At 31.1% G+C, this 57,671-nt stretch carries 51 protein-coding genes and 2 pseudogenes (1 of these 53 running past the window's edge); 31 read left to right on the top strand and 22 right to left on the bottom strand.

Annotated elements, in window-relative coordinates:
• The 7 genes in view from ASC44_RS00385 to ASC44_RS00355 are tightly spaced (at most 5 nt apart) and all read left to right on the top strand, a layout consistent with a single transcriptional unit that may run on beyond the window.
• Positions 1–309 carry the 3' portion of a hypothetical protein gene (locus ASC44_RS00385; protein ID WP_152973238.1) on the top strand. 423 nt of this gene lie to the left of the window's left edge, so 309 of the gene's 732 nt are visible here — the last part of the coding sequence; its start codon lies beyond the left edge, outside the window; its stop codon occupies positions 307–309.
• A 5-nt stretch (positions 310–314) separates the two neighbouring features.
• On the top strand, positions 315–3,041 hold the full coding sequence (locus ASC44_RS00380; RefSeq protein WP_055445645.1) for a TonB-dependent receptor: 2,727 nt from the start codon (positions 315–317) through the stop codon (positions 3,039–3,041).
• 2 nt (positions 3,042–3,043) lie between these two features.
• Positions 3,044–4,294, top strand: coding sequence for a DUF4249 domain-containing protein (locus tag ASC44_RS00375; protein WP_055445644.1), 1,251 nt, complete (start codon positions 3,044–3,046; stop codon positions 4,292–4,294).
• 2 nt (positions 4,295–4,296) lie between these two features.
• Positions 4,297–5,556, top strand: a complete 1,260-nt coding sequence (locus ASC44_RS00370; RefSeq protein ID WP_055445643.1) for a DUF4249 domain-containing protein — start codon at positions 4,297–4,299, stop codon at positions 5,554–5,556.
• Positions 5,557–5,558: 2 nt separating this feature from the next.
• Entirely contained in the window at positions 5,559–6,797 is a 1,239-nt protein-coding gene (locus ASC44_RS00365; RefSeq protein WP_055445642.1) for a DUF4249 domain-containing protein, read from the top strand.
• Positions 6,798–6,799: 2 nt separating this feature from the next.
• A complete protein-coding gene (locus ASC44_RS00360; protein WP_055445641.1) occupies positions 6,800–8,044 on the top strand; it encodes a DUF4249 domain-containing protein in 1,245 nt (414 codons plus the stop codon).
• 2 nt (positions 8,045–8,046) lie between these two features.
• Positions 8,047–9,762 (top strand): hypothetical protein, encoded by a 1,716-nt coding sequence (locus ASC44_RS00355; RefSeq protein ID WP_055445640.1) that lies wholly within the window; start codon positions 8,047–8,049, stop codon positions 9,760–9,762.
• A 5-nt stretch (positions 9,763–9,767) separates the two neighbouring features.
• On the opposite strand, the gene ASC44_RS00350 is transcribed toward ASC44_RS00355, so the two are convergent.
• Together ASC44_RS00350 and ASC44_RS00345 are read right to left on the bottom strand one after the other, a co-directional pair.
• Positions 9,768–10,268, bottom strand: coding sequence for a hypothetical protein (locus ASC44_RS00350; RefSeq protein WP_055445639.1), 501 nt, complete (start codon positions 10,266–10,268; stop codon positions 9,768–9,770).
• A 39-nt stretch (positions 10,269–10,307) separates the two neighbouring features.
• Positions 10,308–11,074: pseudogene (locus tag ASC44_RS00345) on the bottom strand (MBL fold metallo-hydrolase).
• Positions 11,075–11,167: 93 nt separating this feature from the next.
• On the opposite strand from ASC44_RS00345, the gene ASC44_RS00340 reads away from it, so the two are divergent.
• The 4 genes from ASC44_RS00340 (at position 11,168) to ASC44_RS00325 (ending at position 15,028) form a co-directional block, all read left to right on the top strand.
• Positions 11,168–12,619, top strand: coding sequence for a hypothetical protein (locus tag ASC44_RS00340; protein ID WP_055445638.1), 1,452 nt, complete (start codon positions 11,168–11,170; stop codon positions 12,617–12,619).
• A gap of 601 nt (positions 12,620–13,220) precedes the next feature.
• Positions 13,221–13,607, top strand: a complete 387-nt coding sequence (locus tag ASC44_RS00335) for a DUF2306 domain-containing protein (RefSeq protein ID WP_055445637.1) — start codon at positions 13,221–13,223, stop codon at positions 13,605–13,607.
• A gap of 94 nt (positions 13,608–13,701) precedes the next feature.
• On the top strand, positions 13,702–13,872 hold the full coding sequence (locus ASC44_RS17815) for a Lacal_2735 family protein (RefSeq protein ID WP_055445636.1): 171 nt from the start codon (positions 13,702–13,704) through the stop codon (positions 13,870–13,872).
• Positions 13,873–13,912: 40 nt separating this feature from the next.
• Complete coding sequence (locus tag ASC44_RS00325; RefSeq protein ID WP_055445635.1) at positions 13,913–15,028, top strand: SDR family oxidoreductase; 1,116 nt, start codon at positions 13,913–13,915, stop codon at positions 15,026–15,028.
• Between the two features lie 17 nt (positions 15,029–15,045).
• Here ASC44_RS00325 and ASC44_RS00320 read toward each other — a convergent pair whose 3' ends face one another.
• Together ASC44_RS00320 and ASC44_RS00315 are read right to left on the bottom strand one after the other, a co-directional pair.
• Positions 15,046–15,828, bottom strand: coding sequence for an alpha/beta fold hydrolase (locus ASC44_RS00320; protein WP_055445634.1), 783 nt, complete (start codon positions 15,826–15,828; stop codon positions 15,046–15,048).
• Between the two features lie 9 nt (positions 15,829–15,837).
• Entirely contained in the window at positions 15,838–16,977 is a 1,140-nt protein-coding gene (locus tag ASC44_RS00315) for a cysteine desulfurase family protein (RefSeq protein ID WP_055445633.1), read from the bottom strand.
• Between the two features lie 168 nt (positions 16,978–17,145).
• Here ASC44_RS00315 and ASC44_RS00310 point away from each other — a divergent pair, with 168 nt between their 5' ends.
• Entirely contained in the window at positions 17,146–18,426 is a 1,281-nt protein-coding gene (locus ASC44_RS00310) for a DUF7507 domain-containing protein (protein WP_055445632.1), read from the top strand.
• A 12-nt stretch (positions 18,427–18,438) separates the two neighbouring features.
• Here the strand turns inward: ASC44_RS00310 and ASC44_RS00305 are convergent, their stop codons facing one another.
• Both ASC44_RS00305 and ASC44_RS00300 read right to left on the bottom strand, forming a co-directional pair.
• Complete coding sequence (locus ASC44_RS00305) at positions 18,439–19,002, bottom strand: Smr/MutS family protein (protein ID WP_055445631.1); 564 nt, start codon at positions 19,000–19,002, stop codon at positions 18,439–18,441.
• Positions 18,999–19,202 carry a hypothetical protein gene (locus ASC44_RS00300; protein WP_055445630.1) on the bottom strand — a complete coding sequence of 68 codons (204 nt, stop codon included), beginning with the start codon at positions 19,200–19,202 and terminating at the stop codon, positions 18,999–19,001. The genes ASC44_RS00305 and ASC44_RS00300 overlap by 4 nt, the downstream gene beginning before the upstream one ends.
• 176 nt (positions 19,203–19,378) lie before the next feature.
• Between ASC44_RS00300 and ASC44_RS00295 the strand changes: the two genes are divergently transcribed.
• The 3 genes from ASC44_RS00295 (at position 19,379) to ASC44_RS00285 (ending at position 21,934) form a co-directional block, all read left to right on the top strand.
• The gene (locus ASC44_RS00295) at positions 19,379–21,214 is read left to right on the top strand and encodes a T9SS type A sorting domain-containing protein (RefSeq protein WP_083476204.1); all 1,836 of its coding nucleotides are present in this window, start codon (positions 19,379–19,381) and stop codon (positions 21,212–21,214) included.
• A gap of 76 nt (positions 21,215–21,290) precedes the next feature.
• A complete protein-coding gene (locus tag ASC44_RS00290) occupies positions 21,291–21,575 on the top strand; it encodes a DUF2752 domain-containing protein (protein ID WP_055445628.1) in 285 nt (94 codons plus the stop codon).
• A gap of 14 nt (positions 21,576–21,589) precedes the next feature.
• On the top strand, positions 21,590–21,934 hold the full coding sequence (locus ASC44_RS00285) for a CCC motif membrane protein (protein WP_055445627.1): 345 nt from the start codon (positions 21,590–21,592) through the stop codon (positions 21,932–21,934).
• Between the two features lie 102 nt (positions 21,935–22,036).
• Here ASC44_RS00285 and rocD read toward each other — a convergent pair whose 3' ends face one another.
• Positions 22,037–23,317 carry an ornithine--oxo-acid transaminase gene (gene rocD, locus ASC44_RS00280; protein ID WP_055445626.1) on the bottom strand — a complete coding sequence of 427 codons (1,281 nt, stop codon included), beginning with the start codon at positions 23,315–23,317 and terminating at the stop codon, positions 22,037–22,039.
• Positions 23,318–23,516: 199 nt separating this feature from the next.
• On the opposite strand from rocD, the gene rlmD reads away from it, so the two are divergent.
• From rlmD to ASC44_RS00265, 3 genes are all read left to right on the top strand, one after another.
• Positions 23,517–24,929, top strand: a complete 1,413-nt coding sequence (gene rlmD / locus ASC44_RS00275; protein WP_055445792.1) for a 23S rRNA (uracil(1939)-C(5))-methyltransferase RlmD — start codon at positions 23,517–23,519, stop codon at positions 24,927–24,929.
• 62 nt (positions 24,930–24,991) lie between these two features.
• Positions 24,992–25,507, top strand: coding sequence for a DUF6452 family protein (locus tag ASC44_RS00270; protein WP_055445625.1), 516 nt, complete (start codon positions 24,992–24,994; stop codon positions 25,505–25,507).
• Positions 25,479–26,228, top strand: coding sequence for a DUF6048 family protein (locus ASC44_RS00265; RefSeq protein ID WP_338035180.1), 750 nt, complete (start codon positions 25,479–25,481; stop codon positions 26,226–26,228). The genes ASC44_RS00270 and ASC44_RS00265 overlap by 29 nt, the downstream gene beginning before the upstream one ends.
• A gap of 86 nt (positions 26,229–26,314) precedes the next feature.
• Here the strand turns inward: ASC44_RS00265 and ASC44_RS00260 are convergent, their stop codons facing one another.
• From ASC44_RS00260 to ASC44_RS00245, 4 genes are all read right to left on the bottom strand, one after another.
• The gene (locus ASC44_RS00260; protein ID WP_055445623.1) at positions 26,315–27,058 is read right to left on the bottom strand and encodes a hypothetical protein; all 744 of its coding nucleotides are present in this window, start codon (positions 27,056–27,058) and stop codon (positions 26,315–26,317) included.
• A complete protein-coding gene (locus ASC44_RS00255) occupies positions 27,045–28,595 on the bottom strand; it encodes a sulfatase-like hydrolase/transferase (protein ID WP_152973237.1) in 1,551 nt (516 codons plus the stop codon). The genes ASC44_RS00260 and ASC44_RS00255 overlap by 14 nt, the downstream gene beginning before the upstream one ends.
• Positions 28,596–28,645: 50 nt before the next feature.
• On the bottom strand, positions 28,646–29,761 hold the full coding sequence (locus tag ASC44_RS00250; RefSeq protein ID WP_152973236.1) for a phosphoethanolamine transferase: 1,116 nt from the start codon (positions 29,759–29,761) through the stop codon (positions 28,646–28,648).
• Between the two features lie 527 nt (positions 29,762–30,288).
• On the bottom strand, positions 30,289–31,452 hold the full coding sequence (locus ASC44_RS00245; protein WP_055445620.1) for a THUMP domain-containing class I SAM-dependent RNA methyltransferase: 1,164 nt from the start codon (positions 31,450–31,452) through the stop codon (positions 30,289–30,291).
• A 58-nt stretch (positions 31,453–31,510) separates the two neighbouring features.
• Between ASC44_RS00245 and ASC44_RS00240 the strand changes: the two genes are divergently transcribed.
• From ASC44_RS00240 to ASC44_RS00230, 3 genes are all read left to right on the top strand, one after another.
• Positions 31,511–32,242, top strand: coding sequence for a class I SAM-dependent methyltransferase (locus ASC44_RS00240; RefSeq protein ID WP_055445619.1), 732 nt, complete (start codon positions 31,511–31,513; stop codon positions 32,240–32,242).
• Between the two features lie 3 nt (positions 32,243–32,245).
• The gene (locus ASC44_RS00235; RefSeq protein WP_055445618.1) at positions 32,246–32,920 is read left to right on the top strand and encodes a ZIP family metal transporter; all 675 of its coding nucleotides are present in this window, start codon (positions 32,246–32,248) and stop codon (positions 32,918–32,920) included.
• 86 nt (positions 32,921–33,006) lie between these two features.
• Entirely contained in the window at positions 33,007–33,435 is a 429-nt protein-coding gene (locus ASC44_RS00230; protein ID WP_055445617.1) for a DUF4268 domain-containing protein, read from the top strand.
• A gap of 354 nt (positions 33,436–33,789) precedes the next feature.
• Here ASC44_RS00230 and ASC44_RS00225 read toward each other — a convergent pair whose 3' ends face one another.
• From ASC44_RS00225 to ASC44_RS18525, 3 genes and pseudogenes are all read right to left on the bottom strand, one after another.
• The gene (locus tag ASC44_RS00225; RefSeq protein WP_055445616.1) at positions 33,790–34,965 is read right to left on the bottom strand and encodes a dicarboxylate/amino acid:cation symporter; all 1,176 of its coding nucleotides are present in this window, start codon (positions 34,963–34,965) and stop codon (positions 33,790–33,792) included.
• Positions 34,966–35,213: 248 nt separating this feature from the next.
• Positions 35,214–35,660 (bottom strand): FKBP-type peptidyl-prolyl cis-trans isomerase, encoded by a 447-nt coding sequence (locus ASC44_RS00220; RefSeq protein WP_055445791.1) that lies wholly within the window; start codon positions 35,658–35,660, stop codon positions 35,214–35,216.
• Between the two features lie 848 nt (positions 35,661–36,508).
• Positions 36,509–37,457, bottom strand: a pseudogene (locus ASC44_RS18525) (IS110 family RNA-guided transposase).
• A 423-nt stretch (positions 37,458–37,880) separates the two neighbouring features.
• Here ASC44_RS18525 and ASC44_RS00205 point away from each other — a divergent pair.
• Positions 37,881–38,570, top strand: a complete 690-nt coding sequence (locus tag ASC44_RS00205; RefSeq protein WP_055445615.1) for a M949_RS01915 family surface polysaccharide biosynthesis protein — start codon at positions 37,881–37,883, stop codon at positions 38,568–38,570.
• A gap of 184 nt (positions 38,571–38,754) precedes the next feature.
• Here the strand turns inward: ASC44_RS00205 and ASC44_RS00200 are convergent, their stop codons facing one another.
• From ASC44_RS00200 to ASC44_RS00180, 5 genes are all read right to left on the bottom strand, one after another.
• Positions 38,755–39,435 (bottom strand): Lipl32 family lipoprotein, encoded by a 681-nt coding sequence (locus ASC44_RS00200; RefSeq protein ID WP_055445614.1) that lies wholly within the window; start codon positions 39,433–39,435, stop codon positions 38,755–38,757.
• A gap of 35 nt (positions 39,436–39,470) precedes the next feature.
• Entirely contained in the window at positions 39,471–40,088 is a 618-nt protein-coding gene (locus ASC44_RS00195; RefSeq protein WP_055445613.1) for an SIMPL domain-containing protein, read from the bottom strand.
• Between the two features lie 29 nt (positions 40,089–40,117).
• Complete coding sequence (locus tag ASC44_RS00190) at positions 40,118–40,537, bottom strand: hypothetical protein (RefSeq protein ID WP_055445612.1); 420 nt, start codon at positions 40,535–40,537, stop codon at positions 40,118–40,120.
• Between the two features lie 373 nt (positions 40,538–40,910).
• On the bottom strand, positions 40,911–41,555 hold the full coding sequence (locus ASC44_RS00185) for a response regulator transcription factor (RefSeq protein ID WP_055445611.1): 645 nt from the start codon (positions 41,553–41,555) through the stop codon (positions 40,911–40,913).
• A 4-nt stretch (positions 41,556–41,559) separates the two neighbouring features.
• Positions 41,560–43,656 carry an ATP-binding protein gene (locus tag ASC44_RS00180; RefSeq protein WP_055445610.1) on the bottom strand — a complete coding sequence of 699 codons (2,097 nt, stop codon included), beginning with the start codon at positions 43,654–43,656 and terminating at the stop codon, positions 41,560–41,562.
• Positions 43,657–43,901: 245 nt separating this feature from the next.
• On the opposite strand from ASC44_RS00180, the gene ASC44_RS00175 reads away from it, so the two are divergent.
• The 9 genes from ASC44_RS00175 (at position 43,902) to ASC44_RS00135 (ending at position 50,071) form a co-directional block, all read left to right on the top strand.
• Entirely contained in the window at positions 43,902–44,390 is a 489-nt protein-coding gene (locus ASC44_RS00175) for a hypothetical protein (protein WP_152973235.1), read from the top strand.
• A gap of 133 nt (positions 44,391–44,523) precedes the next feature.
• A complete protein-coding gene (locus tag ASC44_RS00170; protein ID WP_055445608.1) occupies positions 44,524–45,087 on the top strand; it encodes a hypothetical protein in 564 nt (187 codons plus the stop codon).
• A gap of 152 nt (positions 45,088–45,239) precedes the next feature.
• On the top strand, positions 45,240–45,779 hold the full coding sequence (locus tag ASC44_RS00165; protein WP_055445607.1) for a hypothetical protein: 540 nt from the start codon (positions 45,240–45,242) through the stop codon (positions 45,777–45,779).
• A 244-nt stretch (positions 45,780–46,023) separates the two neighbouring features.
• Complete coding sequence (locus ASC44_RS00160) at positions 46,024–46,395, top strand: transposase (RefSeq protein ID WP_055445606.1); 372 nt, start codon at positions 46,024–46,026, stop codon at positions 46,393–46,395.
• A gap of 35 nt (positions 46,396–46,430) precedes the next feature.
• Positions 46,431–47,141, top strand: a complete 711-nt coding sequence (locus tag ASC44_RS00155) for an IS3 family transposase (RefSeq protein ID WP_241491377.1) — start codon at positions 46,431–46,433, stop codon at positions 47,139–47,141.
• Positions 47,142–47,298: 157 nt separating this feature from the next.
• The gene (locus ASC44_RS00150; RefSeq protein WP_152973233.1) at positions 47,299–47,943 is read left to right on the top strand and encodes a hypothetical protein; all 645 of its coding nucleotides are present in this window, start codon (positions 47,299–47,301) and stop codon (positions 47,941–47,943) included.
• Positions 47,944–48,088: 145 nt separating this feature from the next.
• On the top strand, positions 48,089–48,772 hold the full coding sequence (locus ASC44_RS00145; RefSeq protein WP_055445604.1) for a hypothetical protein: 684 nt from the start codon (positions 48,089–48,091) through the stop codon (positions 48,770–48,772).
• A 154-nt stretch (positions 48,773–48,926) separates the two neighbouring features.
• Positions 48,927–49,193 carry a transposase gene (locus ASC44_RS00140; protein WP_055445603.1) on the top strand — a complete coding sequence of 89 codons (267 nt, stop codon included), beginning with the start codon at positions 48,927–48,929 and terminating at the stop codon, positions 49,191–49,193.
• On the top strand, positions 49,178–50,071 hold the full coding sequence (locus ASC44_RS00135; protein ID WP_152973232.1) for an IS3 family transposase: 894 nt from the start codon (positions 49,178–49,180) through the stop codon (positions 50,069–50,071). Before ASC44_RS00140 ends, ASC44_RS00135 begins: the two co-directional genes overlap by 16 nt.
• Positions 50,072–50,308: 237 nt before the next feature.
• Here the strand turns inward: ASC44_RS00135 and ASC44_RS00130 are convergent, their stop codons facing one another.
• The 3 genes from ASC44_RS00130 to ASC44_RS00120 all read right to left on the bottom strand — a co-directional run.
• Positions 50,309–52,270 carry an OmpA family protein gene (locus ASC44_RS00130; RefSeq protein ID WP_055445601.1) on the bottom strand — a complete coding sequence of 654 codons (1,962 nt, stop codon included), beginning with the start codon at positions 52,268–52,270 and terminating at the stop codon, positions 50,309–50,311.
• A gap of 11 nt (positions 52,271–52,281) precedes the next feature.
• Entirely contained in the window at positions 52,282–53,199 is a 918-nt protein-coding gene (locus tag ASC44_RS00125; protein WP_055445600.1) for a PorP/SprF family type IX secretion system membrane protein, read from the bottom strand.
• A 64-nt stretch (positions 53,200–53,263) separates the two neighbouring features.
• On the bottom strand, positions 53,264–57,671 hold a 4,408-nt coding region (locus ASC44_RS00120), incomplete at its 5' end, for a DUF7507 domain-containing protein (protein ID WP_152973231.1).

The following is a 57,671-nucleotide window of genomic DNA, read 5'->3' as shown; positions in this document are numbered from 1 at the left end:
GAAGTTATTTATAAAACAGCTGCACTTTCGCTTTATGCTAAACGCAAAAAAACAGTTACGGAGAGAATTAGAGGTAACAAATTAATTTACTTATTTTCTAACGAACCTAGCTTCTACATTTCTTACGCTGGTAGTTTAAACGAAATAAAATCTAATAACTCGTTTAAGAAAATTTTTCCGAATTTAAGCAAAGACATTAAAGCAGAAATTAAGGATAACAAAGAGCGTTTTGAAAATGATGATGAATCTTTCTTTCTTTTTCTTACCCAATGGTTAGATTTTAAACTACAAACAAATAGCGCTAAATAATACTTATGAAAAAGATAACATTACTTGCTTTCATGCTTCTTTTTGTGCTTTTTATTCAAGCACAAGAAAAATTAACGGTTTCTTTTAAAGACGCTTCTCTAAAAGAGGTTATAAATACTTTAGAAGACAAAACCAACCACTCTTTTTTCTACATGGAAAATTGGTTAGATGAGAATAAAATTACTAAAACCTACACCAATGCAACCTTAGAAACGATCCTTGACGATTTGCTAAAAGAGCGTTCAATAAATTACACGGTTTTTGAAGGCAAAGTAATATTAACCAATAATAGTGTTGTTTATACAACCTTACCTGAAGGCTTTTTTGGAGAAGAAGAAAAAACAATATTAAAAGAAAATGAAGCTGTTTTTTATAATGAATATAAAAACCAAAATCTAACAACCATAGGAAAACAAAATATTAATTCTAAAGCACAAGAATTTACAATCACGGGACTTTTACTTAATGAAAAAACACGTGCTCCAATTCAAGGTGTTGCCATTATTGCAGACGAAATTGGGAAAAATACTACTACAGATGCCAAAGGAAGATTCTCTATTGTATTACCCATTGGAAAAAACACGTTAGAAGCCCGCCTTTTAGGTTATCAAGGTATAAATAAAGAAGTATTAGTCTATGGAGATGGTTTCGTAAAAATTGCTATTATAGAAGCTGCAGAAACCTTAGGTGAAGTCTTTTTAGAATCTACAGCTAATAATAATATAAAAGAAGCTGTTGTAGGTGTTATAAAATTAGACATTGAAGGTTTAAAAACTATTCCTGTAGTATTGGGAGAGCGCGATATTTTAAAAGTCGCTACTACACTTCCTGGTATTTCAACTGCTGGAGAAGGCTCTGCAGGATTTAATGTTCGTGGAGGACGGTCTGATCAAAACTTATTTCTTTTAGACGATGCCGTAATGTACAATCCATCGCATTTTTTAGGTTTCTTCTCGGCAGTAAACCCATTTGCAACTGGATCTCTAGACATCTATAAAGCTAGTATACCTGCTGAGTTTGGAGGACGACTCTCTTCTGTATTCGATATAAAATCTAAAGAGCCAAACTACGAGAAATTTTCAGGAGAAGGTGCTATTGGTCCAATTACAGGAAGTTTAAGCGTACAAACACCTATAAAAAAAGGAGTGAGTTCTATTACTGCTGCTGGTCGTGCAACCTATTCTAATTGGATTTTAAGATCTCTAGATGAAGAAACCCTTAAAAATAGCGAAGCTTCATTTTACGATGGACTCGTTAAATACAATCATAAAATAGATTCTAGTAACGCAATTCAAGCAACTGGGTATTATAGTAAAGATAAGTTTAGTATAACATCAGACTCTACATTTAATTACAGCAATGCTTTAGCGTCTTTAAAATGGAACCATACCTTTAAAAACAAAAAGCATAAAAGTGAGCTTATTGCGGTAAGCACCCAATATAAATATGGTGTAGATTACGAGGCGCAATCTAACAGTAATTTTAATTTCGATTTTAAAATAAATGAAACACAATTAAAATTAAATCTAAAATACCTGCATAGCGATAAGCATAAATTCGATTATGGTATAAGCACAAAACTATACCAAGTAGAACCTGGTAATATAGATCCTTATGGAGACCAATCTATAATTACACCTTTAAGCATTGACAAAGAAAAAGGACTAGAATCGGCTATTTTCGTATCAGATCTATATGAATTTAACGACAGGCTGCTCTTTAATGTTGGCTTACGTTATTCTAGCTTTACAGCTTTAGGTCCTGGAACTCAAAATGTTTATGAAGATGGTCAGCCTAAAAACGAAGCGACTCTTACATCTGTAAATACTTATGATAATAACGAGTCTATAAAAAGTTATGGCGGATTAGAATATAGAGCTTCGTTACGTTACCTCATATCTCCTACTCTCTCGTTTAAGGCGAGTTATAACAAAACATTTCAATATTTACATTTACTATCTAACAACACTACTATTTCGCCTACAGACACTTGGAAACTTTCAGATTTAAACACAAAACCACAAAGTGCAAACCAGTACTCTATAGGTTTATATAAAAACTTTGAAGAAAAAGATATAGAAGTAAGTATAGAAGCTTATTATAAAAAAATGCAAGACATTTTAGACTATAAAATTGGAGCTGAACTCATTTTAAACGAAACATTAGAACAAGAATTACTACAAGGTGAAGGAAAAGCTTACGGTGTAGAATTTCTTATTAAAAAGAAAAAAGGCCCACTTAACGGTTGGATAGGATACAGTTACTCTAGATCCAAATTAAAGTTAAATAGCGATATACCACAAGAACAAGTAAATAATGGCGCATTCTTTCCTGCTAATTATGATAAGCCACACGATTTTAGTTTAGTTGCTAATTATAGAATTACAAAACGTTATAGTGTTTCAACAAACTTTTTATACCAAACAGGACGACCAATAACTTATCCTGTTGGTAAATATACTTTTGCCGGTAGCGAACAAGTTTTATATAGCGATAGAAACCAATTTAGAATCCCTGATTATTACAGATTAGATATTGGTTTTAATATTGAAGCCTCTCATAAAAAGGAAAAATTAGCACATAGTTTTTGGAACATCTCGGTTTACAATGTATTGGGGCGTAATAACCCGTATTCTGTATTTTTCGAAAATAATGAAGGTAAAATACAAGCCTACAAAACTTCAATATTTGCCATTCCAGTGCCAACAATAACTTATAATTTTAAATTTTAAGTATGAATGGCTTAAAACTAACATATCGTTACCTCTTAATTATAACACTACTAATTACTATTAGTTGTAGAGAAGAAATAGAACTAGAAACTGCCACTTTCGAGAGTGTTTTAGTTGTAGAAGCAACTATTACAAATGAATTAAAACACCAAGAAATAAAAATATCAAGAACAAGCGTACTTGAAGAAACCGATCAAATAATAGAAAACAATGCAGACGTTACAGTAGTAGACAATACAGGAAACAGTTTTAATTTTTCTCAAAACACAGAAGGTGTTTATATTTCTAACGATCTATTTGAAGCGTTACCAAATGTAGAATATACTTTAGAAATTAATACCATAAATGGTGCTACTTACAGCGCTAACCAACAAACATTAACACCAATCTCACAAATAGATAATTTATATGCAGAATTTGTAAATGATGATGTAAAAGGACCTGGTGTACAAATTTTTGTAGATAGCGAAAATAACAACCCTAACACGCAATATTTTAGATATGAATTTGAAGAAACTTACAAAATAGTAGCACCACATGACTATCCTGTAGGTGTTAACTTTTACAATTATGAACCTAATCCTAGCCTATGTAAACCTGTATACTACGATATTGAATTTTTTGATAAAACTCAAGAAGAAAGTATTTGCTATAGCTCTAGTAGAAATACAGAAATTATACAAGCAAGTAGTATTAATTTATCGCAAAATACTATTTCTCGTTTTCCTATTCGTTTTCTTCCAGAAGATGCTTTAGACGATGTTATAGATACTAGTATTTTAAGAGATAGGTACTCTATTAAAGTAAAACAATATATTCAAAATTTTCAAGCCTATACTTATTATAAATTAGTCGCTAGTTTAGGAAATACCGAAAGTGTTTTATCTCAAAATCAACCAGGTTTTGTTGTCGGTAACTTAAATAGTTTAACTAATAATAAGGTTGTTGGTTTTTTTGAAGTAGCTTCAGTAACAGAACAAAGAATATTTTTTAATTTCAATGATGTAAACATTCCTTATCCAAGATATCTGTATGAATGCGATTACAGAGAACTAGATTATAATGACAACTCAAATGGTGACTGTGATGGAGACCCTAACGATCGCAATTTATTATACATATATGTAACTGGTGAAAATTATAAATTAGTTAATTACCTACCAGCAACAGTAATCTACTCCATAGCAAAAGAAGAATGTGTTAACTGCACAACTATAGGAACTAACATACAACCAGATTTCTGGATAGAATAATTATGAAAAAAAACAGTTACATATTTATATTAATTTTTAGTTTTCTTGCATTAAGTTGTAGAGAAGAAATAGAACTAGAAACTGACACTTTCGAGAGTGTTTTAGTTGTAGAAGCAACAGTAACAAATGAATTAAAACACCACGAAATAAAAATATCAAGAACAAGCGTACTTGAAGAAACCGAACAAATAATAGAAAACAATGCAGACGTTATAATAGTAGACAATGCAGGAAACAGTTTTAATTTTTCTCAAAACACAGAAGGTGTTTATATTTCTGATAATCTATTTGAAGCGCTACCTAATGTAGAATATACTTTAGAAATTAATACCACAAATGGTGCTACTTACAGCTCTAACCAACAAACATTAACACCCATATCTCAAATAGATAATTTATATGCAGAATTTGTAGATGATGATGTAAAAGGACCTGGTGTTCAAATTTTTGTAGATAGCGAAAATAACAACCCTAACACGCAATATTTTAGATATGAATTTGAAGAAACTTACAAAATAAAAGCACCATACGATTTTCCTACTGGTTTTTATTTTACTGGTTTTTTCGACTACAACGACCAGTGTGATCGGTGTTATTATGATATTAATTTCTTTGAAAAACCTATCGAAATTGAAGAAGAAATCTGTTATACTACTAATTTAAATACAGAGATTATACAAGCAAATACGATAACTCTTACTGAAAATAATATTTTAAGACTCCCTGTTCGTTTTATACCATTAGACGAAAGCAACAATATAATAGATACAAGTATTCTGCGTGACAGATACTCTATTAAGGTAAAACAATACGTCCAAAACCTAGAGGCTTATAATTATTATAAATTAATATATAACTTAAGTAATACTGAAAGCGTTCTATCGCAAACCCAATCAGGCTTTGCAGAAGGAAATATAAGCGCCATAGGAAATAACAATATTAGTGTTGTTGGTTTTTTTGAAGTTGCTTCAGTAGCAGAAGAAAGAATCTTTTTTAACTATCAAGATGTTAATATTCCTTACCCTAATTATATATATGCTTGTGATAAACAAGATCTAGATTTTAATGACACTGTAAATACTCAATGCGATGGCGATTTAAATGAAAGACGACAATTGTATAATCTTGTATCTCGCGAACAATATCAACTTGTAGATTTAGGCAATCTTTTAGCTCCTAATGTTTACACTATAGCAAAAGAAGAATGTGTTAACTGCACGACTATAGGAACTAACATACAACCAGATTTCTGGATAGATTAATTATGAAAAAAAACAGTTACATCTTTATATTAATTTTTAGTTTTCTTGCATTAAGTTGTAGAGAAGAAATAGAACTAGAAACTGACACTTTCGAGAGTGTTTTAGTTGTAGAAGCAACAGTAACAAATGAATTAAAACACCACGAAATAAAAATATCAAGAACAAGCGTACTTGAAGAAACCGAACAAATAATAGAAAACAATGCAGACGTTATAATAGTAGACAATGCAGGAAACAGTTTTAATTTTTCTCAAAACACAGAAGGTGTTTATATTTCTGATAATCTATTTGAAGCGCTACCTAATGTAGAATATACTTTAGAAATTAATACCACAAATGGCGCAACTTACAGCTCTAACCAACAAACATTAACACCCATATCTCAAATAGATAATTTATATGCAGAATTTGTAAATGATGATGTCAAAGGACCTGGTGTACAAATTTTTGTAGATAGCGAAAATAGTAACCCTAATACGCAATATTTTAGATATGATTTTGAAGAAACCTATAAAATAGTAGCACCACATGACTATCCTGTAGGTGTTAACTTTTACAATTATGAAACTAGTCCTAGCCTATGTAGACCTGTATACTACGATATTGATTTTTTTGACAAAACTCAAGAAGAAAGTATTTGCTATAGTTCTAGGAGAAATACAGAAATTATACAAGCAAGTAGTATTAATTTGTCGCAAAATACTATTTCTCGCCTTCCTATTCGTTTTATTACAGAAGATGCTTTAGACGATGTTATAGATACTAGTATCTTAAGAGATAGGTACTCTATTAAAGTAAGACAATATATTCAAAATTTAGAAGCCTATAATTATTATAAATTAATCGCTACTTTAGGAAATACCGAAAGTGTTTTATCTCAAAATCAACCAGGTTTTGTTGTCGGCAACTTAAATAGTTTAAATAATAAGGTTGTTGGTTATTTCGAAGTAGCTTCAGTAGCAGAACAAAGAATATTTTTTAATTTCAATGATGTAAACATTCCTTATCCAAGATATCTGTATGAATGCGATTACAGAGAACTAGATTATAATGACAACTCAAATGGCGACTGTGATGGAGACCCTAACGATCGCAATTTATTATACATATATGTAACAAGTGAAAATTATGAATTAACTAATTACCTGCCAGGAACAGTAACCTACTCCATAGCAAAAGAAGAATGTGTTAATTGCACAACTATAGGAACTAACATACAACCAGATTTCTGGATAGATTAATTATGAAAAAAAACAGCTACATATTTATATTAATTTTTAGTTTTCTTGCATTAAGTTGCAGAGAAGAAATAGAACTAGAAACTGCCACTTTTGAAAGTGCTTTAGTAGTAGAAGCTACTATTACAAATGAATTAAAACACCAAGAAATAAAAATATCAAGAACTAGTGTACTTGAAGAAACCGAACAAATAATAGAAAACAATGCAGACGTTATAGTAACAGACAATACAGGAAACAGTTTTAATTTTTCTCAAAACACAGAAGGTGTTTATATTTCTAACGATCTATTTGAAGCGTTACCAAATGTAGAATATACTTTAGAAATTAACACCATAAATGGTGAGACTTACAGCTCTAACCAACAAACATTAACACCAATATCTCAAATAGATAATTTATATGCAGAATTTGTAAATGATGATGTAAAAGGACCTGGTGTTCAAATTTTTGTAGACAGCGAAAATAGCAACCCTAATACGCAATATTTTAGGTACGAATTTGAAGAAACTTACAAAATAGTCGCACCATATGACTCCCCTGCAGGTGTTAACTTTTATAATTACGAGGTTAATGCTTCTGACATGTGCCAACCGGTATTCTACGATATTGAATTTTTTGATAAAACTCAAGAAGAAAGTATTTGCTATAGCTCTAGTAGAAATACAGAAATTATACAAGCAAGTAGTATCAATTTATCGCAAAATACTATTTCTCGTTTTCCTATTCGCTTTATTCCAGAAGATGCTTTAGATGGTGTTATAGATACTAGCATTTTAAGAGATAGGTACTCTATTAAAGTAAAACAATATATTCAAAATTTACAAGCCTATACTTATTATAAATTAATTGCTAGTTTAGGAAATACCGAAAGTGTTTTATCTCAAAATCAACCAGGTTTTGTTGTCGGCAACTTAAATAGTTTAACTAATAATAAGGTTGTTGGTTTTTTTGAAGTAACTTCAGTAACAGAACAAAGAATATTTTTTAATTTCAATGATGTAAACATTCCTTATCCAAGATATCTGTATGAATGCGATTACAGAGAACTAGATTATTCTGATAACGAGAATGGCACCTGTGATGGAGACCCTAACGACCGCAATTTATTATACATATATGTAACAGGTGAAAATTATAAATTAGCTAATGGCATACCAACAACAACAACTTACTCCATAGCAAAAGAAGAATGTGTTAACTGCACAACTATAGGAACTAACATACAACCAGACTTTTGGATAGATTAATTATGAAAAAACACACACTAATTTTAGCACTATTCCTTTTTGCGTTAACGCTACAAGCACAAATTGATAAATCTAAAGTAACCATAGATTTGTCTCAATTTCAAGAGGAAGAGGCACAATTACAAACCAATACAGATCTTGTATTAGTAGGAGAATATCTCTACTATAAAATGTTTGCACTTAGTAATGGGAAATTAAGTAATATTAGCAAAATAGGCTATGTAGAACTTATAGATGCCAACAACAATACAATAGTCAAGCATATTTTAAACTTAAAAAATAGCGCCGCAAGTCAGCGTATTTTTATTCCCACAGAGCTAAAGACTGGCCATTACAAATTGATAGCCTATACTAATTGGACGAAGAACAATCTAGAAAAAAGCTACTTCGCTAAAAACGTATATGTAATAAATGCATTCTCAAATACTAATCAAAATATTACAACTAATAATGCTCCAATACAATTAAGCAAAGTTAAAACTCTAGAAGTCCCAGTACAAAACAACAATAATATCGTTATATCTACACCAAAACAAACTTATAGCAATAGAGAACTTGTAACTATAGATGTAGAAACAAATACTTTTTTTAAAGATGGAAACTATAGCTTATCTATAAATAAAGTAGATTCTATTGCTCTTGAGAATACACTAAAAGATACTTTTATTGCTGAAACACCTTCTAACACCTTATTTATTCCAGAAATGAGAGGCCAACTAATCACTGGTACTATAACGAATACTGTAAATCCTTTAGATATAAAAAACAAAAATGTAGCACTCTCTGTTCCTGGAAAGAATTTCGACTTCAAAATCTCAGAAACTAATGCTTTTGGACAATTTTTCTTCAACTTAGATACAAAACTTCATAGCAATAGTGCCACTTTTCAAGTTATAGAGGATAACAACAACGAGTATAAGATAGAAATTAACAAAGGCAATAAGAATAATTATGCTAACAACAATTTTAGTAATCTTGAGATAGATAATAATTTAAAATACACATTAGAAAATCGTAATATTAAAAACCAAATTGAAAATGCATACTACCAAAATAAAAAAGACAGTCTGTTAACAGAATTTAAAACAAAGTCCTTTTACAAAACAAAAGAAAAACTTTATGTCTTAAACGAATACACCAGATTTAAAACCGTTAGAGAAACATTTATAGAAATTCCTAACGAAGCAGGATTAAGAAAAGATGGTGATAATTATAGAATTATAGTTTACGATCGTTACGACGAGAAAAAGAGTCAAGCCATTAGAAACATAGATCCTTTAGTAATTGTAGATGGTATGATTGTACAAAACAATAACGATCTCGTAAATTACGATTCGTATAAAATAGAATCGATAGGCATTGTTGTTGGTCAATATCTTTATGGCACAAAATTATACCAAGGTATTATTAGTATTTCTACATCTACCAAAGATTTTAAAACCTCTATTAAAGGAGATTTTATTACAGAAACAGCATTAAACTTACCGGAAGATGAAACGCTATATTTCCAACCAGAATATTTAAGCAGTGCAGATAACAAACGTGTTCCAGATTATAGAAGACAGTTATTGTGGGTTCCTAAAACAAATTTAAACGAAGTAAATAATAGCTTTACAACTTATACTTCGGACGATAAAGGAACTTATAAAGTTACTGTAGAAGGTTATAACACAAACGGAGAATACATTTTAAGCGCTTCTTATTTTAATGTAAAATAATGGCTTTAAAGAGGATTTAATAAAGATTCTGAGACTCTAAAGTTTAGTTCTCCATTATCATTTAGCGAATAAACAATAAGCATTTCTCCCCAAAGTTGTCCATCGGTAAAATCTGCTATAATCCATTTATGGTTTAAAACTCTAATAGAGTTTATTAGCATTTTTTTATCGGTTGTAGACGCGTATGGCACTAAAGGATGTTGATTACCACTATATTCATTTTGCGTATATAACGCATCTTTAACGGTTATCATTAATTTTTCTACATCGTAACCTTGCTTAAAAAAATAGTCGTAAGAATGGTCGTTATAATCGAAACTAAACTGAGATAAGTTATAAATATCGTCTTTTAAAGTTAAAATTGAATCTCGGTATTTTACAACTTGCTCTTTAGAGTTTGCAACTCTTACATTACTATCATCAAATATTTTTTTGGAATTTATATAATTAAATAGTAATAGTAAAACCGAAAATATAAACAGATACATAAAAATGCGATTCTTCATAGTAGTAAAAAAATTAAGTTGTTTTTAAAATGTAATATATTAGTTAGCAATCTCTATTGTAAGCGTATCATAAGCTAAAAAAACGTTCTCAGGTAGTTTTTGTTGCACCTCGTCATGAAAACCTAAGTAATGGCTAATATGCGTTAAGTATGCTTTTTTTGGTTTTAATTCTGAAATAATAGCTAACGCTTCAGCTAAATTAAAATGCGAGATATGTTCTTTCTCACGCAAAGCATTAATTACCAGTACATCTAAATTTTTAAGCTTTTGCTTTTCAGTTTCAGCAATAGTTTTCATGTCTGTTAAGTAAGCGAAATTACCAAACCTATAACCAAAAACTGGTAGCTTATAATGAAGCCCTTCAACAGGTATAATCTCTAAACCATTAATAGTAAAGGGTTCATTTTTAACTTCATTTTGAATAAGATTTGGAACACCTGGGTATTTAATTTCAGAAGTAAAAATATATTCAAAACGTTGTTGTAACTGGCCTAAAACACGATTGTGAGCGTAAATATCGATATCGCCTTGTTTAAAAAAAACGGACGAATATCATCTAATCCCGCAGTATGATCTGCATGTTCATGTGTAAACAATACAGCATCAACTCTTTCTGGGTTGGCACGTAACATTTGCTGTCTAAAATCTGGACCACAATCCACAACAAACGTAAAATTTTGCCACTCTACTAAAATAGAAACACGTAGGCGCTTATCTTTAGAATTAGTACTTAAACAAACAGGATGTGTGCTCCCAATTACTGGTATACCTTGCGAAGTTCCTGTGCCCAAAAATGTAATTTTCACTGTTCCTGTTATTTGTCACAAAAGTAAGATATTTTTTTTGTTTGCTTTAGTTATTTAATACCTTTGTCCGTAAGTAAAACAATGCTTGAAACTATGGAAATTACACTTAAAGGAGACAAGAATATAGAATCTATTCCTTCGCTTAAAGACAAAGCACTTCGTATTAATTTAAACGAAAATATTTACGGAACTTTTTCCGAAATCGGTGCTGGACAGGAAACTGTTCGTCAGTTTTTTAGAGCTGGTGGTGGTTCTGGAACCATAGCCAAAGCAATGTCTGCTTACGATAAAGATTTTAGTGACGCCATTTATGGTATTGAAGAAGACAAACGTTATGTAACCGAAGCGCGTTTGCGTAAAATGTTAGATCATGAAATGAATCTAACAGAGCAACGTATTACTAGAGACAAGCATCCTCATAAAATGTTTTTTAGTTATGCAAATACAGTTGCTACTATAGATTTTGCAAAAAAATACAAAGGACATGGTTGGGTTGGTATAAAATACCAAGTTGATGCAGACCAAGAATATAACGAGATTGTTTTACACATTCGTTTTAAAGAAAATGATGCACGTTTACAACAAGAAACTTTAGGTAAACTAGGTACAAACCTTATTTATGGTGCTTTTTATAAGTACAACCAACCTAGAAAATTACTGCGTTATTTATACGACCATTTAGATAAAGATCAATTAGAAATTGATACTATTAATTTCTCTGGTCCTGTTTTCGAAAATGTAGATAACCGTTTAATGAGTTTACAACTTGTTAAAAACGGAATGACGGATGCCGTAATGTTTGCTCCAGATGGAAATAACGTTTTACCAGCAAGAGTACTTTACAAACGTAACATCTTAACACTTCGTGGAAGCTTTAGACCTGTTACCAAAGTAAATATGGACATGTATAAAAAATCTTTAGACATGTTTTTAAAAGAAAATAAGGTCGACGAAGATAAAACGCAAGTTATTTTCGAAATCACGCTGTCTAATCTTCGTGCAGAAGGAGAAATAGACGAGCAAGATTTTATGGACCGCGCAAAACTATTATGTTCATTAGGTCAAACCGTATTAATATCTAATTTCCAAGAATACTACAAACTCGTAGAATATTTCTCTCAATACTCTAAAGCAAGAATGGGCTTAGCAATGGGTGTAAATAATTTAGTAGATATTTTCGACGAGAAATACTACAGACATCTTAGTGGAGGTATACTTGAAGCCTTTGGAAAACTCTTTTTCAAAGATTTACGAGTGTATTTATATCCTATGGAAAATGAAGATGGTACCTTAACTACAAGCGATAATTTAAAAGTACACCCACGTATGAAAGAGCTATACAAGTTCTTTAAATATAACGGTAAAGTTGTAGATATTACAGACTACGATCCTTCTACTCTAAACATCTTTTCTAGAAAAGTTTTAAGTATGATTAATAAAGGTGAAGATGGTTGGCAACGTTTACTACCAGAAGGTGTAAGCAAATTAATTATGGAAAAAAGCCTATTTGGTTGCGAAACCGAAGAGGTAACCAATAGAGAATAATACAATTAATTTATAACGTTTTTTACTATTCCGCGTTAGTATATAAAAAATTATATCGCTTTCGCGGAAGGTAATACCGTTGGTTTTATAAACTTATTCCATAGTATTGGTTAAGTGTATATTACACTCAAACTTGCCTTCTTCATTTAATAGATTTAATTTTCAATTTATAGTCAGCACAGTTCTGCGTATTTAATCCAATACCTGTACAGATATACACATCGTAAACGTTAGACTTTTCGTCAACTACCTAAAACTGATTTCTATCTAACACATTATCTGCTTTCGTTGTATTTTTAATTTTAAAATACATTCCTATTGATTTATAATTCTTTTTTGTTTTTTCATAAACAGAACCACCTGTTCCCGTTGCACCTGCATTTAACTTTTCATTTTTAAAATAGCCAACTATTTTAAATTTAATAGAACTGGATAATTTATAAAGTAAAAGGTTATTAAATATTAAGAAGGTCTGTTATTTATATTTATCTTGACAGTAGCAATACTATATTTCAGAACCAAAAAACGACAATTCGCACTTTTTTAAATGTAATAGAGAACTTAGTTTTTAATATTTGACCAACAAACCAAACCAAAATCTATGTCTTATAACGTTTTAATGTTTTTACATTTGTTTACAGTACTACCTGCTTTTATTTTAGGAACTATTAGCCTTCTCCTAAAAAAAGGAACACAATTACATAAAGTCTTAGGTAGAATATATATGATCCTCATGCTGTTTACTGCCTTTGTAACACTATTTATGCCTGCTGCAGTTGGACCATCACTTTTTAATCATTTTGGTTGGATTCATCTCTTTAGTTTCTTAACCATTTACACAGTTCCTACAGCTTATATAGCCATAAAAAAAGGTAATATAAAAGCACACAAACGTAAAATGATTTTGCTCTATTTTGGCGCACTCATTATAGCTGGTGCTTTTACTTTTATGCCAGGTCGTTATTTACATTCTGTATTCTTTGGTTAAAGAGTTGCTGTTATACTAAAATCGTTTTAACAAAACCTTAAAAGTAAATAACTGTCTAGTTTTTATATTTGTATCAAAGTCTACAACAAAAACTATGTTCGATATATTTAAAAATAAAAGCAAACTCAACAAGCTTAAAAAAGAGTATAAATGTTTAATAGAACAACCTTACAAGTTATCCAATGTTACTAGTTTAGAAAGCGATAAAAAACAGCTGGAAGCGCAAAAAATATTGGAACAAATAGAAGTATTACAACACGTGTAAAAAGAGTATATTTGCGATCAAATTACTTTAATTTTACCTTATGAACTGTCTACTTACCGGAGGAATAGGAATTGTTGGAAGTCATGTAATATTCGATTGGCTAAAGCAAACCATTTCAAATAATTCTCAAGATCATTTATTTGTTGTTATAAGAGACAAAGAAATCTCTGCAAGAGAACGATTAATAAAGGTTTTAAACAACGCTACAAAACCAGATTATCTTAAGGAGATTAGTCTAGAAAAGTGTTTAGAAAAAATTACAGTAATTGCAGAAGACCTTGTTAATATAAAAAAAGAGACGTTAGAAATTTATAATTTCTCGACCATTATACATTGCGCGGGCTCAACTAATTTGTCTCATGCTACAAATTCTAAAACAGTAGTTCACGAACAAAATTATGTTGCCACCCAGCAGCTTTTAGAAAATCTTCCAGAAAGTGTCAATCGTTTTATTTACATAAGTACAGCCTACTCTTTTGGTATTCAAAATGAAATAGTAAACGACAGTATTTCAGAATATAATGTGGATAGTTTTAGAAACCCATACGAACAATCTAAATACGAAACGGAACAATACGTTATTAAAAAATGTGACGAGATTAATATTACCTCGCAAATTTTAAGACCTAGTATTATTTGTGGTCGTTTACTGGATAAGCCATTTTTTGAAACTCCAAAGTTTGATGTATTTTACTCTTGGCCAATGTTTTTAGATAAATACTCTAAAAAATTCACCGATGCTTTTAGAATATGGATTGATAAAGAAAGCGGTCTTAATATCGTGCCTGTAGATTTTGTATCTAAAGCTATTTTATATGCTGTGGATCATCCAGAAATTAAAGAACTTAATATTGTTAATCCAAAACAAGTTTTACATAAAGATTATGTTGGTAAGGTATTAGAATCTTTTCAAATAAGTAATTATGAGTATACAGACAAAATGCCTTTAGACCTTAATAGTTTTGAAGCTTTATACTATAAAACCATTGGGCAGTTGTTTAAAAACTATATTTCTATTCCAGATTTACAGTTCGATGCAAAACGCATTAAAGACGTTATTACACAATTAAAATTAGAAACTACTCTTGGTGTGCATGACAACTTCATGAATCTTATTAACTTCTCTGTAGAAAAGAAATTTAGGCAAAGCTATTAAGCAAATAACGTGCGTGACTAAGTTAAGCTATTAATAAACTTAATAGTTTGTATGTTAAAAGCTTCTGGCTGCTCTACATTTACTACATGTCCACAGTCTTCAATTATTAACAACGTAGATTTTATATGTTTAGCTACAATACTCTTTATAGAAGGCAAAAACAAGTGATCTTGTTCACCCATAACATATAAGGTTGGTATTTTTATGTCTTTAGTTCTAAAGAAACGGAGTAATGGGTTTATTTCAGATGTTAATTTAAACCATCTTACAAATTCTTTTTGATATAGTTTCTTTGCTTCGTTTACAAACAAAAGACGTGATTTTTTGTGATTCTTACGTGGCATTATAATAAACGCAAAGAACTTATAAAGTAACATGTAAGGTACTACAGATTTAAAAACAACACCTAATTTAATAAGCACTTGAGATCTAAAGTTTAATTTCATGATAGCGCCACCCATGATCATACTTTGGACACGTTCTGGATGGTTTTCAGCAAGATTTCTAATCAAAATTGTACCTAGAGAAATACCAATAAAATGAGATTTTTCAATCTTTAAATGGTCAATAACTTCTACAATATCGTTAGTAATAGAATCGAATGTATATTTAGAATTAAAAGCGTCTTTTAATGCTGGTTTAGAGTTTCCATGACCTCTTAAGTCTAGAACTAAAACGTTAAACTGCGCTCCAAAACTTCTTATTTGCTTAAACCAAATAGACGAGCTTCCTCCCGCTCCGTGCACGAAAGTCACCCATTCGGTTGCAGTTTTATGTAAATAAGTAGTGTAGTTTAACATGTTGCGAAATTACATAAAGTCTTTTAAAACAGCTACAACATAATCAATTTCTGTTGTAGTATTGTATTTACAGAAGGAAAATCTTAGCGAAGGTTTCTTCATATCTTCATCACATAAAATCTGCGACAACACATGAGATCCTTTACTACTACCGCTCTGGCAAGCACTTCCTCTAGAACAAGCAATACCTTTTAGGTCTAATTGAAACAATAATATTGATGCTTTGTCTGCTGCAATTGGTAAGCAAATATTTACAACGGTGTACGTACTTTTTTCGAAATCTGCAGAACTTCCATTAAAACTAGCTTCTGGAAAAGCTTTCGTTATCTCGTTAATAAAGTATTTTTTTAGTGATGTTATGTAAGCTCGTTCTTCTACTAAATTAATGTAAGACATTTTTAGAGCCTCTTCAAGACCTACAATATTATGCACAGCTTCTGTTCCTGCTCGTGTTCCTCTCTCCTGCTCTCCTCCAAAAATCAATGGTTTTAGACCAGAGTGCTTTCTAACAAAAGCAAAACCAACACCTTTTGGTCCATGAAATTTATGTGCACTAACGGCTAGAAAATCAATATGGATATCTTGTAAATCTAATTCGTAATGTCCTACCGATTGTACAGTATCGCTATGAAATAAAGTATCATTGTTTTTACATAATTCGCCAACACGTTTAATATCTAAGATATTACCAATCTCATTATTTACGTGCATTAAACTAACCATTTTCTTTTCTGGAGATTGTAATAACGCTTCAAGATGTGTGTAATTAATATGTCCGTTGGCCTCCAAGTCTACAAACTTTACAGTTATATCGTATTCGTGCTCTAATTGATTTAATGTGTATAATACGGCATGATGCTCTATTTGAGACGTAATTATTGTTTTTACTCCCAAATCTCTAACCGCACTTCTAAGTGCAAGGTTATCTGCTTCTGTTCCTCCAGAAGTAAAAATAATTTCAGAAGCCAAACAATTAAGTTGCTTTGCTACAGTTTTTCTAGCACTTTCCACCATAGATTTAGACGAACGTCCATAACTATGAGACGACGATGCATTACCATAACATTCGTGCATTACAGTCGTCATTTTCTCTACAACTTCTGTTCTTATTTGTGTTGTTGCTGCACTATCAAAATATACTTGTTTCATTTTTTTTGGGAAAACTTTAATACTTATCAATAATCCTTGAAACTCCTACATTTTAAAAGGAAAACGAGTTCTTTCAAGGCATCAAAAATAAGCCAAATAAAATTAATTACCATAAGCTGTGTTATCATTTGCTTAATTCTCCTATTTTTGTTACTTAATCTATCTTATATGAGAATTATTTTTTCTTTTTTAGCCTTAGCTTTTCTTATTACTAGTTGTGATGATGGTGACATTCTTACAGCAGAATTAAACTTCGACGATACTTTTGAAACCTGCGGTGAATTAGTATTCTATAAAATAAAGACGGATCCAGCTGAAACACTTTCAGTTGTAATAAATACAACATTCGAAGCCTTAATCGAGACAGAAATTGATGCTACTAATCCATTATTAGTAAACTTAGTTACTTCCGATCCTTCTTTCACCATTACTTCAACTTATCCTTTTAATTATAGAACATATAGTGATGATGTTAGTGATGCTATTTTTTGCAACTCTATTCCTGCTTCAGACCTAAATATTACAAATGATTACGTTTCTACAACAGGATTTGCAAATTTTACTATTGTTTTAACTGAAGATGATAACGACGGAATTCCTGCCGAATTTGAAGATAGAAATGGTGATGGTAATTATGAGAATGACGATACAGATTTGGATGGTATACCAAATTATCTTGATGAAGACGATGATGGAGATAATGTATTAACATCGGTAGAAATTGAATCGCAAACTATTACATCAGAAACAGAGTTGTCCTTAGTAAGAGATACAGATGGAGATGGTATACCAAATTACCTTGATAATAATGATGATGGAGATAGTGTTTTAACTATAAATGAAGAAGGCTTTCTTACACCTAATTTAGATCCAACAGATGATATTACCGATCCTAATGTTGGTGCAGATTATTTAAACGCAGCAGTTGAAAGCAATGATGCAGCAACTACCCAGTACATAGCGCATACAATACAACAAAGTTTTCAATTAAATTTAATGCTTCAAAGTATTGTTATACCAATTTTAGCACAAGATTTTTTAGACTTCGGGACGTTAACCACTACAAGCTCTAGAGAGGTAACACCTTTATTATTGGATGATTCTTACACAGTAGATAAGACTCAAGTTAGCGGACCAAACCCAGCAACAGCAGCAGGCGATGTATTAAATTATAAAATTACATTAGTAAATACAGGTATTACAACTTTAACCGGTGTTACACCAACAGATACGCTGCCAGATGGTACAATTGGAACTTTAAGTTTTGTAGTAGAAACGTTAACTAATGATGGTATCTTTGAGCCTGGCGAAACTTGGACGTATTTAATTAGCTACACAGTAACGGCTGCAGACTTAGCAAGTGGTGCAGACATAATTAATAATTTAAGTGTAATAACAACAGAGTTACCAAATCCAAAAGTAGATACAGCAATAACACCAATACTTTAAGAATTAAAGAACTTAATCATGTGGGTTAATATTTTGATAAATATAAACCTCTGTTGCTCCTTGACCGTATTTTTTATAATCGGCGTCATAATACTTTACATTATTATAACGCTTAAATAGGTACTCTAACTCCATTTTTAGTGTGCCTTCACCAACACCATGAATGAATACAATTTTTTGTATTTTCTTTTGCATGGCGAATTCCAACTTATGTTTTGCGGTGTCAAGCTGAACTAACTTTTTATCATGACTACTCATGTGTCTGTCAGATTTCACCAAATGATGAAGGTGCAGATCGACTTCCATAGTTGGTTGAAACCGCTCTTTAGGCTTTACTCTAGAAATTGTTCTTTTTTTATTCGATTCTTTTTCTGAAAGCACCTGATTTATACTTTTACTACTAAAAGCACTTTTTCGGAGACTATCACCTTCTTTTTTTACAATTTCGTTAGCATTAAAAGACAGTTCGAAGCCATCTTGGTCTTCAATTGTAATTTCAGAATTAACTATTTTAACAACTTTACCAGAAAGTGCTTCATCTAAAACATATACGTAATCACCAATTTTAAAACTCATTCTTCTTCATCATTAATTTCATATTCCTTCTTTGGTGGCTTGCTTGATAATGACGTATTAAGCATAAACAAGCCAGACATCAATGTAAAAATACCTAGAACCAAAAGCAAAATACTCTGGTTTTCGTTTGCATTAGCATAAATAGCAATGCTTCCGCCTATTATAATAAGTAAGTAACTTATTGTGTTTTTGTGTTTCATTATTTTAATAAAATGCTAATATAAATGTTTTCGATAGAGAATAACTGAATGATAATAATTAAATACGACGAAACGCTTGTAAAATACCGTGAAAATCAAGCTCTTACTAAATATATTTAATTATATTTGTAAAAAGATCCCAAATCTTTGATTTATTATCCTAAAATAAATTCATTATGAAAACCTATTCTAGCACACTTATTTTATTACTAATCTGCACGTATTCCTTTGCGCAATTGTCTGTAAAAAACAACTCCTTTATGTACGTAAAAGGCACGTATGTTTACGTTGAAGATGACATAAAACTCGAAGCAGGAGGCACAGGTGATGATGCGCGCATGTATCTTAGAGACGAAGGACAACTTCTGCAAGGCGATGGACCTACGGGAAATTCGGGACTAGGAAAGTTAAGTGTTTACCAAGAAGGAACTGTTAATAATTACGCTTACAATTATTGGGCATCGCCTGTTGGAGAGATTTCGGCAGATAATAATACGAATAGAAATTTTATTGCTACTGGTGGCGCTATATTAAATGATGTTGCTTCTTTAACGACTAATACTCCCGCTTTAATAGGAAATAGTTATGATGGCGCATCTGTTCCTTCTTTAACAATTTCGAAACATTGGCTTTATGCCTTTAATCCAGGAGTGGCTTATAGTGAGTGGGATTTCTTAGGAGCTGGTTCTTCATTAGAACCTGGATATGGTTTTACCATGAAAGGATCAACAGGCTCTACAAGTCAACGTTATGATTTTGCTGGCAAACCAAATACCGGAGATATAAATGTTGATGTTTTGGCAGAACAGTTTACTTTAGTTGGTAACCCTTATCCTTCTGCAATAGATGCTCGTGCGTTTATTCACGATACAGATAATTCGTCAGACATGTCTGGAACTCTTTTATTTTGGGAACAAGATCCTACAGTAAACTCGCATAATCTTACTAGTTATGTTGGAGGTTATGCTAGTTTTACAATTTCAAGCGATGGCTTAATAGAAAGTTATACTCCTACCATGTTTCAAACACTCAGTATTGATGGTTTTCCTGCAACCGGAGCTCCAACATTACCAAATGTTAGCTCTAAAACTATATCTCGTTATCTACCAATTGGGCAAGGTTTTATGATAGAAGGAGCAATTGGTACAACAGGAACCGTAACCTTTAAAAATGAACACCGCTCTTTTCAAAAAGAATCTTTAGGTTCTAGTGAGTTTTTTAGAACAAGCAATACGACTGCTGATTCTACTAATGAAGACTCAACAAATACTTTAAATGAAATTCAATATAATAATGAGGGTCTTCAAATTTTACCTCCAAGTGACGAGGTAAGACGTTTTAGATTAAATGTAGATTTTAATAATGCCGTTACAAGACAATTACTGCATAATTTCACACCTTCTGCTACAGATGGATTTGATTTCGGTTTAGAGTCTAATAACAGTTCTCCAAACGATAGAGATGCTTATTTTATTGATGCGACTGATATGGCTTATGTTACACAAGCACATGCTTATGATATAGATTTAACAATACCGTTAGTTGTTAAAATTGATGCAGATATGTCATTACGAGTAAGAATTTATGATGTACAGAATTTTAACGATGAATCTATTTATTTACATGATAAAACAACAAATATTTATTACGATTTAACGGTATTAGATTTTAATACAAATTTAGCTACAGGAACCTATACCGATCGTTTTGAAATTACTTTTACTGAAAGTACCGAAACACTTTCTACAGATGAGTTTTTAGATTCAGGTTTTACCGTATTCCAAAACAACACCATATCTCAATTAGTTTTAGCTAACCCAGAATCTTTAACAGTAAAATCTGTTTCTTTAATAGATATTTCTGGAAAGCAAATTTTCAAAAAAACGAATTTAAGTAATACTACTAGACACGAGTTTTCTACTAGAAACTTAAGTGATGGTGTTTATGTTGCGACCATAACTCTAGAAAACAACAACACAATGAGTAAAAAGATTATTATAGCTAATAAATAATAGCACATTTAAATTAATAATTAAGCTGCTAATAAAATAGCAGCTTTTTTTATGGATAATCTTTACATTTGCCACTATGTTATTACAAGAACAATACATGTTACCATGCCTAAACAAAAGACTATTTGGTTTTGAGTGCATGGGCTGTGGTTTACAGCGTAGCCTTTCTTTTTTATATCATGGAGAATTTGTAGCTGCTTTCAAAATGTATCCTGCTATTTATAGTCTTATTCCTTTAGCACTTATAATAGTAATCTCATTTTTTTATAAATTTAAGCATATTAATAAAATTATTAATGGACTTGCCATAGCTTCCGTTTTAATTATTATTATTAGTTTTATAGCGAAAAAATTAATTTAAATAAATCAACAATAATGGAACAACAAAAACTACCAAATGCATTAATAAGTATTATTTTAGGAATAACATCATTTATCGGTTGCTGCTGTACAAGTGGATTTGGAGGCATCGTATTATCTGGTATTGCTTTATTTTTAGCTAAAAAAGATGAAAAGAAATACCTTGATAACCCAGAGAACTACACTAATTATGGACAGGTTAAAACTGCTAAAATCATTGCTATTATCGGATTAGTTTTAGGAGTAATCACGGCTGGTGCGTATATATATTTAGCTTCTACAGGTCAATTAGATGAACTTAAAGAAAACTATATAGAAATGCTAACAGAAATGCAAGAAGCACAGACTAGCGTAGAGTAATTAAGAACATTATTAAAATAAAAAAGCCTTTCAAAGTAATTTTTTGAAAGGCTTTTTCTATTCTATTAGTTAGTCCTAATTCGTTAACTGTATTGAGTAATTCTAATTCTCAAATTGATTCAATGTCTTTGTAATAATAGACACACAATCCAATAATTGTTCTTTTGTTATTACTAAAGGTGGAGCAAAACGAATAATGTTTCCATGTGTAGGTTTTGCTAATAAGCCATTATCTCTCAAAGCCATACAAATATTCCAAGCTGTTTCGCTATCTTCTGTATCGTTAATTAAAATAGCATTTAATAACCCTTTACCTCTTACACCGTTTACAATGTTTGAAGTTTCTATAAATTTGCTTAACTCAGATCTGAATAACTCTCCTAAAACTTGAGCGTTTTCTGCAAGGTTTTCATCTTTAATAACTTCTAATGCAGCCATACCAATAGCAGCTGCGACTGGATTACCTCCAAATGTACTACCATGATTTCCTGGCTTAATAACATCCATTATTTCATTGTTAGCTAAAACAGCAGATACAGGATATGCACCTCCAGATAAAGCTTTACCTAAAATAAGAATATCTGCTTTAACTTCAGGTGTTCCAGAACAATGCTTATCTGTACATGTACAATTTCCACAAGTTGCTAGTAAACGACCTGTTCTCGCAATTCCGGTTTGTACTTCGTCGGCAATAAATAAAACGTTATATTTTTCGCATAAAGCTTTTGCTTGCGATAAATAACCTTCGCTTGGTACATAAACACCAGCTTCACCTTGAATAGGCTCAACTAAAAATCCAGCAATATTTTTATTACCAGAAAGTGCTTCTTCTAAAGCTTTAAGGTTATTGTATTCTATTTTAATAAATCCTTTAGTATAAGGACCAAAGTTTTTTCTAGCAACAGGATCATTAGAAAAAGATATAATTGTAGTTGTTCTTCCGTGGAAGTTGTTTTCACATACAATTATTTCAGCTTCATTTTCATCGATTCCTTTTACTTCGTAAGCCCATTTTCTACATAGTTTTAAAGCTGTTTCTACAGCTTCTGCACCAGTATTCATTGGTAATAGCTTATCGAATTTAAAAGTTTCTGTAGCGTATTTTTCAAATTTACCTAGCATATCGTTGTAGAAAGCACGAGATGTTAAGGTTAGAGTTTTAGCTTGATTTGTCATTGCCTCGACAATTTTCGGGTGACAATGTCCTTGGTTTACTGCAGAGTAAGCCGAAAGGAAATCGTAATATTGTTTTCCTTCTACATCCCAAACATGAACGCCTTCTCCTCTACTTAATACTACTGGAAGCGGATGGTAATTATGCGCTCCATACTTGTTCTCTAAATCCATCGCTTCTTGCGACGTTAATTGTTGTAAACCTGCCATTTTAAATGTGTTTAATTAATGAATAAAATATCCATTCCTTATCTACCTTTATCCTTTCTTAATCCCGACAACTATCGGGAGAAAATTCAGCGTGGGAAAGAAATCATCCCTAAGGCGCGCAAATTACTAAATAATTGTTGTCAATTAAAATTTTTGAGAAGTGTTTTTTACTACTAAAAAACAAAGTACTTTTGCATCTATGGCAAGAAAGAATAAAAGAAAGCAAGTTTTTACAGAAGTTGAAGTTTTTGATACTGCAGCAAAAGGAAAATCGGTAGCAAAAGCACCAGATGGAAAAGTAATTTTTCTACCTAATGCAGTACCTGGAGATGTTGTAGATGTACAAACGTTTAAAAAACGTAAAGCTTATTATGAAGGTAAGGCAACTGTTTTTCATATATTAAGTGATAAAAGAACAGAAGCTGCTTGCGAACATTATGGTGTTTGTGGAGGTTGTAAATGGCAAGATATGGCTTACGAGCACCAGTTATTTTACAAACAAAAAGAAGTAACTAATAATTTAATTAGAATTGGGCATATAGAGTTACCTGAAATAACGCCTATTAAAGCAGCTGCGGAACAGTATTTCTATAGAAATAAAATGGAATTCTCTTTTAGCGATAGCCGATGGTTAACACTTGAAGAAATACAGAGTGACGAAGATTTAGGAGATAGAAATGCTTTAGGTTTTCATATTCCTGGCATGTGGGATAAAATATTAGATGTAAAAAAATGTCATTTACAAGCAGATCCTTCTAATGCAATTAGAAATACCATTAAGGAATTTGCTATAAAAAATGGTCTTGAGTTTTTTAATACTAGAAACCAGACTGGATTGCTACGTACTTTAATGTTGCGTACTTCTTCAACTGGAGATATTATGGTATTGGTTCAGTTTTTTAAAGAGGACAAGGAAAAACGTGAGTTGTTATTAAATCATGTAGCCGAGACTTTTCCAGAGATAACCTCTTTACAATACGTTGTTAACGAAAAAGCCAATGATACTATTTACGATCAAGATGTAATTTGCTATAAAGGAGAAGACCACATTTTTGAAGAAATGGAAGGCTTGAAATTTAAAATTAATGCAAAATCTTTCTACCAAACAAACTCTGCACAGGCTTACGAATTGTACAAGTTAACTCGTGAGTTTGCAGACTTAAAAGGAGACGAACTCGTTTACGATCTATATACAGGAACTGGAACCATAGCACAGTTTGTTGCCAAACAAGCTAAAAAAGTTGTTGGAGTAGAATCTGTACCAGATGCTATTACTGCAGCAAAAGAAAATGCAAAATTTAATGGTATTGATAATGTTGAATTTTATGTTGGAGACATGAAAAATGTTTTTAACGAGGAATTTATTAATACACATGGACAACCAGATGTTATTATTACAGATCCACCAAGAGATGGTATGCATAAAGATGTTGTTAAACAAATATTAAACGTTGCACCAGAGAAAGTAGTTTATGTAAGTTGCAATAGCGCAACGCAAGCTAGAGACTTAGAATTGATGGATGCGGTTTATAAAGTGACGAAAACACAGGCTGTAGATATGTTTCCGCAAACGCATCATGTAGAGAATATTGTGTTGTTGGAAAAACGTTAAAACTTTTCATCTTTACTGAAATAACGTCAGTTTAAACCTGGAAATGAATTAAAAATAATGCAATGAAAAAAACAGCAACCTTACTTCTACTCTTTGTTTGCATAGCTTTTAGCTGTGAGAAAGATGATATTTGCCCAGAAGACACACCTACAACACCTAGTTTGATTGTAGAATTTAGAGATTTCACATTAATAGATAATACTAAAAGTGTTACAGGATTGCGTATTGAAGATTTTGTTGACTCTACACATGTTCTTGGAGATCACAGTAGTACATCTGAAGTTCAAATGATTTTACCTTTAAAAACTGATGCTCTTGAAACAAAGTATAAAGTATACAGAGATTATGTTGATACCGACGGTGTAATTACAGGTAATCCAGATGTAATAACAATAACTTACGAAACTAAAGAAGTATATGTTTCTAGAGCATGTGGCTATAAAATTATTTTTGAAAACGTTTTATTAACTATAACACCTGAAACTACCTCTGATAATTGGATGCTATTTGCGGCACCAGAAAATGATAACCAATCTGTAATAAATGAAGATGAGATACACTATACAATACGTCACTAGTTGCTTTTTACTATTTTGTTGCCTATTTGTTAGTGCACAAGAAGAAGAAACTAAAGTTTCTTTAGACTCGATAGATTCCATAGAATACAGTCAAAAGTATGGACTTAGAATAGGTGCAGATATAAGTAAACTTATTCGTACTGCACTTGACGATGAATACTCTGGTTTTGAAATAAATGGTGATTTTAGATTAACCAAAAAATTATATATAGCTGCAGAATTAGGTACAGAAGAAAAAACCACAACTACAGATTTTTTGAGTACTAGCGCAAATGGTAGTTACCTTAAAGTTGGTGTAGATTATAATATGTATACCAATTGGTTGGGCATGAGCAATATGATTTATAGTGGTTTTAGAACTGGCTTTGGAACGTTCTCTCAAACTAGAAACAGCTATACCGCCTATACTCAAAATCAATTTTGGCAACCACAATTAACAGATACTGAAAGCCTAAAATTTAGTGGACTATCGGCAACTTGGGTCGAATTAATTCTTGGTATCAAAGCCGAAGTTTACACTAACCTTTTTATTGGTATAAATGCACAATTAAAAGGTACAATTTCTGACAAAAGTCCAGATAACTTTGAAAACCTATATATTCCTGGTTTTAATAAAACTTACGATAGTGGTAATTTTGGTGTTGGTTATGGCTACACCGTGTCTTATTTTATACCAATATTTAAAAAAGACAAAAAAGCCGTTGAAACTGTAGTTGAGTAATTGTATTAAATAATTAGTAACTTACTATTATCCTTCTTTTTATAAAAAAAATTAGTTAAGGCATAACATTAGAATTGTAAAAAGTATTAACGCTCTCCGGAAAGAGCTCGGAACTTTGAAAGCACAATTCCTACTTTTTCATCTTCTAAAATAGATTGCACTTCACTATATTTAAATCTATATGGAGATGTAATTATCCAAATATATTTTTCCTTATTTGGAAAATAATCCTTCATTAAAGAATAGTCTTCATAGCTCGATGAAATTCCAATATTGGGCTGTAATAATAAAACTGATTTTATAAAGTTAATCTCATCTTCTAACTCTTTTCCTTTCTTTTGATGCAGTTTCGGTTTTAAGTAATAACTTGTTTTATAACCAGCTGCAGTAAACTTTGGCAAAGCTTCAGGATGTCGTGTTTCAATTAAAATTTTATTTTTCGGATAATTTCTAGACTCAAAGAGTTTATTTAATTTCAATAATATTTCAACTTCATTAGTTGTATCTAATCTTTTTATGTCTAACCATAAAAATGGAAAATGATTTATATCTATTTTAGATAAATAGCTTTCAAAAGTTAAACCAATACTTTGTGCAGGAGAATGGTTAACATCTAATACATCTTTGTCCTTTAAATAATCTAAGTCCAACTCAATACCTTCAAAATAACGTAACGCTTGTTCTTGTTTTTCAAGACTATTAACACGATGTGCAAAGACTTTATCGTAATGTCCTAAAAACTCAATACGTTTAGGACTAAACCTATATAAATAACCTAAAACAAAAACACAAATAACTGCAAAAATTATTTTTTTTCTACCTTTTGTCATAATCTTCACCTTTCTTTACTAACCTTAATTTCTTATTAAAACCCTGATTAAATATACTCTTTTTAGCATCAAATCTATCGAAGGTTATATTACTAATTTCAGAAAAACTATGGATAAAATCTTCTAAAACATATGGTCTTTTAGTTATTTTTTTAAAATTGAACAATTCTAAGTTATTTGCTTTATACTTATTAGAAAACCACGCTATAAAGGGAATCTCGTACATAGGTCTTGTTCCATGGTACTCATTATGTCCTACAAAGTCAAAAGTATCATACACTTCATCTCCATGATCTGAAAAATAAACGACATAACTATTTTCATTTTTAATCCGTACCTGTTCAATAATTTCTCTTAATACAAAATCATTATAACGTATGGCATTATCGTATTCATTAATTGTTCTCTTAGATTTAGAATGCTTAAAATCTGTATTAGTTTCATCTTTAAAAAAATCAAAAGTTTCAGGATAGCGCTTATTATATATAGCATGTGTTCCTATCAAATGAATAAAAATCAGTTTTTGTTTAGCTTTACTATCTAAAGCTTCTTTTAAATAAGGCAATAGAATTTCATCATAAACAGCGTAACCTGACTCTTTTGTATTGGCATACGTTTTATGCTTAGCCGCACTACTAATAATAGTAGGAATGCTTTCATAAATTCCGACTGGTTTTTGGTTAGATATCCAAAAGGTTTCAAATCCGGCAGCATTCGCCATTTGTACTAATGACGCGTTGTTTTCTCTATTTGGAAAATGAAAATCTGAAAGTGTAAGTATTTTTTCTAACGCTCTTAATGTATGCACATTTGGTGTAATAATACTATCAAAAATAACAAGTTCGTCCTTTATAGCACTAAGTTTTGGATTTGTTTCTCTTCCATAGCCGTATAATTGCATATGCCATTTAGATGTCGATTCTCCAATAACGACTACATATGTTTTTTCCTCTTTAGAAGTAGCTTTCACCTTAATATTATTGCTTAATGGTTGTGCTAAATTCTTTTTTAAATTAGATTTCGTAATCTTATAATCAGAAAAGGATTTTACACTTGAAATAATAATATTTTCAGAAGAAAATTTAAAATGAATTATTCCTAATGATAAAAATAGTATTAAAAGACTAAATAGCTTTAGCCTAAGGTTGGATTCAAAATTAATATAATTAGGTTTATTCAAAAAATAAATGGCTAAACCTAATACAATAATGCAAACACACATTATTCCTACTACAGTTAAATTAATATAGTTTGTCAAAAATTCTGAAGCTTCTAATCCGTTCGTTTCAAAAATCACAAATAAAGCTGATGCGCTAACTTTTGTTCCATAATGACTATAGAAGCTTAATTTAATTACAAGTAAAACCAATAAAATCAAGAGAAAAAGAATTGTTAAAATTTTTCTTATTTTATTATTTGAAAACAATAAAACTATTGAAAATAAGGCTGCTATAAAAAAGAAGAAAGCTATTAGCTCCTTAAGATACTCAATAGAATTTGAAACAAAAAAAAAGCCTAACACTAATAAAACTGCCATTGGAAGAAAATAGATTCCACCAAACTTTAATATTTTAGTTATGTTATGCTTTACTCCCAAGTATCGTAATCTAAATTATTTTTTATTATTCTTTTTCGTTCTTCGAAATTTAAATTAAAGAGGCTTCTTGTAGCATCGAACCCTTCAAATTCTACATTAATAATATCAGAAAAGCTATAAATAAAATCTTCTGTGTTATATTTTCTACTTTTGTAGCTATCTAATGTATCAATTTTCTTATTAGATTTTAGATAATCATTAGAAAACCAAGCTAAAAAAGGTACATCATACATTGGCTTAGATCCTTTATTATTATGATGTCCTACAAAGTCTTGCGTATCAAAAACATCGTCTCCATGATCTGAAAAATAGACCACAAAACTATTTTTATTTTCAGTTTTTACCATTTTTATTATTTCACTTAAAACAAAATCATTGTACCTAACAGCATTGTCATATTCATTTACTTTTGCTTTAGAATACTCTGTTTTGTATTGCGTACGCTCATTTACTCCTTCGAAATAATTAAATCGTTTTGGATAACGCTTAGCATATATTCTATGAGTTCCAATTAAATGCACAAATATAAGTTTACGATTGCTTTTAGTTTTTAGTGCCTTTTTTACTTCTGGAATCAAAGACTCGTCATGTATATTGTAGAAATAACTATCTGTTGCTAAAAATTGTTTGTGTTTAGCTGCTGTAGCAATAATTGTTGGTGTACTTTCTGTAAAACCAACAGGTTGTTGGTTAGAAATCCAAAACGTATCGAAGTCTGCTGCATTTGCCAATTGCACAATTGAAAAGTTCTTATCAACTTTAGGATGCTCATAATTAGAAAGTGTTAGTGCTTTTTCAAGCGATCTAATCGTCATAACATCTGGTGCAATTACATCATCAAAAAGATAAAACTCTTCCTTCATTTTTGAAAGTATCGGATTTGTTTCTCTATTATAATTATACAATTGCATGTGCCACCTTGAAGTTGATTCTCCAATAATTACAACACCTATTTGAGGCTCTTCACTCTTAGAAACTATCTTTATAGCATCGTTTTCTTGCTTTGCTAAATGTTCTTTATAGTAGTCTTTTGCTGTACTATATTCTTGAATGGAATGGGATAATGTTAGTATTATACTCTGTTCACTAAACGAGCGTTTAAGCATAAAACCACAGCTTAAAATTAATAGAGTAATTACTAATTTAAATAATACTGGTTCTTTTTTTAAATATAAAAATTGAAATATTTCGGACTTCTTAACCAATGCAACTAAAAGTAAAAATAAGCCTAGAAAGCTTAAAATTAGTATTGAAATAATTGAGATATTGAAATAACTTGAAAAGAATTCTGAAGCTTCAGTTGCATTTGTTTCAAAAATTACAAAAATAGCCGAAGCTGATGGTTTCGCATCAAAAGTATAATAAAAAAAAGCTTAAAAGCCACCAAAAAGGAGAGTATAAACTGACAGAAAAATAGTAATATTTTCTTCAATTTAATACCCTTAAAAAGTAAAATAACACCAACAAATATAGCTGTTAATAAAAAAACAGCTCCTAACTCTCTAAAATAAAGATTAGTGTCTGGAATTAAAAACAAACCTAAAATTAAGATTACCAATAATGGAAAACTCATAATTAGAGTTAAACGCATTATAGCTTTTAAATTTGTTTTTAAATCCTTTCTCACAATCGGTTAATCATTATCCATATACTTACCTTTCTTACTTCCAGCGTACATAACGTACTTAAGTAAACGAGATTCAAGCTTTGCATTCATTAATTTTATTTTACGAGAAGGCCTTAATCCAACATGTTTTATTGCTTCTAAATTAGAGGTAATAAACCAAGCGTCTGTATTTGGATAGCCTTGTTTTAAAGTATCTCCTATCTCCCTATAAAAGCTCTCCATTTCAATATCTAAACGCTCACCATAAGGTGGATTAAAAACAATGTGTAACTTCCCTTCTCCTCCTCTTCGAGTTTTAAAGAAATCTTCATGTTGAATAGATATAAACTCGTCTAAATGTGCATTTTTAATATTGTCTTTTGCCTTTGTAACAGCACTTGGAGATTTATCGTAACCAATTATTTTATGATGGAAATCTCTCGCCTTTTTTAGTAGAGATTCTTCAATTTTCTCAAATAAATCAACATCCCAATCCGCCCAACGCTCGAATGCAAATTCTTTACGCATTAAATTTGGAGGAATATTACATGCTATCATTGCCGCTTCTGCTAAAATAGTTCCACTACCACACATTGGATCCATAAAGTCTGACTGTCCATCCCAACCAGAAAGCATAATTAATCCAGCTGCTAAAACTTCGTTTATTGGAGCAATATTTGTTGCTGTTTTATAACCACGTTTGTGCAATGATTCTCCAGACGTATCTAAAGAAATGGTACAAACTGTACGATCGATATGTACATTAATTTTTAAGTCTGGAAAACGCAAATCTACATTTGGTCTCTCTCCAGTTTCATCTCTAAATTTATCTACAATCGCATCTTTTGTTTTTTGTGCTATATACAGAGAGTGCGTAAAAACAGTAGAATTAACAGTAGCGCTTACTGCTAATGTTCCAGAAGATTTCATATGTTGACTCCAATCCATTTTATAGATATTGGTATATAAATCTTTTTCGTTGTTAATACGAAACGTATTAATAGGCTTTAAAATTTTTATTGCAGTTCTCAAGCCTAAATTAGCTTTATACATAAAACCTTTATCTCCAGAGAAACTAACATTTCTAACACCTTGTTTTACCTCCATAGCACCAAGTTGCGTTAACTCTTTTGCTAATATTTCTTCAAAACCAAATAAGGTTTTGGCCACCATTTTGAAATTATCTTCCATTCTTTTCGTCTAATAGATTGCAAAAATACTCTATTTTTGTTCTTGATAGAATTTATAGATGATAAAAGACGACACAACTTGGTATGCTTCATGGTTTAATACACCTTTTTACCATATTTTATATAAAGATAGAGATTATGCCGAAGGCGAGAACTTCATGTATAATCTTACAGAATACTTAAACATTCCTGAAAACGGAAAAATATTAGACCTTGCTTGCGGTAAAGGTAGACATGCTATTTATTTAAATAAAATAGGTTTTGATGTTACTGGCGTAGATTTGTCTGAAAACAGCATAACACATGCCAAACAGTTTGAAAACGATACTCTACACTTTAACGTTCATGATATGTGCAAACCATATCACGAACAATTTGATGCCGTTTTTAACCTTTTTACTAGCTTTGGTTATTTTGAAAATGAAGAAGACAACCTCAATACTATAAAAGCCATTAAAGCCAATTTAAACGACTATGGTTTTGGTGTTATTGACTTTTTAAATAGTGAATATATTATTGACAACTTAGTACCCGAGAATACAAAAACTGTTGATGGTATTGCCTTTTTACAAAAAAGACGCGTAGAAAACGGATATATTATTAAAGATATTTCTTTTACTGCCGATGGTAAAGATTACGAGTTTCAGGAGCGTGTTCGTGCATTTACTTTAGCAGATTTTGAAATGCTTTTTGAAAAAGCAGGTGTTTATCTTCTTGATGTTTTTGGAGATTACAAGTTAAATAAGTTTCATAAAAAGACATCTCAACGTTTAATACTTATTTTTAAGTAAGCTATGCTTGTAAATATTATACTACCTATACTATCTGTTGTTTTAGGCTTCTTTATTGTTTTTGCTTTTAAACCTAAAAAAGCTAAGTATTTAAAATTACTACTCGCTTTTAGTGGTGCATTTTTATTATCTATTACTGTTTTTCACTTTCTACCAGAGGTTTACAATAGTAATTATAAAAGTGTAGGATTATTTATTATGATTGGTATTTTACTGCAAATTATATTAGAGTTTTTCTCTAAAGGTGCAGAACATGGCCATGTACATATAAGTAAAAATGAAACAACATTTCCATGGTTACTATTTATTAGTTTAAGTATACATAGTGTATTAGAAGGAATACCAATAGATGGACATACAAATTTAATTTATGGTATAATTATCCATAAATTACCTGTTGCCATTATACTATCAACATTCTTTTTGGCTTCAAAAATGTCTAAAAGTAAATCTTTAGCGTTCTTGTTATTATTTGCATTAATGACACCATTTGGTGTGTTTTTATCGGCTAATTTTACCTTTTTAGAAAACTATCATATTCAAATTTCGGCAATAGTTATTGGTATCTTTTTACATATTTCTACAACTATTTTATTCGAGAGTAACGAAAACCACAAATTTAATATCACTAAGCTCGTAACTATTATTAGTGCAATTATAATTGCATATTTTATATAATAACTGCAGTTTTTATAGTAATTACAAAGTAAACTAGTACGTGAGTAAGCCAATTGCTATTCACATTTAACCATAAAATTGAGAACGTGTTTTCAAAAGAAGAGTCAAGACAAATAAAACAATTATTCTGGACCAGTTTCGGAAAATCTTTCCCTACAAAATGGGTCTTATACAATACTAAAATAAAAGGTTTTAGCTTTAAGTTTCACTTCGATAATAAAACAGCTCATGTGAGCTTAGATCTAGAAGACGATTTAGAAAACCGTATTAACTATTGGGAAAAACTCCAACAAGTAAAAAGTATACTAACAACAGAGTTTTTACCAGATGCTATTTATGAGGAAGAATATTTTTTAGATAACGGAAAAGAAATTTCAAGAATATATATACCATTAGGCTATAAAGTGTCTATACATAATAAAAACACGTGGCAGGAAGTTATGGTGTTTTTAAACGAAAAAATGAGCGCTTTTGAAGCTTTCTATTATGAGTATGAAGACTTTTTAAAAGCTTAATACTTAACCTGCTCAAACATTACAACATTACACATATCATTAATAATCAATAACTTATCACAACAAACAATATCCTATTTCCCATAGAGATATCTAAAATTCTTATTACAAACATCATAAAGCCACTTATTGGTTATAACAACCAATCTAACTTTAATGTAGTGTTTAAAAATAAGCTATGAGTCCAAAAGATATTTCAAATTAAAAACATATTATTCTCTTACAGCTCTAATACTATAAGAATATTTTTATTAAATCTATCCGAAGAAAATGTTACACAAACGGCTTCAGTGGAGTTAAATACATTTCCGTTTAATCGTATGTATTCTTAAATTTATAAATTAGTCTTTCAATCTAAACAACTATTTTTTCTTTAGTTATTTCATTAACTACTAAAGAGATTGCTCCATCACCAGTAACATTACACGCAGTACCAAAACTATCCATTGCAATATATAAAGCGATCATTAACCCTAGCATTTCTTCATTAAAACCTAACATAGATTGTAAGATACCTACAGCAGCCATAATTGCTCCTCCAGGTACTCCAGGTGCCGCAATCATGGCGATACCTAATACAAAAATAAATCCTGCAAAGAGTGTGAAATCAAATGGTATGCCATGTAAAATCATTAATGCCATGGCACAAGCGGTAATTTTCATAATACTACCAGAGAGGTGAATTGTTGCACATAAAGGAATAACAAAACCTGCTATTTTTTCTGAAACACCATTTTTTAAGGCTTGTTCTAAGGTTACCGGAATGGTTGCTGCCGAAGATTGAGTACCTAAAGCTGTAAAATAAGCAGGCATCATGGTTGCTAATAATTTTAATGGATTCTTTTTTGTAAGAATACCAGCAATTGTATATTGAAGTAATAATAATAAAATATGCAAGGCAAAAATTACTCCTATAATGCTAATAAATACAGAAAGGATTGAGAATACTTTTCCGCTAAAAGACATACTTGCAAATATCCCTAAAATAAATAGTGGTAACAATGGTACAATTACCTTTTCTATTAGTTGCATTATTATTTTCTGAAAGTCTTTTACTACAGATTTTAAAGTTGATTTTTCTTGAGCTGCAAGACCTAATCCAATTACAAATGCAAGAACTAAAGAAGTCATAACGTCTAACGCTGGCGGGATATTGATACTAAAATAAGGTAATAATTCACGACCCGAATCTGTAACCTGAGCCGCATCGTTAACATGAGACTCTAAAAGTAATGGGAATATATTGGATGCCGTAAAATAAGTCATAAACCCAGAAAACAAGGTTGAACCATAAGCAATACCAGCTGTAAGTAATAATAGTTTACCTGCACCTTTTCCTAAATCTGAAATAGCAGGCATTATTAAACCCATTATTATTAACGGAATGGCAAAATTTAAAAACTGCCCAAAAAACGCATTAAAAGTTCTGAACACTCGATTTATAGATTCGGGCAAATATTGTCCAAAAACAATACCTAATACTATGGCTAGAAAAACTTTAAATAGTAAATTCGAAAATATACGCTTCATAAATATGCTAATTAATAGAAAACACTAAGTGTTTCACTAAAGGTTCTTTTTAAGCTCGCTAATATACAACCAATCTTAGAATGCAACATTTTATAACACCTTTTTTAAATAGTATTATTCTTCTAAATTAGACCTCTTTTTTACATTTAAAATAACAATATCGTTAACGCTTAATAGTAAAAAAAAAGCAGCCTTTGTTAAAATGCGTTTAACAAAGGCTGCTTGATACTTTAAAATATATAATTACTTTATTCAGCAACTACAGTTTCATTAATCTCTACAACTTCAAGATCAAAAATAAGGTCTTTACCAGCTAAAGGGTGGTTTGCATCTACAACAATACTATCTTCTTTAACTTCTACAACCATTAAGTTCATTTCTTGACCATCTGGTGCTTTAGAAACAAGTCCCATACCTACTTCAGGAGCCATATCTTGAGGAAGTTCAGTTTTCTTTACTTCATGAAGTAAGTCATTATTAACTTCTCCATATGCTTCCTCTTTAGGAATTGTAATGGTTTTCTTTTCGTTTACTTTCATATCAATTAAACCTTTTTCAAAACCAGGAATTAATCTTCCTTGTCCTAAAACAAATTCTATTGGTGCTTCTCCTTCAGAGGTATCAAAAATCTTTCCATCAGATAATTTACCTGTATAATTTACTTTTACTGTACTATTCTCTTTTACTTGACTCATACTATATTCTTTAATTTTAAAAAATCCATTTTGCATAATTATTACACAAAACTATTTTAGTTTTATACTTATGTAAATAGTGGCTGCCAAAATCAAGCCAAAATAATAAAACAAAGATTTACAAACCTATAGAAAGACATTTTAAAAAGAGACATCGTTGTTATAACTCAATTATAATGGTGAACAGCCGCTTTAATTGGCTTCTTTTGAGTAATTAAATGAAGAGTATTTTAAATCAGCAACTATGTCAGTTAATTTAAAAAAAGCTAAATAAGTATGTCAACTTTACAAATTAAGACTTTAGTATAAATAATTAATAAAAAACAATTCGCCTTATAAAAGCTATGATATCCATCTGAAAACTAATTCTTCCAAACCATTAGAAAAGTTGGGTATTCTGCCATATAAAGTTGTAATCCAAACTGAATTAATTAAATTTGGTATATATTAACTTTATCTATAAGCTACTCGCCAACAAAAATTATTGGAAAATCTATAATTATGAACTTCCAACAAGGGATTAATTACTTAGACGAATAATGTAATCTGAAAAACGTTATGGATTGGATTCTGTTTGATTTTATAAACTAAGATAATTTTAGATTAAAATGATCACGAAAATAAACCAAATCTGAAAAACCTTGCGTTTATCGTTACGACTGAATTACACGCAGAAAACCCAATCTGAGCTAATCTAGACAGTAGAAACGTAGCATTACGCTTAAACCGTTGCTAAAATCAGAATTCCTAAATTATATTTATCTAAAAAATTTAAATATCTGAACTCTGGCTAATTTATAAAAAACCTATAGATAACAAGTACTGTGGTGAAAAACAATAAAATTTCATTAATTTTTCACTAAAGTACTCCTACAAGTTTCATCATATATCAATCCTGATTTAGCAATAGCAAAAGCTTGTTTTAACAACTTATTGCAGACAGCCATTAATGCTGATTTTTCACTCTTTTCTTTTGCAACTATTCGCTCATAAAGTTCTCGGCAAGCCTTGTTGTATTTACAAGCATTAAGACTGCACATAAATAGTAAAGTGCAAAGCTTTTGATTCCCTATTTTACTAATTCGTGGTCGTCCTTTAACACTACTTCCACTTTGCCTAATTACAGGTATTAAACCTGCCTAACTGCATAATTCGCTTGCGCTATTAAAACGATCAAATCCACCGGTTAAAACGATTAGCATAATAGAGGTTTTAGGACCAATACTGAGTATCGTTTTTAAACGCGTTAATAGATCATCTTGATGTGTCAATATTACTAAAACTAATATTTTGTCCTCTAAGACTTTTATCTCTTTTTTTGATATAAGCTAAACTCCGTTTTAAAGACCTTACTACGGCTTTACTTAGCTCGTCCAAAACAGATTCTCCATGTAATTTATTTTTTACCATTGTGCTTTGTTTTGTTTAAATAGAAAGCATTCTTGTTATTTTAAGACATTCTATCTCATCCTTAAAACTCCCTTTCCAAAGCTTCGATTCTATTTTCTGAGCATATTCACAAATAAGTTTTGAATCGCTTTTATCGGTCTTAATCTTTGATAACTTCATCTATATAAAACGCTTTATCGATAATGGATTCTCTACCAATAATTTTATACTAGATTCTAACAAATGATAAGCTAATTGGTAATGATAATAACCTGTAGCTTCCATCACACAATGAATATAAGTATTTAAGAGTTTTGTAAACTTCTTAAAACCTGAACCATTGTTTTTAAACTGATAATAATTACCGTCAGAATCTGTAACATCAAATACTAAATGACTAATGTCAATTTATTCATCTCTTTTTATTTTTTTTAATAGGTATTCATGATGTGCTTCCCTGTTCAAAATATTTTATATCTTTATTCATAAGAAAATGTTTTTTGAAAGGACAATCTAGGCGAGTTTCAACGACTTAAAATCGAGGTCCAAAAGGCCTCATAGAACTGTACGAAATCTGTGTAGAAAAGAGAGGTGATTTTCAATGTTGACGAAGTCTTAAGTTTCTGCGTGTATAATAACCTTATTCCTCTCTTTTGTGCTTTCTATTTAGATATCTTAACTTAGTGGCTTTTATTGAAATACAAAATTAAGACGTGTATAATTAATGGCGAGTTCCAGCCTACTTACTAAAATCTTATCAAATTTTCAATACGAATTTATTTTACAAAACTGCATTCAGAAACATTATACCAATCATATTAGCACATAAAAATGAAGAGAATCACAATAATATTATTTCTTTTAATCTACAATTTCTCTTTTGGGCAAAACTTTAAAGTAACAAGTAAACAGTTGTCTGAGCACGAAATTGATTCTATTTTTACGGTTAATATTAAAGATAAATTACAATTAGAGTATTCTATTAACAGAGTTTATAAATATAATGACAAGGCAGGAGAGCACTTTATTGTAATGACTAAAAAACTCGTAAAATGCGAAGAACAAGAAACATGTTCAGATTCAATTAAAACCTATTGTTTCTCGTATAAAAATGATGTTTTTAATCTAAAATGGTCTTTACGAGATTTCATATTACCAGACTCTTACGAATATTCTATTTCTCATTGGACAAAATATTTTAAAATAGAAGATTATGATAACGATGGTTTTGCCGATCCTATAATTGTTTATGGGACTCTTGCAATGAATGATTTCTCTGATGGAAGAATAAAAATATTGGTTTACTATAAAAACAAAAAAAGTGTAATAAGACATCAAAACGGAATACATGATGACGAAAGAAATACACAGGTTGATAAACAGTTTTACAAATTGCCAATTGAAATAAAAAACCGTGTAAAAGATTTAATGGAAAACATTAACGAAAATAATCATGGCATTTTCCCTTACGGTTGGAAAAAAGCTATGGAAAAGAATAAATTAAAATTTGATGAAGACTAAAATCGTTTAAACCAAAGCATCTACCAAATAAATTACATCTTCTATTGTGGCTAACACTACATTAGAAAGTAACCAAAAACAATTACTACTACCTTTTAAAAGCGAAACAATCCTACAAAAAAAACACCTCTTCATTTTTATGAAGAGGTGTTTTACTTAAACTATGAATGTCTATTTTGTTTTTTTATAGTCCTTTTTTAAGTTCTTCAATAGTTTTAGCCATTACAACACCAGGCAATTTTACTGGAGCAGCAACTTCAGCTAAAAATGTTCCTTTAACCTCTCCTGTTTTGTAAGTTGTAAAACCAATACGGTATAAACCTGCAGTTAAAGCTTTTGTAGGGCTTCCTACTTCACTTTTATATCTTAATAAAGAATTGTACTTTCTTCCACTAGGTTGTTTTGGCATTTCGCTGCTATCATCATTACTAGCAAGTGTAGTCCAAGTAGCATTTTTAGCACCATCTACTGTGATATCTTCTTTTTTGAAAATAGTAGAACGTTCTAAAGTAATGTAAGTGTCAAAATAATCTTTAGAATCTTTATTTGCAGTATAATCTGCAGAGCTTATTGCCTTTTTTACTTTTGTTTTAGCTACAGGAGATAACATTCTTACTCCTAATTCTGGAGCAACAGCAGGAACCCAGATGTATATATAAGAGAATTTTTTACCATCTACTATTGCATCTTCAGTTCCTTCAGAGGCATAACCTAAATAAGATATAACGTCTGTATAAGGTACTTTAATTGTTTTTGGTCCAATTTTTTTCTCAATAGAACTTCCAAACTTTTTTAATTTTTGAGCTTCTGCATTAAAAAGGCTACAGAAAGCAAATACTGATAATACTACTAATTTAATTTTCATGTTGGTTATTTATTATATTAATTTAAAGACATTCATTATTTTAATTCAAAAGAAACGGTTACTACATGATTTTGCACTTTAGACGTACCATAACTTTGCATGTATTGTTCACTTGTATTCTGGTCTACAATACCTACAACTTCACCAACAGTTTTATTCATTCTTTTTGCTAAAGATTCGGCTTTATCTCTTGCATTATCCATTGCTTTTTTTGCAAGACTAACTAACTCGTCGTTTGTTAATTTCTTTGCCTCTATCTCTGTATTAGAAATAGAAGTGCCTGCTAATTTAAGATTTATAATTTTTCTAACATCATCTTTATTCTCTGTTTTCAAAAAATAATATTCTGTTACTCTGCCTTGTCCATAAGATGAAGCAAACTCATAATATGTACTTCTACGAAATCGACTAAAATCGATACCTAATTCGCCCAATTTATTAATATAATTGTTCTTTACTTCGTTTACAGTGGCTACTTCTACTTCGCCCTGCCCTTCATAAACAAGTATTGGTTGTAAAGCAATTAAAACAGTGTAACTAGTATCTTCCACACTGGTTTCAGTTTCACCAACTACGGTAATTGTATTTCTATTTTCTTGTGCTATTGATGATACAGAGAATAGCACTGCTATTAAAAAGATTAATTTTTTCATGATAATTTATAGTTTAAGTTTTATATTTTTTAAAAGAATAAAATAGACGCAGCAATCATCCAAACACCTACAAATATCCCTACAACTCCTAATTTCCCTTGTTTTGGAGCTAATTTCTCTCTAAGTGCAGATGCTTTTTCTTTTGCAGCTTCATTTTTAGATAAAACATACTTATTAATAAGGCTAAACCCTAACATAAACCCAAGTACAGCTTCTACAATACTTCCTGCTAATAATGTTACCCACCAGATTGGGAATGTTGTAAGCCATCCTAAATTTAAAATTGAAAAAATAATTCCCCAAACACCATAAAAACAAAAAATAAGTCCAATCCATCCTTGGTAAGGCTCTATTTTTTCTAACAACTCTTTTGCGTTAGGTTTTTTTGATAATAATAAAGATGGTACTGCGATAATGCTTAATAAAATAAGTGTAATTCCGAAAGTCATAATTTTGTTTTTTAATGGTTAAAATTTGTTTGTTTTATTTTTGAATGAAAACACCTGTTTTTCAATATTGTCAACTTGTGGTGTTTCCTATTCTCTGGTACAAATTTATGCCAGATCACTCCTTTATTTAACCCTGTTTTTAGTGAAAATGAATACCCTGAAAACAGGGTGTTTAACTACAAAACACTAACAAACAACTACATAAAAGTCCATTGCGCTTTCTTTTTAAATGAAATAATAAATAATAGTAAGACGAGGTTAAATCTGTTTTTTATTAAACCATTGATGCACTTGCTTTTAAGAAATAAGCAATAAAAAAGGGCTCTATTATAAAATAGAACCCTTAAAATACAGTTGTTAAAAACATGCTTTATTATGAAGATACGTAGCCTTTTTTAATGGCATATTTGGTAAGCCCAGCAAGGTTTCTAACATTTAATTTTGTAATCAGGTTTTTACGGTAACTTTCTATAGTATGCTTACTTAAAAACAATTTATCTGCAATTTCCTGGGTGGTAAACTCTTCCGCAATTAGCGAAATCACTTCCACTTCCCTTTTGGTTAGCTTAATTTCTTTCTCTTTATTCTTTTCGAACTTATTTTGCAGATAGATATCTTTAATTTCTTTCGAGAAATATTTTTCTCCTCCTAAAATAGTTTCAATCGCTTGTAAAAACTCTTCCTTTTGTGCATTTTTTTGAAGATAACCATCGACATTACTTTCAATAAGTTCATCAATAATTTTTGGTGAATTATGCATACTAACCACCAGTGTTTTTATATTTCTGTTGGTTTTCTTTATCCACTTATTTAAAGCGATACCATCTACTTCTGGCATAGTAACATCGGTAATTACAAGGTCTATTTTTTCTTCGGTATTTATTGTAATGTATTTTTTAACATGCCCGCCATGCTTTGCCGTATATAAAATATTGTAATTACTTTCTGTTTTTAGAATACTTAATAAACCATCTAAAAACATTTTATGATCGTCTGCTATAATAAGGTTATGCTTCATTTTTTTATGCTTTTAATGGGATTTCTATATGGATATTTGTACCTCTATTCGCTTTAGAGTCAATATGCAATTTGCCATTATAATTTTCAATTCTATTCTTAATATTTGTTAAACCTATGCCTAATGTGGTTTTCGATACATCAAATCCAATACCATCGTCTTCATAGACAAAAAACAGACATTCATTTAAAAGGTCTAACTGTATATCTATGGTCTTAGCTTTAGCGTATTTAAGTGTATTGGTTGTTAATTCTTGAAAGATAGAAAACAATTCGTTTTGTAAAATCTTGTTTAGGCTATTAATATTTTCTTCGTCGTAAAATGAAACATTAAAATTTATCTCACTCGCCTCTTCAACCGTATTAATATATTCCTTAATTAAAAATACAAATTCATTTTCTCTAATTTTTTTCGGTAATAAATTATGAGATATGTTTCTTACTTGCTCGTAAGTATCGTCTAACTGACTGTAAATTAATTTTAACTTATCTGGATGATTAGAAAGCTGACTGAATTGTAATTTTATAGCTGCTAAATTACCACCAACGCTATCGTGCATTTCTTGGGCAATCTTTTTACGTTCTTGATCTTGACCTCTAACAGCCGCTTTAATTAGCTTTAACTCTTGGTCTTTTTTTAACGAAAGTACTTGTTGCTCATTAATCTCTTTCTCTTTTAAATTAAGTAAACTTTGAGCCTGCAATTTTTGATAGTAGATAATTAAGAGTCCTGCAATAGGAACTAATAAAATAAAAAAAGCGACAAGAACAATGTATTTAATAGTCTTTTCTCTGTCTAGCTCTACCGCTTTTAAAGCTTCTTTTTCTTTTAATAATGCAATTTCATTTTTACGTTTTTCAACTCCATTTTGTAATTGCAATACCTGATTTTCATTTTGTTTTACAATTATAGCTTCTTGCAGTTTGTACTTTTCTATATCTGCATCTTTGTTTTTAATATTTAAACTCTTGTTTAGGTTTTCTATCTGTAATTGTTTTATCGTCTTTTCTTTTTCTAACGTTTTAAATTTAACCTCTAAACTGTTAATCTCATTTTGCGTTTGCGAATTCTCGATAGAATCTTTTATCTGGTAATAATGTTTACCATAGCTATAAGCACTTCTATGATCTCCTTTTCTAATTGAGAGTTTTTCTAACATAAGATAACTATTCATCTCAACATCTAAATTACCCAAATTCACCGCTTTAATTAAAGTATTAGAAAAAATTAAAAGTGCTTCTTTGTCTCTTTTTTTATTAAATAATACAGTACCTATTTTGCCTAAAATAATAAGTTCTAAATTATAAGATCTATTGTCTCTACTTATTTTCTTAGCCTCGTAGAAAGCCGTAAGCGCTTTCTCTGTTTCTTCTATACCTAAATAATTATCTCCTATATTAATAATAACATTTACTAAAGCTTGTTTTCTATGAGTATCTCTCTCGCAAATAATTTTTGCTTTCTGTAAATAGTCATTTGCCTTTTCGTAGTTAGAAAGCGACGAGTAGATTGAACCTAAATTAATGTAACTGCCTAAAATAAGTTCTTCATCGTTAGAAAATTTAATACATTTATTAAAAAGTTCTAATGCTTCTTCCGTTTTACCAAGTGTAACATAAGTACTTGCCAACCCGTGTAAATGAGTATAATATAAATTTGTTTCTTTATGTTCTTCACTAAGTTCTGCTCCTTTTAAATGCCACTTTTTACTTTCTTGGTACAATCCTTTGTTTTTATTGTTTAACGCAAGTAATTGATAAGATAATATGGTTAATCGTACGCCTAAGGAGTCTTTAAGATTCTTTTTACTTTTAAGTGCTTTGTGTGTATAATAAATGGACGAATCCATTGCTACGTATTTATTATGGTAGTATGCTAATAATAAATTGGTATTCGTTACCGCTTTAATAGATTTAAAAGTACTTAATAATTTATGGGCTTGCTGGAATGCTTTTTTTTCAAAACCGTTATTATAATAGTAAAAAAGTTCATCTACTTTCTTTTCTTCACTTTCAACAATAGACGCTGCTGTTTGTGCTGTACTAATGGAAGTATAGCATACAAATAGAAAATAAAAAAAGTATCGAAACTTTAAAAACATGCACAAATGTAGGAATTGCAAACCTTATAAGCATCCCCGAAAACAGGGATTTATAAGTTTTTTTCACAAACTATAAAATAAGCAGTTCTACATTTTTTATTGTTATCTAATAATCCTAGCTTGCTATTTATAATAATTAATAGCGCTGAGTAAAATTCTAAAGATTGAATAATACAAATGGTTATCTTTATAATAGATATATAGTTAATGTTAACTATATATAATTGTTAGGCAACATTTGAAAATTGAGAAAATTAAGAGACATATTACTAATATTTTTAATCGGAATTCCTTTATTCATTCTGGTGATCCCGCTTATGATAATTTTTATTCCAATTGGACATTTTAATCGAAAAAAGTTTGAGAAAAAATATGCTGAATTTCTAAATGAAAATAACGGAAAGAATTTTTTCTGTTACAACAACAGAAAGAACTCAAAACAATATCTTGAGGAAGATATTGTGCCTAATTTGAATGACGGAATTGAAATCGTGTATCTGAATGGAAAAAAAGTAGAATCGGAATATAATGTGGAATTTATTTCGGAGGCTCTTTACAAATTGAAAAATTACAGTCGATTTCCACACTTAATGAAAATTCGGAATGGAAAACTGATTGACAAATCAATAAACAATCCTTTTTATAACGTGCTGAATTTGAATAAAGACAAAACTGAATTATTAACTAAAATCAATCGGTTCTTTGAACTGAATGAAATAAAAAACGTTGCCTAACACCGTATAAAAATAATTGCGGCTTAGTGCTTAATCAAAGGTCGTTGCGTGTTTGTAACGTCTGATTTTCCTTCGGAAAATCCTCGCATACAAACCCGCAACTATTCTTATACATAAACGTTAGCCACAATTAATGAAAAACCTATTAAGTATATTATTATTTTATCTTTTTGTCAGTTGCAATCAAATAAATAACGATTCAAATAATGAAAAAAACATAAATAGTCTTTACGCGGAAAAAACTAGTGAACTAATCAACTCTTTTATCGAGGAAGAATATAGATTTTGTGAATTTCTTTTGGAACCCAACGAAGGTTTTGAATCTTTTGATGTTTATACTTTTTGGACTGAAGCTGAATTTAAAGAGTTTCTATACAAAACCTTTGAATTGAAAGATGAAATAGATTATAATAGTCTGATTGGTATTAACGAAAAACTAGAAATTGACCAAAAACTATTAAAGAACAAAATTAAGTTAGTGTCGCGAAAAGAGTTTGATTCGATTTTTAGTATTAAAGATTTATCCATTAAAGCAAAAGCCAAGGAAGATTTTCAAAAAAAATATTTATCCATGTGTTACATGTCAAAACCAATATTTGATAAAGATTTCAAAACAGCAATAATTGATTTTGGTATTGGAGGTTGCTTAGTTTCTGATCCTTATATATATCGTTTTATTAACGGAAAATGGGAATAAGATTCTAAGTGATTTAACAGTGGCTAACACCGTATATAATTTATTGCTGGCTTCTAGCCTGCTTACGAAAACCCTCGCGGATTTTCTATTCGGTTTTTATTTGCTAAATTACGTTCTTAACCACGCAACAAACCATATACAAACACGTTACCATGCATAAAACTACAACCGCAAAAGTCTTAATAATGAGAGTTGAAAATTATAAAATAAAGAACTGGGAAGATTCTGAACATGGACTTCTAGTTGCGGAAAGTGACGAATGGATACTTGTGAAACATATTCCTGTAGATTATGTTGTTGATGGATACCGATTATATAAAAAAGAATTTATTGAAGAGAGATTAAGGACAGATCAAGAAAAACAAATCGAAAAGGTTTTAACTCTGAAAGACGTAAATATTGAACCTCCTAAAGGTTTCAATTTTGCTGACACAATTGGACTATTAGATTGGGTGGAATCAGCATATGGGATTTTCGAATTTCAAGATGAAGATGAAACAGAATTGTTTTATGGAAAGAAGAATAGAATTACAGAGGATAACTTAATAATTGATATGATAAAATCTGATGGCTCGGTCGAAAAAGACTTTGATTCTGAGTTTGACATCAGCAAAATTAGAGTTATCACATTTGAGACAGATTATCATTTATCAATTCAACTACTCTGGAAGGATAAACTAAAGAAGAAATAACGCATGGTAACACTATATATAGCAAATAGGGCAATTAGTGTTTAAACCAAAGGTCATTGTCTATTTACTAAGTCGCCAAATCTTTTGATTTGGTATTAAACGAGAAAAATTAAAACAAAATAAAAAGATTTGGCTTGTGGCTTTACCGAAGATTATTTTTTATTTTCCGCCCTACTTGCCATATATTTAACGTTAGGCAACATTTTGACCCGTCCTGAAATAAGGCTACATAATTTTAAACATTATGTATAGAAATGACAAAGTAATTAGACGTTACAGTGAACCTTTTAAATTAAAGATTTTAGCCGAACTTACAATCGGAAAACACACAAAGAGTGAACTTTGTAAACTCTACTCTATTGCACCTACAACAGTAAATGTGTGGATTAAAAAGTATAATCGTAAAGACTTAATGAACACCAGAGTAAAAGTGGAAACTAAAGACGAAATATCTAGAATTAAAGCACTTCAAAAAGAAATTGAACAGCTTAAAAAACTACTACTTAAAAAGGATCTCGATGCTATGGTACAGGATTGTTATCTTGAAGTAGCAGCTGAAGATCTTGGCTTTAAATCAGTTAATGAGCTAAAAAAAAAGCTAAGTATAAAGCCTTAATTAGAGCCAAAAAGATATCTAAGGGATTTGCTTCTTTGACAACTATAACCCATTGTTTTGGACTTAAACGCAATGCTTATTACAAGCATAAAAAAAGAGCTGATAAGCGTTTAAACCTAGAGCTACAGATTATTAATATCGTTAGAAAAAGACGCAAATCCCTTCCTAGAGAAGGCGTGAGAAAACTTGTAAAATCATTAAATGCCGATTTTAATAAAGCCAATATTAAAGTTGGTAGAGATACTTTATTTAATGTGCTTAGAAAACATCAAATGTTGACACTTAGAAGGAAAACCAGTGCTAGAACTACGAACTCTTATCATCGTTTTTATAAATATAATAACATCATAAAAGACTTAGAAGTTACTAGAGCTAACCAAGTTTGGGTATCTGATATTACATACATTAGAACAATAAAGGGCTTTTGTTATTTGGCTTTAATAACAGATATGCATTCTAGAAAAATAGTTGGTTATGATATTAGTGATAGCTTGGAACTTAAAGGATGTGTGAGAGCGCTAAACAAGGCCGTCTATCAAGCTAAAAACATAAAAGGACTCATACACCACTCGGATAGAGGAATACAGTATTGCAGTAATGTGTACACCCAAATATTAAAAAGAAAGAAAATCGATATTAGCATGACTGAAGAAAATCATTGTTACGAAAATGCAATGGCTGAACGCGTAAATGGCATCTTAAAAGATGAATTTTATCTAGACCATCCCGATAGCTATCGGGATTGATAACGTCGCACACGCTAAGAGAGCTGCAAAAAATGCAATTAATTTATACAATGAAGTAAGATTACATTTATCTTTAGATTATAAAACACCTAATATGGTATATAAATTATCAGCTTAATTCAATTTTAACCTGTAGCCGTATTTCAGGACAAGACATTTGAGAAAAACGCTATTCATATTGACCATTTTGATTTTCCAACAAAATCTTTACTCTCAAAAAGAAATTGTTGGAAAGGTTGAATTTCACAAATCTGTGGAAAGCGAATACCGAATTTTAGAGTCTTTTCCAGACGGAACAATCAAGAATTTGACAAACAGAAAACATAAAATTAAGATTGAACAAAAAGATAGTATTTCTGAAATAAAAACTGACTCAACTGGAATTTTTAAATTTACAACGGACTCAAAAAAAAATATCCGAATTAAAGTAAACGACCACTCACCTGTTTTCAATGAAACTTTTGAATTTGACTTTAATGAAATCCGAGATACTTTAAAACTTCGAATATCTGACAAAAAATTAGCTGTTTACCGAGATTCAATAGCAGAACCTGAATTTTATAAATTGTATAGTGAAAAACAAGCTGAATTGGATTTTGAAAATGGAATTCGCAGAATTTTTGGTGGTGGCGGATTTTTGGCGGATGAAACTTATAAAAGAAATAAATTATTAGCAGAAAAATATAACCTTAAATACGAATATCTATTTGGCTGTATAGTAGAAAGAAATAAAATAAGAATTATAAATCGTTACAACGAAGTAATGAAAAAATTTATCGGAATAAAAGAAAACGTGTGGTAACACCGTATATAATTTAGTGCTAGTTCGAGCTTGCTTACGAAAATCCTTTCGGATTTTCTAGCCGTTTTGTATTTGCTAAATTCAATGCTTTACCACGCACCAAACCATATACCTAACCGTTAGCAACAAGCAAAAAAAACCAACTATGAACAAAGATTTAACTGCATTTTCAGAAGATATAAGTTGGTTTTTCCAAGAAAATGACAAGGTTGAAATTGAAGAAAGAACTCTTGAATTAACGAATGACTTTAAAAATATATTCCCAAAACTGACAAAACTGATTGAGTGTTCACGCAAAACCTTTCTGCGAATAAATAATGTTCCACACATTTTGTTCGCTTGGAATGATATTGACGACGAAATATTTGGATGGTTAAATAAAATTGAGGATTTAGAAAATGTATCAGATAATTTAAGTGCCGAACACAGAGTTTTATTGCAAAATATTGGTGGAATACAGGAATCGTTTAATCAGCCAGAGGATTCTCTAACTAATAATCAGAATTTTATGTTTATCGGAACTGAATGCAGTTTCGGAATTGGAACTTGGAATGAATATTATAAAGAAACTTGCGAAGAAGAAAATATCGAACCGATAGACCACTCAAACCTGATTTGTTTTGTAGAAGAGGCAAACGGAAATATGACTTTCTATAATTCTAAAACCAATAAAATAATATTATTCGCTTCTGACCATTGTTTTGATGACATTACACCAATTAATGGACAGCCAGAATACACATTTTACAGTTATGACAAAATAAATACATTTACAGATTATGTTGAACAAGTAGCGAAAGAATGGACCGAAGAAAATGCCAGTTGCTAACACCGTATAAAAATAATTGCGGCTTAGTGCTTAATCAAAGGTCGTTGCGTGTTTGTAACGTCTGATTTTCCTGCGGAAAATCCTCGTGTAGGCTTCCCCATAAATAGGACAGCTATTAATTCGAATTTACTAACTTTAAATTCAAACTGTCATTATGAAAAGCAGCAAATTTAGTGAGAGCCAGATTATCAAGGCTCTAAAGGAAAACGAACAAGGAAGATCTGTTGGTGATTTATCAAGAGAATTAGGTATTGACAAGAGTACCTTTTATTATTGGCGTAAGAAATATGGAGGTATGGAACATCAAGAACTTAAGCGTCTAAAGGCGTTAGAGGATGAGAATAATAAGCTCAAACAGATGTATGCTGATGTAAGCTTAGATAATAAGATGTTAAAAGACATTTTATCAAAAAAGTTCTAAGGCCTTCCGACAAAAGAGTTCGTGTAAAGTACCTCATTAAGCAATATGTAATCCCAATCGTTCGTGCCTGCAAAGTTGTAGGACTTAATAGATCGATGTGGTATTACCAGAGTAAAAGAGATGATAGCAATGTTATTGATAAACTAACAGAGCTTGCAGAGTCATATCCTACTCGAGGTTTTGATGAGTATTATTATAAGATTCGTCGTGAAGGTCTGAAATGGAACAGGAAACGGGTATTGCGGGTATATCGTGATATGAAACTCAGTCTTAGGCGTAAGCATAAGAAGCGTTTAGTTAAACGTGTAAAACAACCTTTAGAAACACCTTTAAAACTCAACGAATGTTGGAGTATGGATTTTATGAGTGATGCGCTTACCGATGGTAGGAAGATACGTGTATTCAATGTCATAGACGATTGTAATCGTGAAGCAATAGCTATCGAAGCAGGGTTGTCTTATCCAGCTAGAGCTGTAGTAGAAACATTAGAAAATCTGAAAGAAGAAATAGGAACACCTAAATATGTAAGATGCGATAATGGTCCAGAATTTATATCAAAAACGTTTATGAACTGGTGCAAAAAGAACTTTATCGAAATCAAGTACACTCAACCAGGTAAGCCAATGCAGAACGGATATGTAGAACGATTTAATCGCTTTTTTAGAGAAGATATATTAGATGCTTATTATTTTAAAGACATCTATCAGCTTCAAAAAATCAGCGATAACTGGCGTATGGATTACAATTTTAATCATCCTCATAAATCTTTAGGTCGTAAATCCCCTAAAGAGTTTATGCCCAGATTTGATGAAGAATTTAAATTCTTCATCAAATCTGATCTAAATAATAATTATTTATCGAATTTAGAGGTGTCCTAAAAAAGGGAAGCCTACATAGTTCTAGCCTGCTTATGAAAACCCTAGCAGATTTTGAACTGCACCAAAAGCAAGAAATCCTATTCTCCATAACAACTATTAGAAGACAACATTTAAATAAAAACATAACAAGGTACTTGTAAATTCACCAAATTGATTTATATTTTTCGAAATAATACTTTGTAATACAAAAAGCCACCTCAATGAGATGGCTTTTTGTTTATAAATGTTATTAGAAAACTACATTCTAATAATAACAAATTCTGATCTTCTGTTTAATTGATGTTGCGCTTCTGAACAAGGCACTCCATTTTTACAATTATTTACCGTTTGGGTTTCACCGTAACCAATAGCACTTAAAATTCTATTTGAAGCAATTCCTTGAGCTACTATATAATCTCTTGCTTCTTTGGCCCTTCTATCTGACAACTCTAAATTGTAATCATCTGGTGAACGAGAATCTGTGTGAGACTCTATATTGATTACCATGTTTGGATACTGATTCATCATTAAAACAACTTTATTAAGCTCTATTGATGCATCATTCCTTATAAATGATTTATCCAAATCGAAATAAATAATTCCGATTTTAATTTTAACTAAACCTCTGTCTTCAAAGATACCTTCGTCTGTAATTTTTAATCCAAGTGGCACGATTGTTACTTCTCCATCTTTAGCGGTCATAAAAGGCTTTTCGTTAGGATTGTAACCCACTTTGCTTACTTTAACATCATATCTCGTATTGCAATCTAAATTGCTTTTAAAAGCATAGTTCCCATTAAGGTTGGTTTGCATTTCTGCCAATACTTTTCCACTCTCATCAAACAGTTTTACTGTTGCACTTGCAATACGTTCTCCTGTTATTGTATTAGACACATAACCTGTTACTGATGGATCGCAAATGCTTTCTCTTTTCCTATTTTCGATAGGATTTCTATCAAACGAATAAATATCATCATCTCCTATACCGCCTTCTCGATTAGAACATACGAAACCTAAATTAGTCTCTTCATCTACGATATAAGCAAAATCGTCTAATTGACTGTTTAACGGTGCTCCTAGGTTTACAGGATTTTTAAAAACAGTTTCATTTTTAACTTCGAAAACATCTAAACCACCAAGGCCTAAATGTCCATCGGATGCAAAATACAGTTTCTTATTTGTAATATAAGGAAACATTTCTCGTCCTGCAGTATTTATCTTTGGTCCTAGATTACGTGGTTGAGAATAGTTATTATCATCTAAAATATCTACTACATAAATATCTGTTGCACCAATAGATCCTGGCATATCTGAAACAAAATATAATTGTTTACCATCTTTACTTACAGTTGGGTGCCCTACAGAATAATCGTCACTATTAAAAGGTAACTCTTTAATATTATGCCATTCTACTTTTTCGTTTAAATTTACATTTAAATCTGCACTATATAATTTTAAGTGGTTTACTCCTTCTTCATCTCGTTCTAATTTACCATTATAATTATTACGTGTAAAGTAAACTTTCTCTTCGTTTGGTGAAAAAGCCAAAGTTGCTTCATGATACTTAGTGTTTATTTCTTCTGAAAATTCATTTAGATATTCAACATCTGTATCTGTAGCGTTAATTCTTCCTAATTGAAAATTTAAAAATGGCTGTTCGTTCCAATTGTAGGTTCTCTTGTGATAATAAGAAGTATCTATTGCTGAAGAGTAAACCAATCGCTCACCAAAATACATAGGTCCAAAATCTGAATTCTTAGTATTAATCGATAAGTTCTTAAGTGTAAATTGCGCCTCTAAATTCAAAACATCTTCAATTGTAATGTCTTTTTGAGCATATTTATTAGCTCTAGCATCTTTTTGTAATGTGTGATTAGAGAAATCTTTCATCCACTTTTTAGCTAATTTATGTTGCCCCATACCTTCTAAGGTATGTGAGAATCTAAAGATATACTCTGGATCAACAGTCTTTAAATAATCTGATATTAAAATATCATACCATTTATTAGCCTTTTCCATATCTGTATTAAAGTAATAGGCATCTCCTGCTTTTTGTAAAACTTCCATTGATCGATCTCCTTTATCAATAGCTTTTTCGTATTCTGCAGCTGCTTCAACATACCTCATTTTTTCAAAAAGACGGTCGGCTTTCTTGTACTTGCTTTGCGCAAAACCAAATGCTGATACAACAATTAAAATTATAGTTATTATGTTTTTCATATTAAATATTTTTAGAAAAATCTTGGAGATTTTAATTTTGTTGTTTTTGAAATAAGTTCGTAACGTAACATTAATTCATGACTACCACTGGTTACTTTTTGCAATTCGGTATTTGTATAATCGTAAGCATAACCAATTAATAGTTTTGGTGATATTTGAAAACCTGCTAATCCACTAAAAGCATCATCCCATCTATAAGCTACACCTAATCTCAATTTTTCATTAAACATAAAGTTAGCCGATAAATCTACAATTACAGGAGCTCCTGCAACGTGCTTGAATAAAAATGCCGGTTTTAATTTAATGGTATCGCTTAAATCTGTCACTATTCCACCAATAACGAAAAGATGTAAACGTTCTGCATCAACTGCTTGCTGAATATCGTCATAATGTTGATCTGTAAAAAAGTTAGGAATAGAAACTCCCAAATAGCTTTTCTCTCCATGAAAATAAATACCCGCACCAACTGTTGGTAATACACGACTTATATTTTCTTGAAATAAATTATCATTACTTGTTTGTCTTCTTCCACGAGACCAATCTATATCAAACAACCTTACTCCTCCTTTTATACCGAACGATAATTTATGTGTTTCGGATGTTTTAATTGAATAAGAAAAATTAGCATCGAAATACGTTTCTTGAGATGGCCCAAGTTTATCATTTACAATTGAGATACCAAGCCCAACATTTTTCCCTATTGGAGAATCGAAACTTAAGGTTTGCGATTCTGGTGCACCATCAATACCTATCCATTGTGATCTATGAACACCTGTAACAGTAACATGACCTCTTGAACCTGCATACGCAGAGTTAACAGATAATGTATTGTACATATATTGTGTAAACTGAGGATCTTGCTGCGCGAAAGTTGCACTTCCGACAAAAAGCATACTCATGGCAATTATTAATTTAAAATTTAATCTCATATCAAAATTTATTTTGAAGGTGATTTTACTCACCTTCATTTTATGATTTATTTCTTTTTAAAACCTATCTATTTATATATAACCAACCTGCTTTAGCATTAGAACCATCTCCTAAGTCTAATAGGTAATAGTATGTTCCTACAGGTAGTTCATCTTCTTTTTTAACAGTTGCTCTTCCTTCAGAAATACCTTTAAAATCATTTTGGTATCTGTACTTTTCATAAACTATATTACCCCAACGGTTATAAATACGAAGTGTGTTATTAGGATAATTTTGTAATCCTTGAATCACGAAATTATCATTATCACCATCTCCATTTGGTGAGATTTCGTTAAATATAACTAACTCACTTTGTGTGTCTAACAATGTGATTGTTGGATCATCTGGATCTGCATCGTTATTTACATCTATATCTGAAGGGTTGTTTGGATCATCAGAGATATCACTTACTATGTTTCCATTAATATCTTGACCTGTAGCTGTTGCTGTATTTTCTACCATTCCAGCTTTAAGATCTTCAATCGTTAAACTATATGTAGCAGTAAATGTTGTATCATCCGTTTCACCAACTAATAAGTTAATTGGTTCTCCATCTACAGCTACTAAATCGTCATTTATTGTAATATCGAAAAGATTTACATTTCCAGTGTTGATTACTGTGAATGTGTAGTAAATAGTATCTCCTTCGTCTACAATATCATTATTATTTGCATCTACATACTCAGCCTCTTTTAATACAGATAATCTTGCTATTTCAAATTCTGTAACTGTTGGATCGTCTCCTGCTCCAGTATCATCTGCTGGGTTTGCACTATCCGAAATATCTGTTACTAGTTGTCCCATTGCATCTGTACCAACTACTATGGCAGAATTAATAAGAACTCCATTTTCAATATCAGCTTGTGTTAATGTATAATTAGCAATTACAATTCCTGTGTCGTTAGGCTGTAATGTTGAAGGCGTTACTGGTAAGTTAGCGATACCAATTGTTGAATCGTCAATCATTACATCGCTTATTGTTACATTTCCATTGTTGGTAACTGTAAATGTATATGCAATCTCATCACCAGCTTCAACTAAATTATTTCCGTTAACATCAATAATTTGAGCTCCTTTAATTAAAGAAAGACCTGGCATTTCAGCTATTGTAAACACTACGGTATCAGTATCTGCCACATCATTATCGAAAGGGTCATTACCTATTGCTGTTGCTGTATTCGTTACGTTTCCTGCATCAATATCTGCTTGAGTTAAATTATACGTTGCAATAACGTTTCCTGTATCAGACGGTGTTAATACATCAACTACTCCTACAATACCACCAAGTAATGGATCGTTAATTACAACATCTGTAATTGTCGCATTTCCATTATTTACAACTACAAAATTATATTGTAATTGATCTCCGAAATCAACCTCTCCATTTCCGTTTGTATCTAAATACACAAATGTTTTAGTTAACTCTATAACCGGATTTTGTTGTAAGAACACTTCCGTGTCATTATCCGGATCACCATCTCCATCTGAATCTTCTAATGGATCGTTTGTTGGATCTCCATCTGCATCAGAATCTACTCCACTTATTGCAAAATCTCTATCATGAGATACATCTCTTACTTCATCACAATCAATCCCAACAGGATCAGCTTCTATAAAGGCTGTATTTATTACATAACCAGTATCAATATCTGCTTGTGTAATGGTGTAGCTTTGTGTTGTTGTTAATGATTGTCCAACAAGAATTTCTTCAAACTCTCCAACAAAACCACCAAGTAAAGCATCAAATATTTCTGCATTAAGTAAAGTGATATTTCCTGTATTTACTGCTGTAAATTCGAAAGTAATAATATCTCCTGGTACTGGATTTGAAACGTTCCCAGAAAAAGAAATATCTTCCTTATACAGAGTAATGTCAGGCATACAACCAAAATCTACTATTGTTGGATCATCTGGGTTTCCATCTCCATTGGAATCTACATTTGCATTATTATTTGGATCATCAGATATATCTGATATTGGAGCTCCATTTGGTACTTCACCTGAAACAGTTGCAGTATTTTCAACCATTCCTGCATCAATATCAGATTGTAATAATATATAGGTCGCATTATAAATCCAGATTTCATCTAAATCTAAGACTGTATCAATATTGATATCTCCTGAAACTGGACCTGCAATAGTCCCTCCTAATAATGGGTCATTTAAACTCACATTAGTAATAGTTGTATTACCTGTGTTTGTTAAAGTGAAAGAATAATCGATAGTATCTCCTGCTTGTAAACCATCGCCTCCATCTACTAATATACCTGTTTTATCCAAGTTCATACTTGCATCTTGAGGAATATATGTATTTGTAGGATCATTGTCATTTCCAGTATCATCACCTGCATTTCCAGAATCGGATGCATCTGTTACTGCTGCTCCGCTTGGATCGGTTCCGTTGGTTGATGCTTCATTAGTTACTATTCCTGCATCAATATCTGCTTGTGTTAACATGTAGACTGCACTGAATTGTAATACATCACCTGGGTTCGCATCGAAGTCATCTGCTTCTCCATCTAAATCAAATCCGCCACCAGTATACATTGGTGTTGGTGTTGTACCTGTTCCTGAGAAGGTTGTTTCGGATACAGTAATATCGTTTACTGTAGTGTTTCCTGTATTCTCAACAGTATAGGTATACGTGATCGTGTTTGCGGCTAAGTCTAATGTTGAACTTTTTATAAGCGTTAATTTCGAACTAGATGGTAAAGGCGTTACTGTGTCATCATCTCCTAATCCGGTGTCATCTGCTGGATTTCCAGAATCTGAATCGTCACTTACTGTATTTCCGTTTGGATCTTCTCCTTCAGCTACAGCGGTATTGATAACTTGTCCTGCATTAACATCTGCTTGCGTAATCGTATAACTTGCACTTAAGGTCTGATTTGACATTGGTGCTAAGCTTGCAATTGTACCAACTAAATTTGGTGTTAAATTACTATCCGTGACATCAATACTTGTTACCGTAACGTTACCTGTATTTGTTACTACGAATGTGTAGTTAATAGCATCGCCTGGACTTACAACTCCGTCTCCGTTGGTATCTGCATATGAACTTGTTTTTACTAAGCTTAATGCTGGTGTAGATAGGATTGGTAAGTTTGTTGGGTCATTGGTATCATCTGCATCTGCATCACTGTTTCCTGGTTGACCTTCGTCATCATTTGGATTCGTACTGTCTGATGTATCTGTTACTGCTGCTCCACTTGGATCTGTTCCATTTACAGTTGCTGTATTTTCTACATTTCCTGCATTAACATCGGCTTGTGTAATTGTATATACTGATGTTATTGTTGCTGTTTCTGTTGGCTGTAATGTTGATGGACTTACCACTGCATTACTTAATCCAATAGTTGCATCTGTTATTGTTACATTAGTAATCGTTGTACTTCCTGTGTTTTCAACAGTAAAAGTATACGTTACCTGGTCACCTGCTCCTAATAAACTATCGCCATTAGTATCGGTTAAAGGACTTACGCCTTTAGTTAATGCGATACTACTTGCTGTTGGTAATGGACTATTGGTTGGATCGTTATCGGCTCCTGTATCATCTGCTGCGTTTCCTGAATCCGAAGCATCGGTTACTGGTGTTCCGCTAGCATCTGTTCCACTTGCTAAAGCTTCATTACTAATCGTTCCTGCATTGATATCTGCTTGTGTTAAGCTATAACTTGCTGTAAACGTAATGATGTCACCTGGTAAAGCATCAAATGCATCGGCATCGCCATCAAGATCTGCACCTCCCATACTATATAATGGTGTTGGTGTTATTCCTGTACCTGTAAAGGTTGTTTCTCCAACAGTTACATCGTTTATAGTTACGTTTCCTGTGTTTTCTACAGTATATACATAATCGATTTGATCATTTACATCTAATCCAACTGGTGCATTATCAACATAAGTACTTGTTTTTACTAAGGTTAATGCTGGTGTTGCTGGAATTGATGTGTTTGTTGCATCATTATCGGCTCCGGTATCATCTCCTGCATTTCCAGAATCTGAAGCATCTGTTACAGCTGCTCCACTTGGATCGGTTCCGTTGGTTGCTGCTTCATTAGTTACTATTCCTGCATCAATATCTGCTTGTGTTAAGCTGTACGTTGCTGTGAATTGTAATACGTCTCCTGGGTTAGCATCAAAAGCATCCGCGTCGCCATCTAAATCAAAACCACCTCCTGTATATACTGGTGTTGGCGTTGCTCCTGTTCCTGAGAACGTAGTTTCTGCTACTGTAATATCGTTTACTGTAGTGTTTCCTGTATTCTCAACAGTATAAGTATAGCTAATTGTGTTTGCGGCTAAGTCTAATGTTGAACTTTTTATAAGCGTTAATTTCGAACTAGATGGTAAAGGCGTTACTGTGTCATCATCTCCTAATCCGGTGTCATCTGCTGGATTTCCAGAATCTGAATCGTCACTTACTGTATTT

It is taken from the genome of Lacinutrix mariniflava, assembly GCF_001418015.1.
GTDB lineage: Bacteria > Bacteroidota > Bacteroidia > Flavobacteriales > Flavobacteriaceae > Lacinutrix > Lacinutrix mariniflava.
The sequence above is the reverse complement of the archived record's forward strand: the minus strand, read 5'-3'. Positions and strand labels throughout refer to the sequence as shown.

What these genes read in the sequence shown, in the direction of transcription:
- rlmD (WP_055445792.1), top strand. Translation starts at nt 23,517, where the DNA reads ATGGCAAGAAAGAATAAAAGAAAGCAAGTTTTTACAGAAGTTGAAGTT.
- ASC44_RS00370 (WP_055445643.1), top strand. Translation starts at nt 4,297, where the DNA reads ATGAAAAAAAACAGTTACATATTTATATTAATTTTTAGTTTTCTTGCA.
- ASC44_RS00375 (WP_055445644.1), top strand. Translation starts at nt 3,044, where the DNA reads ATGAATGGCTTAAAACTAACATATCGTTACCTCTTAATTATAACACTA.
- ASC44_RS00245 (WP_055445620.1), bottom strand. Translation starts at nt 31,452, where the DNA reads ATGGAAGATAATTTCAAAATGGTGGCCAAAACCTTATTTGGTTTTGAA.
- ASC44_RS00200 (WP_055445614.1), bottom strand. Translation starts at nt 39,435, where the DNA reads ATGAAAATTAAATTAGTAGTATTATCAGTATTTGCTTTCTGTAGCCTT.
- ASC44_RS00355 (WP_055445640.1), top strand. Translation starts at nt 8,047, where the DNA reads ATGAAAAAACACACACTAATTTTAGCACTATTCCTTTTTGCGTTAACG.
- ASC44_RS00140 (WP_055445603.1), top strand. Translation starts at nt 48,927, where the DNA reads ATGAAAAGCAGCAAATTTAGTGAGAGCCAGATTATCAAGGCTCTAAAG.
- ASC44_RS00365 (WP_055445642.1), top strand. Translation starts at nt 5,559, where the DNA reads ATGAAAAAAAACAGTTACATCTTTATATTAATTTTTAGTTTTCTTGCA.
- ASC44_RS00145 (WP_055445604.1), top strand. Translation starts at nt 48,089, where the DNA reads ATGAACAAAGATTTAACTGCATTTTCAGAAGATATAAGTTGGTTTTTC.
- ASC44_RS00190 (WP_055445612.1), bottom strand. Translation starts at nt 40,537, where the DNA reads ATGACTTTCGGAATTACACTTATTTTATTAAGCATTATCGCAGTACCA.
- ASC44_RS00340 (WP_055445638.1), top strand. Translation starts at nt 11,168, where the DNA reads ATGGAAATTACACTTAAAGGAGACAAGAATATAGAATCTATTCCTTCG.
- ASC44_RS00300 (WP_055445630.1), bottom strand. Translation starts at nt 19,202, where the DNA reads ATGAAACACAAAAACACAATAAGTTACTTACTTATTATAATAGGCGGA.
- ASC44_RS00295 (WP_083476204.1), top strand. Translation starts at nt 19,379, where the DNA reads ATGAAAACCTATTCTAGCACACTTATTTTATTACTAATCTGCACGTAT.
- ASC44_RS00235 (WP_055445618.1), top strand. Translation starts at nt 32,246, where the DNA reads ATGCTTGTAAATATTATACTACCTATACTATCTGTTGTTTTAGGCTTC.
- ASC44_RS00325 (WP_055445635.1), top strand. Translation starts at nt 13,913, where the DNA reads ATGAACTGTCTACTTACCGGAGGAATAGGAATTGTTGGAAGTCATGTA.
- ASC44_RS00315 (WP_055445633.1), bottom strand. Translation starts at nt 16,977, where the DNA reads ATGAAACAAGTATATTTTGATAGTGCAGCAACAACACAAATAAGAACA.
- ASC44_RS00350 (WP_055445639.1), bottom strand. Translation starts at nt 10,268, where the DNA reads ATGAAGAATCGCATTTTTATGTATCTGTTTATATTTTCGGTTTTACTA.
- ASC44_RS00160 (WP_055445606.1), top strand. Translation starts at nt 46,024, where the DNA reads ATGTATAGAAATGACAAAGTAATTAGACGTTACAGTGAACCTTTTAAA.
- ASC44_RS00310 (WP_055445632.1), top strand. Translation starts at nt 17,146, where the DNA reads ATGAGAATTATTTTTTCTTTTTTAGCCTTAGCTTTTCTTATTACTAGT.
- ASC44_RS00305 (WP_055445631.1), bottom strand. Translation starts at nt 19,002, where the DNA reads ATGAGTTTTAAAATTGGTGATTACGTATATGTTTTAGATGAAGCACTT.
- ASC44_RS00250 (WP_152973236.1), bottom strand. Translation starts at nt 29,761, where the DNA reads ATGCTTAAACGCTCGTTTAGTGAACAGAGTATAATACTAACATTATCC.
- ASC44_RS00255 (WP_152973237.1), bottom strand. Translation starts at nt 28,595, where the DNA reads ATGGCAGTTTTATTAGTGTTAGGCTTTTTTTTTGTTTCAAATTCTATT.
- ASC44_RS00225 (WP_055445616.1), bottom strand. Translation starts at nt 34,965, where the DNA reads ATGAAGCGTATATTTTCGAATTTACTATTTAAAGTTTTTCTAGCCATA.
- ASC44_RS00195 (WP_055445613.1), bottom strand. Translation starts at nt 40,088, where the DNA reads ATGAAAAAATTAATCTTTTTAATAGCAGTGCTATTCTCTGTATCATCA.
- ASC44_RS00260 (WP_055445623.1), bottom strand. Translation starts at nt 27,058, where the DNA reads ATGACAAAAGGTAGAAAAAAAATAATTTTTGCAGTTATTTGTGTTTTT.
- ASC44_RS00380 (WP_055445645.1), top strand. Translation starts at nt 315, where the DNA reads ATGAAAAAGATAACATTACTTGCTTTCATGCTTCTTTTTGTGCTTTTT.
- ASC44_RS17815 (WP_055445636.1), top strand. Translation starts at nt 13,702, where the DNA reads ATGTTCGATATATTTAAAAATAAAAGCAAACTCAACAAGCTTAAAAAA.
- ASC44_RS00270 (WP_055445625.1), top strand. Translation starts at nt 24,992, where the DNA reads ATGAAAAAAACAGCAACCTTACTTCTACTCTTTGTTTGCATAGCTTTT.
- rocD (WP_055445626.1), bottom strand. Translation starts at nt 23,317, where the DNA reads ATGGCAGGTTTACAACAATTAACGTCGCAAGAAGCGATGGATTTAGAG.
- ASC44_RS00220 (WP_055445791.1), bottom strand. Translation starts at nt 35,660, where the DNA reads ATGAGTCAAGTAAAAGAGAATAGTACAGTAAAAGTAAATTATACAGGT.
- ASC44_RS00360 (WP_055445641.1), top strand. Translation starts at nt 6,800, where the DNA reads ATGAAAAAAAACAGCTACATATTTATATTAATTTTTAGTTTTCTTGCA.
- ASC44_RS00335 (WP_055445637.1), top strand. Translation starts at nt 13,221, where the DNA reads ATGTCTTATAACGTTTTAATGTTTTTACATTTGTTTACAGTACTACCT.
- ASC44_RS00205 (WP_055445615.1), top strand. Translation starts at nt 37,881, where the DNA reads ATGAAGAGAATCACAATAATATTATTTCTTTTAATCTACAATTTCTCT.
- ASC44_RS00180 (WP_055445610.1), bottom strand. Translation starts at nt 43,656, where the DNA reads ATGTTTTTAAAGTTTCGATACTTTTTTTATTTTCTATTTGTATGCTAT.
- ASC44_RS00125 (WP_055445600.1), bottom strand. Translation starts at nt 53,199, where the DNA reads ATGAGATTAAATTTTAAATTAATAATTGCCATGAGTATGCTTTTTGTC.
- ASC44_RS00285 (WP_055445627.1), top strand. Translation starts at nt 21,590, where the DNA reads ATGGAACAACAAAAACTACCAAATGCATTAATAAGTATTATTTTAGGA.
- ASC44_RS00170 (WP_055445608.1), top strand. Translation starts at nt 44,524, where the DNA reads ATGAAAAACCTATTAAGTATATTATTATTTTATCTTTTTGTCAGTTGC.
- ASC44_RS00320 (WP_055445634.1), bottom strand. Translation starts at nt 15,828, where the DNA reads ATGTTAAACTACACTACTTATTTACATAAAACTGCAACCGAATGGGTG.
- ASC44_RS00185 (WP_055445611.1), bottom strand. Translation starts at nt 41,555, where the DNA reads ATGAAGCATAACCTTATTATAGCAGACGATCATAAAATGTTTTTAGAT.
- ASC44_RS00130 (WP_055445601.1), bottom strand. Translation starts at nt 52,270, where the DNA reads ATGAAAAACATAATAACTATAATTTTAATTGTTGTATCAGCATTTGGT.
- ASC44_RS00240 (WP_055445619.1), top strand. Translation starts at nt 31,511, where the DNA reads ATGATAAAAGACGACACAACTTGGTATGCTTCATGGTTTAATACACCT.
- ASC44_RS00265 (WP_338035180.1), top strand. Translation starts at nt 25,479, where the DNA reads ATGAGATACACTATACAATACGTCACTAGTTGCTTTTTACTATTTTGT.
- ASC44_RS00290 (WP_055445628.1), top strand. Translation starts at nt 21,291, where the DNA reads ATGTTATTACAAGAACAATACATGTTACCATGCCTAAACAAAAGACTA.
- ASC44_RS00165 (WP_055445607.1), top strand. Translation starts at nt 45,240, where the DNA reads ATGCATAAAACTACAACCGCAAAAGTCTTAATAATGAGAGTTGAAAAT.